57 protein-coding genes and 1 riboswitch (1 of these 58 running past the window's edge) are annotated in these 57,671 nt (G+C 45.0%); of the genes, 39 read left to right on the top strand and 18 right to left on the bottom strand.

Translation table 11 applies throughout. The features are described from left to right. On the bottom strand, positions 1–357 hold the 5' portion of the coding sequence (locus EKQ44_RS19280) for a PadR family transcriptional regulator (protein WP_237665188.1). Its footprint begins 195 nt before the window's first position; only the first 357 of its 552 coding nucleotides appear in the window; the start codon lies at positions 355–357; its stop codon lies beyond the left edge, outside the window. Between the two features lie 169 nt (positions 358–526). On the opposite strand from EKQ44_RS19280, the gene EKQ44_RS19275 reads away from it, so the two are divergent. Further along, on the top strand, positions 527–997 hold the full coding sequence (locus EKQ44_RS19275) for a DUF2243 domain-containing protein (protein WP_331254676.1): 471 nt from the start codon (positions 527–529) through the stop codon (positions 995–997). Next, positions 994–1,797, top strand: a complete 804-nt coding sequence (locus EKQ44_RS19270; RefSeq protein ID WP_237665187.1) for a cytochrome c oxidase assembly protein — start codon at positions 994–996, stop codon at positions 1,795–1,797. Before EKQ44_RS19275 ends, EKQ44_RS19270 begins: the two co-directional genes overlap by 4 nt. 55 nt (positions 1,798–1,852) lie before the next feature. Here EKQ44_RS19270 and EKQ44_RS19265 read toward each other — a convergent pair whose 3' ends face one another. Then, positions 1,853–2,512, bottom strand: coding sequence for a spore coat protein (locus EKQ44_RS19265; RefSeq protein WP_414491346.1), 660 nt, complete (start codon positions 2,510–2,512; stop codon positions 1,853–1,855). A gap of 149 nt (positions 2,513–2,661) precedes the next feature. On the opposite strand from EKQ44_RS19265, the gene EKQ44_RS19260 reads away from it, so the two are divergent. The 4 genes from EKQ44_RS19260 to EKQ44_RS19245 all read left to right on the top strand — a co-directional run bounded on the left by EKQ44_RS19260 (position 2,662) and on the right by EKQ44_RS19245 (position 5,852). Further along, positions 2,662–2,868 carry a hypothetical protein gene (locus EKQ44_RS19260; RefSeq protein ID WP_237665186.1) on the top strand — a complete coding sequence of 69 codons (207 nt, stop codon included), beginning with the start codon at positions 2,662–2,664 and terminating at the stop codon, positions 2,866–2,868. Then, complete coding sequence (locus tag EKQ44_RS19255; protein WP_237665185.1) at positions 2,849–3,163, top strand: YbjQ family protein; 315 nt, start codon at positions 2,849–2,851, stop codon at positions 3,161–3,163. The genes EKQ44_RS19260 and EKQ44_RS19255 overlap by 20 nt, the downstream gene beginning before the upstream one ends. Before the next feature lie 164 nt (positions 3,164–3,327). Continuing rightward, entirely contained in the window at positions 3,328–4,095 is a 768-nt protein-coding gene (locus tag EKQ44_RS19250) for a MerR family transcriptional regulator (RefSeq protein ID WP_237665184.1), read from the top strand. Between the two features lie 431 nt (positions 4,096–4,526). Continuing rightward, on the top strand, positions 4,527–5,852 hold the full coding sequence (locus tag EKQ44_RS19245; RefSeq protein ID WP_237665221.1) for a hemolysin family protein: 1,326 nt from the start codon (positions 4,527–4,529) through the stop codon (positions 5,850–5,852). A gap of 55 nt (positions 5,853–5,907) precedes the next feature. Here the strand turns inward: EKQ44_RS19245 and EKQ44_RS19240 are convergent, their stop codons facing one another. Beyond that, positions 5,908–7,137 (bottom strand): hemolysin family protein, encoded by a 1,230-nt coding sequence (locus EKQ44_RS19240; protein WP_237665183.1) that lies wholly within the window; start codon positions 7,135–7,137, stop codon positions 5,908–5,910. 205 nt (positions 7,138–7,342) lie between these two features. On the opposite strand from EKQ44_RS19240, the gene EKQ44_RS19235 reads away from it, so the two are divergent. The 5 genes from EKQ44_RS19235 to EKQ44_RS19215 all read left to right on the top strand — a co-directional run bounded on the left by EKQ44_RS19235 (position 7,343) and on the right by EKQ44_RS19215 (position 10,618). Beyond that, positions 7,343–8,509 (top strand): FtsW/RodA/SpoVE family cell cycle protein, encoded by a 1,167-nt coding sequence (locus EKQ44_RS19235; RefSeq protein WP_237665182.1) that lies wholly within the window; start codon positions 7,343–7,345, stop codon positions 8,507–8,509. A gap of 140 nt (positions 8,510–8,649) precedes the next feature. Then, positions 8,650–9,060 (top strand): hypothetical protein, encoded by a 411-nt coding sequence (locus tag EKQ44_RS19230; protein WP_237665181.1) that lies wholly within the window; start codon positions 8,650–8,652, stop codon positions 9,058–9,060. Then, complete coding sequence (locus EKQ44_RS19225; protein ID WP_237665180.1) at positions 9,061–9,429, top strand: DUF3221 domain-containing protein; 369 nt, start codon at positions 9,061–9,063, stop codon at positions 9,427–9,429. It abuts the gene before it with no gap. 398 nt (positions 9,430–9,827) lie between these two features. Then, positions 9,828–10,172: a MerR family transcriptional regulator gene (locus EKQ44_RS19220; protein WP_237665179.1), complete on the top strand. Its 345-nt coding sequence runs from the start codon at positions 9,828–9,830 to the stop codon at positions 10,170–10,172. Beyond that, entirely contained in the window at positions 10,169–10,618 is a 450-nt protein-coding gene (locus EKQ44_RS19215) for an SRPBCC family protein (protein ID WP_237665178.1), read from the top strand. Before EKQ44_RS19220 ends, EKQ44_RS19215 begins: the two co-directional genes overlap by 4 nt. A 41-nt stretch (positions 10,619–10,659) precedes the next feature. Here the strand turns inward: EKQ44_RS19215 and EKQ44_RS19210 are convergent, their stop codons facing one another. Genes EKQ44_RS19210 through EKQ44_RS19200 form a run of 3 tightly spaced genes read right to left on the bottom strand, consistent with a single transcriptional unit; the run spans position 10,660 to position 12,455 of the window. Then, the gene (locus tag EKQ44_RS19210) at positions 10,660–11,427 is read right to left on the bottom strand and encodes an HAAS domain-containing protein (protein WP_237665177.1); all 768 of its coding nucleotides are present in this window, start codon (positions 11,425–11,427) and stop codon (positions 10,660–10,662) included. Between the two features lie 18 nt (positions 11,428–11,445). Further along, positions 11,446–12,126 (bottom strand): DUF1129 family protein, encoded by a 681-nt coding sequence (locus tag EKQ44_RS19205; protein ID WP_237665176.1) that lies wholly within the window; start codon positions 12,124–12,126, stop codon positions 11,446–11,448. Then, complete coding sequence (locus EKQ44_RS19200) at positions 12,123–12,455, bottom strand: PadR family transcriptional regulator (RefSeq protein WP_237665175.1); 333 nt, start codon at positions 12,453–12,455, stop codon at positions 12,123–12,125. The genes EKQ44_RS19205 and EKQ44_RS19200 overlap by 4 nt, the downstream gene beginning before the upstream one ends. A 299-nt stretch (positions 12,456–12,754) precedes the next feature. Between EKQ44_RS19200 and EKQ44_RS19195 the strand changes: the two genes are divergently transcribed. The 14 genes from EKQ44_RS19195 (at position 12,755) to EKQ44_RS19130 (ending at position 27,493) form a co-directional block, all read left to right on the top strand. Next, the gene (locus EKQ44_RS19195; RefSeq protein WP_237665174.1) at positions 12,755–13,432 is read left to right on the top strand and encodes an AlkZ-related protein; all 678 of its coding nucleotides are present in this window, start codon (positions 12,755–12,757) and stop codon (positions 13,430–13,432) included. Between the two features lie 81 nt (positions 13,433–13,513). Next, positions 13,514–14,650 (top strand): sensor histidine kinase, encoded by a 1,137-nt coding sequence (locus tag EKQ44_RS21605; RefSeq protein WP_237665173.1) that lies wholly within the window; start codon positions 13,514–13,516, stop codon positions 14,648–14,650. Beyond that, a complete protein-coding gene (locus tag EKQ44_RS19185; RefSeq protein ID WP_237665172.1) occupies positions 14,647–15,285 on the top strand; it encodes a response regulator transcription factor in 639 nt (212 codons plus the stop codon). Before EKQ44_RS21605 ends, EKQ44_RS19185 begins: the two co-directional genes overlap by 4 nt. Positions 15,286–15,345: 60 nt before the next feature. After that, entirely contained in the window at positions 15,346–16,614 is a 1,269-nt protein-coding gene (locus EKQ44_RS19180) for a DUF58 domain-containing protein (RefSeq protein ID WP_237665171.1), read from the top strand. Positions 16,615–16,796: 182 nt separating this feature from the next. Next, the gene (locus EKQ44_RS19175) at positions 16,797–17,729 is read left to right on the top strand and encodes an ABC transporter ATP-binding protein (RefSeq protein ID WP_237665170.1); all 933 of its coding nucleotides are present in this window, start codon (positions 16,797–16,799) and stop codon (positions 17,727–17,729) included. A 13-nt stretch (positions 17,730–17,742) separates the two neighbouring features. After that, positions 17,743–19,005 carry an ABC transporter permease gene (locus EKQ44_RS19170; protein ID WP_237665169.1) on the top strand — a complete coding sequence of 421 codons (1,263 nt, stop codon included), beginning with the start codon at positions 17,743–17,745 and terminating at the stop codon, positions 19,003–19,005. Further along, positions 19,006–20,109, top strand: coding sequence for an ABC transporter permease (locus EKQ44_RS19165; protein ID WP_237665168.1), 1,104 nt, complete (start codon positions 19,006–19,008; stop codon positions 20,107–20,109). It begins immediately after the preceding gene. A gap of 100 nt (positions 20,110–20,209) precedes the next feature. Next, positions 20,210–20,437, top strand: coding sequence for a helix-turn-helix transcriptional regulator (locus EKQ44_RS19160; protein WP_237665167.1), 228 nt, complete (start codon positions 20,210–20,212; stop codon positions 20,435–20,437). Further along, complete coding sequence (locus tag EKQ44_RS19155; protein WP_237665166.1) at positions 20,427–20,840, top strand: hypothetical protein; 414 nt, start codon at positions 20,427–20,429, stop codon at positions 20,838–20,840. Before EKQ44_RS19160 ends, EKQ44_RS19155 begins: the two co-directional genes overlap by 11 nt. Positions 20,841–20,940: 100 nt before the next feature. Then, positions 20,941–22,932 carry a methyl-accepting chemotaxis protein gene (locus tag EKQ44_RS19150; RefSeq protein WP_237665165.1) on the top strand — a complete coding sequence of 664 codons (1,992 nt, stop codon included), beginning with the start codon at positions 20,941–20,943 and terminating at the stop codon, positions 22,930–22,932. 454 nt (positions 22,933–23,386) lie between these two features. Further along, entirely contained in the window at positions 23,387–23,917 is a 531-nt protein-coding gene (locus tag EKQ44_RS19145; RefSeq protein ID WP_237665164.1) for a sigma-70 family RNA polymerase sigma factor, read from the top strand. Beyond that, on the top strand, positions 23,904–25,193 hold the full coding sequence (locus EKQ44_RS19140; protein ID WP_237665163.1) for a hypothetical protein: 1,290 nt from the start codon (positions 23,904–23,906) through the stop codon (positions 25,191–25,193). Before EKQ44_RS19145 ends, EKQ44_RS19140 begins: the two co-directional genes overlap by 14 nt. Before the next feature lie 205 nt (positions 25,194–25,398). Further along, positions 25,399–26,439: a LysM peptidoglycan-binding domain-containing protein gene (locus EKQ44_RS19135; protein WP_237665162.1), complete on the top strand. Its 1,041-nt coding sequence runs from the start codon at positions 25,399–25,401 to the stop codon at positions 26,437–26,439. Between the two features lie 412 nt (positions 26,440–26,851). Continuing rightward, on the top strand, positions 26,852–27,493 hold the full coding sequence (locus EKQ44_RS19130) for a hypothetical protein (RefSeq protein ID WP_237665161.1): 642 nt from the start codon (positions 26,852–26,854) through the stop codon (positions 27,491–27,493). 165 nt (positions 27,494–27,658) lie between these two features. On the opposite strand, the gene metH is transcribed toward EKQ44_RS19130, so the two are convergent. Genes metH through EKQ44_RS19110 form a run of 4 tightly spaced genes read right to left on the bottom strand, consistent with a single transcriptional unit; the run spans position 27,659 to position 35,285 of the window. Beyond that, positions 27,659–31,138 carry a methionine synthase gene (metH, locus tag EKQ44_RS19125; protein WP_237665160.1) on the bottom strand — a complete coding sequence of 1,160 codons (3,480 nt, stop codon included), beginning with the start codon at positions 31,136–31,138 and terminating at the stop codon, positions 27,659–27,661. After that, complete coding sequence (locus EKQ44_RS19120) at positions 31,131–32,990, bottom strand: bifunctional homocysteine S-methyltransferase/methylenetetrahydrofolate reductase (protein ID WP_237665159.1); 1,860 nt, start codon at positions 32,988–32,990, stop codon at positions 31,131–31,133. Before EKQ44_RS19120 ends, metH begins: the two co-directional genes overlap by 8 nt. Continuing rightward, positions 32,974–34,170, bottom strand: coding sequence for a cystathionine beta-lyase (gene metC, locus EKQ44_RS19115; RefSeq protein ID WP_237665158.1), 1,197 nt, complete (start codon positions 34,168–34,170; stop codon positions 32,974–32,976). The genes EKQ44_RS19120 and metC overlap by 17 nt, the downstream gene beginning before the upstream one ends. Beyond that, positions 34,167–35,285: a methionine biosynthesis PLP-dependent protein gene (locus EKQ44_RS19110; protein ID WP_237665157.1), complete on the bottom strand. Its 1,119-nt coding sequence runs from the start codon at positions 35,283–35,285 to the stop codon at positions 34,167–34,169. The genes metC and EKQ44_RS19110 overlap by 4 nt, the downstream gene beginning before the upstream one ends. Before the next feature lie 294 nt (positions 35,286–35,579). Further along, positions 35,580–35,700: riboswitch (SAM riboswitch) on the bottom strand. A 595-nt stretch (positions 35,701–36,295) separates the two neighbouring features. Here EKQ44_RS19110 and cydD point away from each other — a divergent pair. The 3 genes from cydD (at position 36,296) to EKQ44_RS19095 (ending at position 40,036) form a co-directional block, all read left to right on the top strand. After that, positions 36,296–38,029, top strand: a complete 1,734-nt coding sequence (gene cydD / locus EKQ44_RS19105) for a thiol reductant ABC exporter subunit CydD (RefSeq protein WP_237665156.1) — start codon at positions 36,296–36,298, stop codon at positions 38,027–38,029. Further along, positions 38,026–39,747 carry a thiol reductant ABC exporter subunit CydC gene (gene cydC, locus EKQ44_RS19100; RefSeq protein WP_237665155.1) on the top strand — a complete coding sequence of 574 codons (1,722 nt, stop codon included), beginning with the start codon at positions 38,026–38,028 and terminating at the stop codon, positions 39,745–39,747. Before cydD ends, cydC begins: the two co-directional genes overlap by 4 nt. A gap of 94 nt (positions 39,748–39,841) precedes the next feature. Beyond that, positions 39,842–40,036, top strand: coding sequence for a hypothetical protein (locus EKQ44_RS19095; RefSeq protein ID WP_237665154.1), 195 nt, complete (start codon positions 39,842–39,844; stop codon positions 40,034–40,036). Positions 40,037–40,213: 177 nt separating this feature from the next. Here EKQ44_RS19095 and EKQ44_RS19090 read toward each other — a convergent pair whose 3' ends face one another. The 4 genes from EKQ44_RS19090 to EKQ44_RS19075 all read right to left on the bottom strand — a co-directional run bounded on the left by EKQ44_RS19090 (position 40,214) and on the right by EKQ44_RS19075 (position 43,531). Then, a complete protein-coding gene (locus EKQ44_RS19090; RefSeq protein WP_237665153.1) occupies positions 40,214–40,813 on the bottom strand; it encodes a PepSY domain-containing protein in 600 nt (199 codons plus the stop codon). Positions 40,814–40,924: 111 nt separating this feature from the next. Next, positions 40,925–41,488, bottom strand: a complete 564-nt coding sequence (locus tag EKQ44_RS19085; protein ID WP_237665152.1) for a PepSY domain-containing protein — start codon at positions 41,486–41,488, stop codon at positions 40,925–40,927. Further along, positions 41,485–42,855 (bottom strand): HAMP domain-containing sensor histidine kinase, encoded by a 1,371-nt coding sequence (locus EKQ44_RS19080; protein ID WP_237665151.1) that lies wholly within the window; start codon positions 42,853–42,855, stop codon positions 41,485–41,487. Before EKQ44_RS19080 ends, EKQ44_RS19085 begins: the two co-directional genes overlap by 4 nt. A 7-nt stretch (positions 42,856–42,862) precedes the next feature. Continuing rightward, complete coding sequence (locus EKQ44_RS19075) at positions 42,863–43,531, bottom strand: response regulator transcription factor (RefSeq protein WP_237665150.1); 669 nt, start codon at positions 43,529–43,531, stop codon at positions 42,863–42,865. A 194-nt stretch (positions 43,532–43,725) separates the two neighbouring features. Between EKQ44_RS19075 and EKQ44_RS19070 the strand changes: the two genes are divergently transcribed. Both EKQ44_RS19070 and EKQ44_RS19065 read left to right on the top strand, forming a co-directional pair. Beyond that, complete coding sequence (locus tag EKQ44_RS19070; protein ID WP_237665149.1) at positions 43,726–45,435, top strand: ABC transporter ATP-binding protein; 1,710 nt, start codon at positions 43,726–43,728, stop codon at positions 45,433–45,435. A 90-nt stretch (positions 45,436–45,525) separates the two neighbouring features. Then, positions 45,526–45,948, top strand: coding sequence for a general stress protein (locus tag EKQ44_RS19065; protein WP_237665148.1), 423 nt, complete (start codon positions 45,526–45,528; stop codon positions 45,946–45,948). Between the two features lie 227 nt (positions 45,949–46,175). Here EKQ44_RS19065 and EKQ44_RS19060 read toward each other — a convergent pair whose 3' ends face one another. After that, complete coding sequence (locus EKQ44_RS19060) at positions 46,176–47,717, bottom strand: FAD-dependent oxidoreductase (RefSeq protein WP_237665147.1); 1,542 nt, start codon at positions 47,715–47,717, stop codon at positions 46,176–46,178. 280 nt (positions 47,718–47,997) lie between these two features. Here EKQ44_RS19060 and EKQ44_RS19055 point away from each other — a divergent pair, with 280 nt between their 5' ends. The 8 genes from EKQ44_RS19055 to EKQ44_RS19020 all read left to right on the top strand — a co-directional run bounded on the left by EKQ44_RS19055 (position 47,998) and on the right by EKQ44_RS19020 (position 56,350). Continuing rightward, positions 47,998–49,443: a VWA domain-containing protein gene (locus EKQ44_RS19055; RefSeq protein ID WP_237665146.1), complete on the top strand. Its 1,446-nt coding sequence runs from the start codon at positions 47,998–48,000 to the stop codon at positions 49,441–49,443. 360 nt (positions 49,444–49,803) lie between these two features. Next, a complete protein-coding gene (locus EKQ44_RS19050; RefSeq protein WP_237665145.1) occupies positions 49,804–50,733 on the top strand; it encodes a manganese-dependent inorganic pyrophosphatase in 930 nt (309 codons plus the stop codon). Positions 50,734–51,242: 509 nt separating this feature from the next. Beyond that, on the top strand, positions 51,243–52,490 hold the full coding sequence (locus EKQ44_RS19045) for an ABC transporter substrate-binding protein (RefSeq protein WP_237665144.1): 1,248 nt from the start codon (positions 51,243–51,245) through the stop codon (positions 52,488–52,490). Further along, entirely contained in the window at positions 52,468–53,334 is an 867-nt protein-coding gene (locus tag EKQ44_RS19040) for an ABC transporter permease (RefSeq protein ID WP_237665143.1), read from the top strand. The genes EKQ44_RS19045 and EKQ44_RS19040 overlap by 23 nt, the downstream gene beginning before the upstream one ends. After that, a complete protein-coding gene (locus EKQ44_RS19035) occupies positions 53,335–54,138 on the top strand; it encodes an ABC transporter permease (protein ID WP_237665142.1) in 804 nt (267 codons plus the stop codon). It begins immediately after the preceding gene. Next, positions 54,135–55,118 carry an ABC transporter ATP-binding protein gene (locus EKQ44_RS19030; protein WP_237665141.1) on the top strand — a complete coding sequence of 328 codons (984 nt, stop codon included), beginning with the start codon at positions 54,135–54,137 and terminating at the stop codon, positions 55,116–55,118. The genes EKQ44_RS19035 and EKQ44_RS19030 overlap by 4 nt, the downstream gene beginning before the upstream one ends. Then, complete coding sequence (locus tag EKQ44_RS19025; RefSeq protein WP_237665140.1) at positions 55,115–55,756, top strand: TVP38/TMEM64 family protein; 642 nt, start codon at positions 55,115–55,117, stop codon at positions 55,754–55,756. Before EKQ44_RS19030 ends, EKQ44_RS19025 begins: the two co-directional genes overlap by 4 nt. Positions 55,757–55,768: 12 nt before the next feature. Then, positions 55,769–56,350: a CDP-alcohol phosphatidyltransferase family protein gene (locus EKQ44_RS19020; RefSeq protein ID WP_237665139.1), complete on the top strand. Its 582-nt coding sequence runs from the start codon at positions 55,769–55,771 to the stop codon at positions 56,348–56,350. Positions 56,351–56,568: 218 nt separating this feature from the next. Here the strand turns inward: EKQ44_RS19020 and EKQ44_RS19015 are convergent, their stop codons facing one another. After that, on the bottom strand, positions 56,569–56,715 hold the full coding sequence (locus EKQ44_RS19015; RefSeq protein WP_010195114.1) for a lmo0937 family membrane protein: 147 nt from the start codon (positions 56,713–56,715) through the stop codon (positions 56,569–56,571). Between the two features lie 94 nt (positions 56,716–56,809). Continuing rightward, complete coding sequence (locus tag EKQ44_RS19010) at positions 56,810–56,959, bottom strand: lmo0937 family membrane protein (RefSeq protein ID WP_148989869.1); 150 nt, start codon at positions 56,957–56,959, stop codon at positions 56,810–56,812. A gap of 255 nt (positions 56,960–57,214) precedes the next feature. On the opposite strand from EKQ44_RS19010, the gene EKQ44_RS19005 reads away from it, so the two are divergent. Further along, complete coding sequence (locus EKQ44_RS19005; protein WP_088016761.1) at positions 57,215–57,403, top strand: CsbD family protein; 189 nt, start codon at positions 57,215–57,217, stop codon at positions 57,401–57,403. Between the two features lie 18 nt (positions 57,404–57,421). Here EKQ44_RS19005 and EKQ44_RS19000 read toward each other — a convergent pair. After that, positions 57,422–57,671: hypothetical protein (locus EKQ44_RS19000; protein ID WP_237665138.1), on the bottom strand; the 250-nt coding region annotated here is incomplete at its 5' end.

Here is a 57,671-nt window from a genome sequence, read left to right as displayed (position 1 = left end):
CAACAAGTCCATTGTTCGTGATGGGTCTTGATGTCTGGAGAAAAAAAGTTTAAGAAGCAATTCATTCTTATCGATGGAAAGGTCTAGGATGGGGTCTTGAAGCCATTCTTTCAGAGCAATCTTTCCTTTTTCAGTGATGTGATACTCTTTTTTGTCTGGTTTTCCTTCCTGGGATGTATCCTGCACGGATGCATAGCCGTTGTCCACCAGTTTCTTTAAGGTCGGGTAAATCTGGCCATAGCTGATTTTCCAGAAATGATTCAAGCTGCCGTCCATCGTCTGTTTGATGGAGTAGCCGGTTTGACAGCCTATAGTTAGTAATCCAAGAATCGCAAATTGAGTATTTTCCTTTGACATGGTGAAGTGCTCCTTTTTATATATATCTTTTTGATATATATCTTTATGATATAAAAATACCATCTTATTCCTAATAAGTAAATAGATAAATGAAAATTGATTACAAGACTCTAATTAGGGAAATTATGAAGGAAAGCCAATCTTCAAAGAATGGGAGTTGAGCAATGACGTGAATAATGCTACATCCAACTATAGCAGGCGGAATTTGTGGTCGGGGATTCTCTTTGGATTAGGTATGGTCGCTTTTATAGACGAAACCATTTTTCATCAATTACTACACTGGCATCATTTTTATGACAAGTCGACAACAAATGTTGGGTTAGTATCTGATGGGTTATTTCATGCCTTCAGCTGGTTTGCTACGATCGGTGGCTTATTTTTATTTGCAGATTTACGTAGAAGGAAGTCGCTTGTATGGAAAAGGTGGATAGGCGGGATTTATTTGGGGGCAGGAGTTTTTCAATTATATGATGGGATCATTCAACACAAAATCATGCGGATTCATCAGATCCGGTATGTGGATAACGTGATAGTCTATGACGTGATTTGGAATGTGATCGCTGCCGGCATGATCGTGGTAGGTGTGATTTTAACGATTAAAACGAATAATAACAAACGGCCCCAAGGGGTTTCTTCATGAATGTACTCACTCATATCCATCATCAAGCAGAGCTCGGTGGTTGGACCAGTCAGCTTCTGGTGTTTCCTTTTTTATTGGCCTTTCTTTTATATGTAGTGGCGGTGAAACGTTCCAATCGAGCATATACCAAATGGCCGCTCAAGCGGACTTTGCTGTTTACTGGTGGGATTATCTTGGCTGTGAGTGCTTTGGCAGGTCCGATTGCAGAAAGGGCACATGTGGATTTCTCCTATCATATGTATGCTCACCTTTTATTAGGGATGTTGGCGCCGCTATTGCTCGCCTTGGCGGCACCTATGACCCTTTTAATGAGGACGCTGCACGTTAACACTTCCAGGAAGCTAACAAGATTGTTAAAAAGTAAACCTATCTCGGTAGTAACAGATCCGATTGTTGCCACTGTTTTAAATATCGGAGGATTGTGGCTTCTATATACAACCCCATTGTATGAATCCATGCATCAGCATATAGGGCTATATCTTTTCGTGCATCTTCATGTGTTCCTGGCAGGGTACTTATTTACGATATCCATGATTTATGTTGACCTCACCACGCATAGAAGAAGCTATCTTTACCGTGCCATCATTTTCGTTCTCGCCCTTGCCGGACATGGGATTCTATCGAAATTCATCTATTCCCGTCCTCCACTGGGGGTGCCGGTAGAACAAGCGGAAAGAGGCGGGATGGTTATGTACTATGGTGGGGATGTGGTCGACGCTATCATCTTAGTCATTCTGTGCTATCAATGGTATAAAGCTACAAGACCTAAAGCACTTGGCGAGGTGGCGTTAGAAGGATAGGAGAAAATTTAACAAGAAGCCGTGGAGGAGTTGCTCTCCATGGCTTCTTTGGGCTCTAATGAGACATATTCCCTTGAGTTGGTACGGTTGTATAGCTTTGCAGCATGGCATTCATATCTTGCATCGCAAGCTGTGGAACTTGATAATAACCATGTTTATTTTGATATAGGAAAATCTCATAACTCATTTCAATGAAGTTTGGAACACTGTCGGCAACAACGCGGCGAAGGACGGGATTGGTCATTTCAAGCGCCGTCATGGCAAGCAGCGTCGCAAGGCCCTTTGTTTGACCAAGCATATAGGCGGAAAGCCCTTTGTCAGCAAGCTCACTTACGGATTGATTCGGTTTTTTCGGTTGGGACGGTGTGATGCCGTACACTACGTCATGTGTTTGCGTCATATTATAAACCTGAGTGGAGACAGATGGTTTTTGGCCTGTTTGAAAGCTCTCCACGATGGTGTTGTACATTTGGGTAACAAAGGTTGTCTGGCGATTCAGAATATCTTTTAATGCCGGATCCTGGATATGCTGCTCGTACATTTGATATTGGTCAAGCATACTGATGATGCCGGCAATGATTTCATGGGCATCAAACATTTCATGTCCACCATGGTTTTTATTTGGAGCTTGAGTGCCCGGTGTGTTCATGTTCATCGTTGGTGGCATCTGATTTGGATTCATATTTTGACCTTGTGGTGTAGGTTGATTTTGCATCGTTTGCATCTCTCCTTTTAATGACATTCCCTTATATGATGGACTAAATTGCCGCATTCATGTATGAGAAAAGTGGTGGCAAAATATACTTTCTATGATGGACAGGAAATTCATCTTGGGTGGTGAATAGTAGTGGTGGGGGGATCGGAATGATAGAAACTCTGAAGAAAGTGTTATTGCTCGTGGCAGTGTTGGGACAAGTGGTCGGGATTGCACTGCTTGTCGTGAGCATTTGGTTGGGCATATTATTTTACATACTTTACGGGCTTGCCATCATTGCGCTTTTCATCGTGCTGATAGTAGAGCGGGCTAAGGAAAAAGAGGAGGATGACAAAAATGATTATAGTGACTACTGAGTCGGTACCAGGGAAGAAGGTAGTGGAGTTGAAGGGCTTTGTAAAAGGGAGCACGGTCCAGTCCAAACATATCGGGAAGGATCTGTTGGCAGGACTGAAGACGATTGTCGGTGGCGAGATTAAGGAATACTCCGAGATGATGCAGGAAGCAAGGCAAAAGGCGATCGGGCGCATGGTGGAGGATGCGAAGAGCAAAGGGGCGAATGCCATTATTTGTGTGCGCTTGGAAACCTCTAGTGTGATGGCGAATGCGTCGGAAATTATTGCGTATGGGACAGCGGTAACCGTCGAATAAGGGCATGGGCTGAATAGGACGTAAAAGGATCGGGGAACCTTGGGGACAAGGTTCTTTTCTATTTCCCCAATAAAGTGAAATTCAGTTTTAAAAAAACTCGAAAAACCCCTTTACCTTCACGCTACGTCAAGGTGTACACTGAATTTGTCAGGAGGTGATCAGAGGTGGAATACACCGTACAGAAATTAGCAAAACTGGCTGGGGTGACTGGCAGGACGCTGCGGTATTATGATGAAATCGGGATTCTCAAGCCGGCGAGAATCAGTGCTTCTGGGTATCGCATCTACGGGCAGGCGGAAGTGGATAAGCTACAGCAAATCCTCTTTTACCGGGAGCTCGAGATAGACCTCGAAAGCATCCAAAAAATCATCAGCGCTCCAACCTTTGATGAAGTAGAAGCACTTAAAGAACACCGTGACAAGCTTCTGACAAAGCAAAAGCGGCTGGAGGGCCTCATTGAAAGTGTAGACCGGACTCTGGCTGCGAAAGAAGGGAGCATTACCATGAGCGACAAAGAAAAGTTTGAAGCATTCAAGCAGAACATGATAGATGAAAATGAAAACGAATACGGCGAGGAAGTAAGAGCGAAGTACGGCCATGACACAATGGATAAGTCCAATGCCAAGCTGAAGGGCATGAGTAAGAACCAGTACGAACAAGGGGAAAAGCTTGGGGAAGAAGTGCTCGTTGTTTTAAACGAAGCGTTCCAAACAGGGGACCCTGCTGGTGACCTTGCGCAAAAAGCAGCGGATCTGCATCGTCAGTGGCTAGGCTTATACTGGGATTCTTATTCAAAAGAAGCACATGCCGGTCTTGCCCAGATGTATGTGGATGACGAGCGGTTCACGGCTTTTTATGATAAAAAACAACCAGGGACGGCTGAGTTCTTGAGAGATGCGATTTACATCTATACAGGAATGAAGAATCAGTAATTAGCACCAGTCCCAGCTCCATTCAAAGGAGTTGGAAATCTTCTTGCAATCTACTAATATTGACATTCCAACCAAACTATAATAAAATTTTTATTGATAGTTTATGAGTTTAAGCTATCGCTCTCTAACAGGGCTTATAATACTCCAAAGGGGAGTAGCTTACAGTTATGTCGTCAATCCGTGGCAGCTAAAGTCACCGGCTTAACTGGCAACATTTCAGATGTTGTTTGCGAGACCTTTGCCATTTTGGTATAGGTTAAATTTAATTTTACAGATAAAACCTCTACCAGTTTTTTGGTGGAGGCTTTTTTATATTCAGATAGGGGGAGAGTTCTAATCTAAAATCAGGTGGAATAGTTAAAGGTAAAGGTAGAAACAATAAAAGTGAAATTTTCGGAGGTGAATCCCTCATTTGAGGGAACCAATTGGATATTGACAGTATATTAATCATGAACTTACTTTTAGTGGCTTTGTTAATCGGTTTGACAGCATTTTTCGTTGGGTCTGAATTTGCGGTAGTAAAGGTGCGTATGTCCCGTGTAGATCAATTGATAGTAGAAGGTAATAAGACGGCGGTCGTTGCAAAGAAACTTATTGCAGACCTGGATTACTACTTATCCGCATGTCAACTTGGTATTACGGTAACGGCATTGGGTCTTGGGTGGTTGGGTAAACCGACTGTTGAAAGACTTTTATATCCTTTATTTGAAAACTTCGGTGTACCTACGTCCGTTTCTACCATCGTTTCGTTTGCAGTGGCATTCTCCATTGTAACGTTCCTGCATGTGGTAGTAGGGGAGCTTGCACCGAAAACATTGGCGATTCAGTTTGCGGAAAAGATGACATTGCTTATTGCCAGACCACTATATTGGTTTGGTAAGTTAATGTATCCTTTGATTTGGACATTAAACGGTTCAGCGCGTATCTTACTTCGCGCCTTTGGAGTACAACCAGCAGGTCATGAACAAGCCCATTCTGAAGAAGAGCTTAAAATCATCATGACACAAAGCTTTGAAAGTGGAGAAATTAATCAAACAGAACTATCCTATATGGAAAATATATTCACTTTTGACGAAAGAATCGCAAGGGATATCATGATCCCGCGTGTGCAAATCGTCACTTTATCTAATAGTATGTCCAGAGAAGAAATTATCAGCGTATTGGATGAGCATCAATACACCCGTTATCCTGTCACAGAGGACGGGGATAAGGATAATATTCTAGGATTTGTAAACGTAAAGGAAATGCTTACAAATTTCGCTGCCGGTAGAGCAGGGGAGATGAAAGACTTCCTTCACGAGCTACCACTGATTCATGAAGTAACCTCCCTACAGGATGCATTACTGAAAATGCAGGAAGAACAGGTTCATATAGCATTAGTAATCGATGAATATGGTGGCACTGCAGGAATCATCACAATGGAGGATATCCTGGAAGAAATCGTAGGGGAAATCCGTGATGAGTTTGATGCAGATGAAGTGCCGGATATTCAAGAAATTGAAACAGATCTTTATCATATAAATGGCCTTGTCCTATTGACAGATATTGAGCACCGATTCGGGGTAACATTTGATGAGAAGGATGATATAGACACAATAGGTGGCTGGATGCAGGTAATGTTACAAGATCTTGAAGATGATGAAGAGCAACATATCGAACACCGTGAGAACATTTGGACAGTACTAGAAATGGATAATCACCAAGTCAAGCAGGTTGGTCTTCAGTTAAATGCATTATCCAACCAGCATCAATCGTAAAATATACAAAAAGGGTGCCGCTCTTCTGTATTGGAGAGCGGCACCCTTTCCTAGTTTATTTCGCTTTTTTCTTTACCTTAACTTGCTTAATGATATTGTCCTCCATCTTCAAAATATCAAAGTGAAGGTGGTGATACTCGAGAGATTCACCTTCTGACGGGATATGCCCAAGTTCTTTAAAAAGAAATCCTGCGATGGTATCTTCTTCTTCCGGAACTTTTGTTTTAAATACTTCATTAAAACGTCTAATGGCAATCTTTCCATGGCAAATGATTTGAGTGTTGGTTAATTCTTCAATAAGAATTTCCCCTGATTCATCTGTTTCATCCTCTATCTCTTGTCCAATCATCGCTTCGATGATATCCTCATGGCTGATGATCCCTGTTGTTCCACCATATTCGTCAATGACTATCGCCATATGCTTCTTCTCTTTTAACATCATTTTAAACACTTTTTCTATGGAAGTGGACTCAGCTACAAACAGTGGACTTGTGTCCATGAAGTCCTTGATCTCTAATTCAGGTTTCAGTGACCAGTTCAACAGAAATTTGGCATGGAACACTCCAATGATGTTATCCATATTATCCTTATAAACAGGGTAGCGGGTATAACTGCTATCCATGACAAAATTCCTTGCGTCTTCAAAAGAAACATCACACGGTAACCCATGTATTTCTATCCGCGGTGTCTTCAATGCATCTCGGACATCCTTCGTATAAAAGTCGATGGCTCCGATAATATGTTGGGATTCTTCCTCGAAAAATGTACCTTCCGTACGGCCGATATCTACCATCGTTTTCAACTCTTCTTTAGAAAGGGTTGCCTCTTTCACCATTCCCCTTGAAAGTAGACGGATAATAAAGTTAGTCAAAATGGACAGCAAAAAGATGAGAGGCTTCAGAACTAGAAGAAGGATGGAAATGACAGGTGCAACAATGAATGCCACCTTATTGGCAAAGGTTGCGGCGATGGACTTTGGAACCACCTCAGCACATATAATCAAAACAACGGTCAATACAGCTGTAGCAATACCGATATTCCATCCATAATCAATTGCAACAAGTGTAACAAGTGTTGGTAACATAATATTGGCTATGTTATTACCTATTAGAATAGCTGTAATAAATTGGTCGGGCCGCTCAATAAGCTTTAACAGCTTCTGGGCAGCCACATCCCCGTTCTCCGCTCTAATCTGGATTTTCATCCGATTGACAGCTGTCAGTGCTGTTTCACTTCCCGACAAGAAAAATGACATAAATAAGAAAAAAGCTAACGCAATAAACAAAGTATGTATTCCTCCTAAAATTAGTTAGTCCTAACTTCCCCTTATTAATATTTCACATACATTATCCAAAAATTTATGGATTGACCTTTATGTTTTTCTCTAATATGATTTATAGGTTATTCTAATAATAAACATATTAATAATCTTAATAATAATATAAACAAACATAAAAGAAAAAGTAAAAGTAGAGAATGGAGAGAAACCAGTGGAAAAAGACTATAAACCTCAGTTGGATACCACGTTGATTTTTCTTATGGGGATTATGGTAGTATCAAGTTTGTTTGCATTAAAGAGCGTAGAGCCCACTTTGCCTCCTGTTCTGCAAAACATCAATTTCATGGAAAAGCAATTGATGTGGTTTGTCGTAGGAGCCATTGGCATCGGGTTGTCCATGCTGATTCACTTTGATTATTTGCGGAACCTTGCCTGGATTACGTTTGGCATGGGGGTGATCCTGTTACTTGGCCTTGAGTTTAATTTTCCCTCCGCCCTTGTCAGTGAAATAAAAGGGGCAACAAGCTGGTACACCTTGCCGGGACTTGGAAACATCCAACCCTCCGAACTCATGAAAATCTCACTGATTTTAGTATTAAGTAAGGTAATCGCCGACCACCGGGCAAAGTTTGAAGAAGCAACCTTACAGGATAGCTACCTGCTGCTTGGGAAAATCATTGCCGCATCCAGCCTTCCTTTGTTCCTTGTTGCAAAACAGCCCGATATGGGGACAACCCTTGTCTATTGCGCCATCATCGCTGCCATGATCCTGGTGTCAGGAATCAAATGGAGTATCATACTTTCTATTGCTGGCGCGGCCTTGGGATTCATTGCATTATTCTTATATATTTTCATCGCACATCCGACCTTTTTCCATACGTACCTGATTCCTGAATATCAGCTGGACCGTTTCTACGGCTGGTTGAATCCATATGAATATCAAGATGTACAAGGATTTCAATTGGTAAGGTCTTTGCTAGCCATCGGCTCAGGTGAATACACCGGTTCTGGCTACGGAGAGATGAATGTCTATTTACCAGAAGCACATACGGACTTCATCTTTGCGGCGATCGCCAGCCAGTTCGGCTTTATGGGCGCGACCGTTGTCATCTCCCTGTTCTTTTTCCTGATCTATAAAATTACCTTCATCGCCATGGAGTGCCATGACCCCTTCGGCACCTATCTTTGCGCGGGAGTAATTGGAATGCTGACCTTCCAAGTTTTTCAAAATGTCGGGATGACGATAGGATTACTCCCGATAACAGGGATTCCACTGCCGTTTTTCAGCTATGGGGGTAGTTCGCTTTTGACATATATGATCGCGATCGGAATTGTGTTGAATGTGCAGTTGAGGACGAGGAAGTATTTGTTTGAATAGGTGTTTGGGGACCCTTACTGTGGGAGAGCGCGGTAGGGGTTTTTTGTATGGATAATTCATCAATTCCATGAAAAAGTATGAATGATACAGGTTGTCTGATATATAATGGGAAGTAGAGAAAAGTAACGGGGGGTACAGTGATGTATATATTAGGTTTGATTTTATTTGCAATCAGCTTTGGTCTGATAGGTTTCGGGGTGTTTACCACGCTTGTCAGATCAGAAAAGAAAAAGGGACGCATTGCACTTGTGGTAGGGACGCTACTGCTTATTACGACGTTTGTTATGTACACGTATATGCCGTCGACTTCGGGTGAGGATCGGATTACGGTGGAAGGTGTGGCAGTGACAGAACATGAGAACGGTGCTTATCGTTGTTCGGTAACGGAACAGGATTATGATGGACTGACCTATCATTATGAAGCGGACAGTGAAGAAGATGCGGAAGCCTTTTGTGGCCAGTTTCAGACCGGAGAAAAGTATTTGATTTCGTTTGAATACGATGTGGATACAGAGGAATATAGCTTGGTGGAAGTGAAAGGTCAGGAATAGATGGGGATTAGAGGCCTGCTTATTGGCATGGCGGCTGTGATCGGCGTGATTATGGTGATTAGTTTTGTGGTTTATGATACTGGATTAAAGGAAAATCCAAAGCCTGTGAGCATGGAGATGACCGGATATGTGGCGGCGATGGAAGAGGGAAAGATTCTTGTCGTCAGTGATATGAGTAAGGAAGAGATCCAGCGGTTGACGCTGGATGAAGTGATTGCGGAAAGTGAGCAATCGGCTTGGTTTACTATAAATGGGGAGGCGTATGATAGGCCCCAGCTGTATGATTTTGTAAAAGTGGAGTATTACAATATGGAGGAGAGCCTTCCGGGACAGGGGGAGGCTGCTATGGTGCAGATACTGGAAGATTAAATGAGGAACACCCAAGGGAGCTGGAGAAGTTGCGAACCTTGGGTGTTTTTTTGAAGGGTTTGAGGGCGGTGGAGTGTAAGTGTACGAACATTTTGCATTCTTGTCCGAAGTTTTGGCGTATTTGTTCAAAGATTTTACTTTTTTGTCCGAACGACATTTTAGGGTGGCCGAACCCCCCTGGATTTTTGTCCGAACAAGGCCAATTCGTGTCGGAACACCAAACAGATGCACGATAAAATTGTCCGAACCGAAGACCGAAATGTCCGAAGCGTTTTTACGAGCATCAAAAGCGGGTATTTTAGCTTGTTTTCACCTTAAATACACAAGCAAATAAAATTTTGGATTGACCATGTGGTGCACCACACAGTTTAAACTTAACAAAGGAGGTCAAGAAATGAATGTACAAGGTCAGTGAGTTTTCTGAGATGACGGGACTCAGCAAGGAGACGCTGCGCTATTATGCAGAGGTGAAGCTGATGGAACCAGCCTATATAGATCCTAAAAATAACTACCGATATTATGATGATGGAAGTTATTTCCTGGCCCTGCTTTTAGTGAAACTCAGAAGCTTCGGGTTCACCATCCAGGAGATGATTTCGGTGATGGAGGATGAATCGTTTGCACACCTCGAGGATTTACTAATTCAGAAGAAAGATACGATTCGACGCCAAATGGAAGAACTAAAACAGGAGATAGAGGAGATTGATGCCTTCTTGGCGTCAGGGAAGGAGGAAGAACAATGATTCAGTGGCAAGAAGAGCGAATGATCCCGGTATCCATTGAAAAAGTATGGGAGCTTTTTCTCGACAAGAATATTAAGAGGACCATGCCGAAAGTGGAAGAGCATACGCTAATAGAAAAGACGGAAACAGAGGTAGGTGCCAAACACCGCCAAACATATCGGGAGGGCAAGCGTGTGGAAACGTATATCGTGGAGACATTGGCCTATGAGGACAAGCCTGATAAGAAACATAAACAGATAGCTTTTGTACTTGGAAAAGCATTTGAAATCAATTTGTCTTTTACGCTGGAAAAGGTGGATGAGACGCATACTCGCTTCCTTTATGCCGGACATAATAAAGGGGTGAATTTTGTAGGGCGGGCAATGCTGAAGCTAGGCAGCGAGAAGAGCAATAATAAGGTGGTGCAGGAGTACATGGATCGGGTGGAAGCGGAAGCCCTGAAATAGAAAGGGGCTTCCGACAATGATCAAGCGAAGCCCATTTTGTACTAGTGAACAGATTTAACTTCCTTCGTTCTTTTCAGTGAGAACAGAAAATAGATACCGATTCCTGCGAACATCAACATACTGCTGGCTAAAAGTTGGTTACCTTCTGAAAGGTCAGTAAAGCTGACCATGTATTCCGGAACGATGTAAAAGATGGGCAGTACAATCGATACTAGCGTCTTACTCCAAATGGAAATACCAATTAGCAATGAAATGGCCATACTTGCGACAATCAGGTTCCCATAATAGCCAAGCAGTATTATCGGTGACTCGATATAAGTAGGGAGGAACATCAACCCTGTAAACAATGCAATCGATAAAAAGCTTGCCAGGTACAAGAAAAAGAACTCTTTGCCCTTGGAAAAGGAATGGCTGGAAATAAATCTGAATGTCCACATGTAAGCAAGAAGCAAGATGATGCAAACAAGCGGGTACCCAATCAACTCCACGAGCGAGTATTGAAACCCGCCAAATACGATATCCTTTAGGACGATTCCGGCAAAAGCACCAAGGATGATGATGGGAACATATTTAGCCCAGCCCCCAAGATCAAAGGACATCTCACTGGAGATTTGCTCCATGTATTCTTTAGGGGAGCTCCCGATGATATGCTCGACACTTTTATTCTCTTTTTCCGCCTCGTATAAATGCACTTCTAATTCATCGGTTATCTCATCAATCTCGTTCGTCTTTTTGCCACAAGAAAAAAGGTAGATCCGAAGGTTTTCTATGAAGGTTTGGCTCTTTTTAGTTAATGGTAGATGGTTCATGGTAACTTCTCCTTCCTATTAGTGAGTGTGGTAGGCTCGTTGAATCAGCTTTCCTGTTCCAAGTAGAATGAGCGCGAGGATCAGATAAATCCACCATTCTATCAATATTCTTGGCCCGAAGTCAGGAACAAGCCAGGCAAAAAATAATATGGCGGCGAAGGATCCTGCCCCAAACAGGCCGGCTTTCCAATAGGCACGCTTTGCTTCTTTCTTTTCGCTGAAAAGGCTGGAACGAACCAAAGTGAAGATCACTTTCACACCTAAAGCGGAAACGCCCAACACGGCCAAAGCCAATATAACCAAGTTCCCTAACGGGGAAGTAGCTTTAATTTCCGTAAACATAGGCATCACGAGATGGACAATGGATAACACCAGAGCGAACCATCCTAAAGAATTACTGACTTGGGAGCTGATGAAGGGGATCACATCCCGTTTTTTATCTTTAGGCAACCCTTCAATCAGCTCATCTGCATATGCTTTAGGATCGGAACCAAGGAGTTCTGTTCCAGATCGGCCTTCATGCTGCGCTTCAAGCATATGATCGAGAAGCTCCATCAATAGCTCTTCGCTTTCATGCTCCGCCACTCTTAAATCCGTACGAATATATAGCAGAAAATCCTCATACAATCCCAAGTTATCATCACTCAACAGCTTTCGTTTTTCATTATTCTCTTCAATCAACTTCTTCGTATCTCTCATTCTTTTTCCCCTCTTTGCAATAATTGACTGACAGGACCTGCGATCAGCATCCATTCATTTGAGATTCGTTCAAGTTCTTCTTTTCCAGCGTCTGTTAGAAAATAATACTTTCGGTTCGGGCCGGTTGCGGAAGGACGCATCTCCCCTATGATAAATCCGTTCTTTTGCAGTCGGAGCAATACTGGGTAGATGGTGCCTTCACTGATGTCTGGTAAACCGACCTTTTGCAGTTGCTGGGATAGTTCATACCCGTAGACTGCTTTTTCCTCGACAATCGCCATCACGCATGCATCGAGGATCCCTTTTAATAGCTGGCTTCTTGCTGCCATGTGTTCACCTACTTTGGTTATGGTAAAAGAGCATGTCGATTTGGTATTTTGTGTAACAAGGTACCAGGTCGAAAAGATGTTTGTATCATGTATAACAAGGTACCAATTCGAAAGGGTGTCGGTATCTTGTATAACAAGATACCGGGTTAAAAAGAGATGGCACTATCTTGTATTACATGATACATCCATTATATGCATTGCTATCTTGTAATGCAAGGTATATTTGGAAAAATATTAAAGGACTCTTCGCGGTCCATGTAGAATTTGTAAAACAAAAGGAAAATAAAGGAGAGCGTACTATGACCACACAAACTCGAACCATCCATACATATGAAGAAGCGGTAGCGGTGATCAAAGAGGTAGGCTTGCTTCCGCTTGCGCCACTGTTTGATGATTATCCATCGCTTGGAAGCATCACTCCCAAAGAAGCTTGGCATTCCGATACCAATCAGGACCCATGGATGTGGCGGACTCAATTTGCTGCAGACGGGGTGGCGGCATACGGGAAGTTTATCAGGAAAAAAGCGGTGTTCCTTTCAAAAGACTTGCTACCGCTGGTGCTCGCGGCACTTGCAAGTCATGAAACCATGGAAGAACGGTATGAAAAAGGGGAGGTGTCCCGTGAAGCCTTAACTCTATTTGAACTCATTTCGGGAAAACAAGGAATCGATACGAGAGTATTGCGTGCAGAAGCGGGGATGAAGGAAAAAGAGAAAAAGAAGGCGTTCGATCAAGCTTTATTAGAGTTACAGGGGAATTTGGACATCGTTGTCTCCGGTACAAAAGAAAAACAGGACGAAAACGGGGAGAAGAACGGCTGGAGCAGCACCTCCTATGAGACGATGGAGCATTGGTGTGCTAAAAATCAAATTGGTACCTCCAGCATGAATAAACAAGAAGCAACAGCGAAGCTTATGAACCATTTTGGAAGCTTCACATCGGAAGCAACGATGAAAAAGCTGAAGAAGATTTTTTGAACAAACATTTGTTTAAATAGATGAATGGTGGTCCGAATCGTCAGCAACAGGAAACTCATAACATAAAGGTGGGAACGTTTTGTGGGCAGCAGGGTCAGTTTACTTTGGGCAAAGCTTTGTTTCGTTTGCGCCATTCTCCTCATAATGCCTGTCTATTATTCTATGGCAGGTACATATTTGGCTGGTTATCTATTGACGGCAGGGGTTTATATGGGGCTTTATTTTTTCTTGCCGATCTGGAAAGCCAAATGGGCAGCCTATCTACTTGCAAGTTCTGCAGTAGTTTTCATGCAGCAATTTATTTTGTCTCCATTTGATATATTGCCTTGGCTGCTGTTTTATTTTTTATTACTAGATGGCACACAAGCAACAGAGAGGAAGCAAACGCTTCTGACTTTGATAGCCGTTTTATTGCCTATCCTTCTGCCTCTTAGCGCTTTGGCATTCACTGATTTATTTTATTACCATTGCCTCTTAATGATATTGATTTCTGCTTCGGGGATGCTGATACATCGGTACTTTCGTGACAACGAAAAGTTTGATAGAGAGTGGAAAAGCTTGTTGGTGGAGTATCGTGCACTGAAGAGGCAGGTCATAGAAAATGAGGAGGTTGCTAGAGTCGAGGAACGAAACCGGATCGCACGGGATATTCATGATTCGGTCGGCCACCAGCTGACGGCGCTCATGATGCAGCTGGCAGTGGCGGAGCAGGCTGCAGGCGAAGAGAAGGTCGCCTCCATGGTGAAGCAGTCCAAGCAGTTGGCACGGGAAAGCCTTGATGGAATGCGGAAAGCGGTGAAGGCCTTGCAGGGGGAAGAGGAACAGGGGATCTCGTCTGTGATTCATCTGATAAGGAAGTTAGAGGCGGAAAGTCAGATGAGGGTGCAGTTGACAACAAAAACCGGTGTGCTTTCGCAGCCCCTGACCAATGAGCAAAATATTGCGTTATACCGATTTGTGCAGGAGGGACTCACCAATGCGATGAGGCATGGGAGCTCAAAGGAAATCTCCATCACACTTGAAATCATGGGAGAGCACAGCTTTCAGGTTGAGGTGGAAAATAAGAGGGAGGCTTCCATGCCTGTGGAAGAAGGCTTCGGGCTACAAAATATGCGGAAGCGTATGGAAAGCCTGAACGGTCGGATGGAGCGGGAAGTCACCGGGGGTTATTTTACAGTGAAGGGAATTTTCCCTTTGAAAGGAGTTACATATAAGTGATTAATATATTGCTAGCGGAGGACCAGGCATTGGTTCGACAAGGCATAAAAGTGATGATCGAGCAGCACCCATCGTTTCGTGTGGTCGCTGAAGTGGCAACAGGGAAGGAGGCAGTGGACGCTTATGAAAAGCATCTTGTCGATCTTGTGCTGATGGATGTTCGTATGCCCGTCATGACGGGCATTGAAGCGACCAAGGTCATCAGGCAGCGTGACCCAAAGGCAAAAGTGTTGATACTGACCACTTTCGCAGATGACGAGTATGCGATGGAGGCGTTGAAGCTTGGGGCATTGGGCTATCTTTTGAAGGATGCGGATGCGGCGAGCCTATTGACCTCGATCGAGAGCTGTCTGAAGGGCGGGATCTCGATTGACGCATCTGTAGCGGGGAAGGTGGTGCCGAGGTTGATCAACCGTCCGCAAGAGACATCTGTCATGGAGCTGGTCGAGTTGACCAGTCGGGAGCGCTCCATTTTACAGCTTGTCGGGGATGGGAAAAATAATCAAGAGATTGCAGAAGCCTTGCACCTGTCTGTTGGCACGGTGAAAAATCATGTGACCGCCATTCTGCAGAAGCTTGGTTTGAGGGATCGCACCCAGCTTGCGATCTTTGCGATTCGGAATGGGATTGTGTAAGAATAGGAAACCGCTTAAAAGAATTTTCCTTAGCTAGGCCTGGAAAAAGGAGGACGATAAATGGATCCTAACCAATATGATTTGTATTTGAAAACACGGTTCCAACGGATAAAAGATCGGGTCAGGGGTAAGAAGTCCAGACAATATACAAATGGGGAATGGAGCGGGTGGGAGCAACAGATTGAGAACGAAAGAATGCACCGGATGATGAATGCCGTTCTTTTTCTTTTGTTGTCTGCCTCCATCTTCCTTGGTTCCACACCGATGATTTTTCTTTTTTTCGCCATTTTAGCTTATATGTGGGGGAACTTCTTCTATCTCTCCTATGTGGCCAAAAGCCTTGAGATCCGCATAATCGAGGAGCGTTTAAAGCTATTCACCGAGGATAAAGGAATGTTACGACTAAGGATCACCCACAACAGTATTCTTCCGATATTTTTTGGGAAGCTAAGGGTGGGGACGGACAAGAGCCTATTGTTTCAGCACGGAGTTGAGCTAATACATATCAATCAGTTACATTTTCCTTTTCAACAGGTTGGGAGAAGCCAATGGGAGGTGGAGCTTCCCTTTACCGCTGTGAAAAGAGGGGTTGCAAAGCTTCGGTTATTCGACATGGAAATTGATTCTTTCTTTGGGTGGGGCAAGGTGTATCTTCAGACAAGGGATAAGATGAAGTTTGAAGTGATTGTCTACCCAAGAAGTGAGCAGGTAATGGGGCTTGAAAAAATCCTTCCGAAAAAACAGGGGGAGCAGCCTTCCAGAAGTTCATTATTTGAAGAGAAAAGTAAAGTACTTGGGACAAGGGAATATGTAAATGGTGATTCCTTCGGACAGATTCATTGGAAGGCAACGGCCAGAATGGCTAGTCTGCAGTCCAAAGTGTATGAGCGGACCTCCCAATTATCCTGGCTATTCATCATTGATATCAGCACAAGCAGTTTAGAGGAGAAGCTTCGCGGGGTGGCTTTTTTGGTGCAATATGCCACAAAGCACAACATTACAATCTCGATTCTGGTGAACATCAAGAAGTTCGGGAGTCCGTCGTATATCGTGTTGAATGCAGGAGAGGGCAAGCAACAGCTACATGCTGCTTTAATGCTGCTGGCCCGAATCCAGGTGGAAAATGTGATGATCCCAAATTCGATGTTTGCTCAAGTCCTCCATCAGCATGCGCAAGCATATCCATATGTGATTGCCTGTGCAGAACAAGTGACAATCGAGAAGTGGAATCTACCGCAATCCACAGAGGCATTCGCCCTGGAGGGTATAGGAGAAGGTGTGAAAATGGTGAGAATACCATTTCAGGCAAAAAGGAAGGTTGTGGGGTGAAGCATGTGCTTCGCCTATTTTTTTTGCTAAAGGTTGTTTTCGTAAACTTTGTTGCTTTTTTGAGTAAGGACCCTTGCGTAAAAATGACTAAAGTCACCCCCATCCTCCGAAACTAATGACCTTCTTCAGGTTAACTCTCCTCCCACCGATAGTATAGTAGAAGTAACAAAGGGGGCATCCATATGCTAGAAGCCATTCAACTGACAAAATCGTTCAAAAACAGCCAAGCCGTTAAAGGTGTTAATTTATATCTGGAAAAAGGGGAAACGGTGGGATTGCTTGGTCCCAATGGAGCAGGCAAGTCCACCACCATATCCATGCTTTCCTCCCTTGTCCAGCCGACAAGTGGGGATGTTTTACTCAAAGGGGAAAGCGTCAAAGAGCAGCCGCAGCACCTCCGAGAGATTCTTGGGGTGGTTCCACAAGAAATTGCCGTCTTCCCTGAGCTCACAGCCTATGAAAATATGAGTTTTTTTGCAAAGATTTATAAACTGTCAAAAAATGAACGGAAACAACGCATAGAAGAGGTTTTGACATTAGTAGGCCTGGAAAAGCGGCAAAAAGAGCCCGTCAAGCAATTTTCCGGGGGGATGAAGCGTCGTCTTAATATTGCGGTGGCTTTGCTACACCGGCCGGAAATCTTGATCATGGATGAGCCAACGGTCGGGATCGACCCGCAATCAAGAAATTATATCCTCGAAACGGTGAAGAAGTTGAACGAGGAAAATGGGATTACGGTCCTTTACACAAGTCATTACATGGAGGAAGTCGAATTCCTCTGTCGGCGTCTTTATATCATGGACCGCGGGGAAGTGATCGCCTCCGGGACAAAGGACGAAGTGAAGAATATCCTCTCGTCTGAGCACACGATCGAAGTGGAAGTAGAAAAGATAAAGCCGGACTTCATCGGAAAGCTGGAGTCCAACCCAGCCATCTCTACCGTGACAACGTTGGAAAAGAAAATCATCCTGTTAGCACCGAAGAAAATAAACCTCCTAGAAGACGTTTTCCATGCTGCCAAGCAGACAGATAGTCCCCTCAAGGGCATACAAATAAAAGCGCCGACACTCGAAGATGTCTTTTTGCATCTGACAGGTCGCAAGCTTCGGGATTAGGGGGAGCGTCCACGTGTTACGTGCATTTATCAAAAAAGATCTCCTTCACTTACTTCGGGATAAAAAAGAAGTCCTGATCTTGCTCGCGATGCCATTTGTGTTAATTACCATCCTTGGTTTTGCCTTAGGGGGAAATGCTAGCGGGGACATCACATTGAATGCTCAGGTTGCGGTCATTGACCCAGGCAACCTCAAAGCCGAGCTAAAGCAATTCGACGAATGGATGCAATCTGAGGGAATCCCTGACCAAGCAAGAGTTTCCATCCTAGAAGCTGCCGAACAGACTTCCATGCCAGAGTTACTCGTGGATACAGTAATGAAGGAGGAACTCCAAAATCTGATAACGGTGACAGAAAGACAAGATTTGACAGCAACCTTGCAAAATGACTACTATGCAGGAGTCATTCATTTTCCTAAATCTCTTCGCTTTGAAACGTGGAAAGGGCAATTTTTCAATCAGCAAACAACGAAAGACTTGCAGCTCTACCTGAACGAGGAAAAAGGACTAGAAGCCAGTGTCATCTCAGATGTGGTGGAGAACTTTACCGACCAGATGCGATTGCATACGGTATTGACACAAGAGGCCCAACAATCAAACCTGGCCGCACCGGAGTTTGACGCGATAGCGGAGGTCATCGGTGAAACAATAACGGTGGACGGGAAGGTGCCGGTGGATTCCTTTGGCTATTTTGCAGTGGGTATGAGTACAATGTTTGCTTTGTATGTGGTGTCCTTTGTTGCGGGTTATGCCTATTACGAAAAAGCAACATTTGTGTATGACCGCATCCTGTTAACCAATACAAACCCTTGGACGTACGCGACAAGCAAGTGGTTATCAGCCGTCTTGATTTGCTTTTTGCAACTTTGTGCCCTATACGGATTGGCAGCGGTGATTTACCAGGTAATCTGGCCGGATCTCCTAGCATTCTTTACCATCACCCTTTTCTTCAGCTTTGTGGTCGGTTCGATGGCAGTGTTGATCACTGCGTTGAATTATCGCTTTGAAACGCAACGGATTTCTACCATGTTTTCGGGATTCCTTGTCAGTGTGTTTGCTTTCTTGGGCGGAAGCTTTGTCCCTTGGAATGAGGTTTCCGACACGATGTTTACCATCGCCTCCTTTACGCCAAATGGGGCGGCCCTGCAAGGATACCTGAAAATATTAAGTGGAGGAGAGCTTGCAGGTGTGACCGATCATCTTTTCCGCTTAGCGGTGGTGAGTATTGGCCTCATCTTGATAGCCATTCCTATTTTTCCAAAAAGGAGGTTGATCTAAATGAGGGCGATTCTAATCAACCATTTTCAGTATTTAAAAAGACAGCCTTTTGCAGTAATCGGAATGATTGTTTTAACGTTTGTGTTTGCCCTTGCCTTAGGGCAGGTGAACCAAGGTGCTCCGGTAGAGGTCCCTGTTTATTCAACCACCCTTACCGAAGCGGAACAAACAGAAATGATACAGGCATTAAATGCAAAAGCGGAGGATACCATGTTTGTTTCTGAACAGGAAACCGCTGTGAAGGAAAAACTCGAAAAAGGAACGGTTGATATCGGGCTGCAATTGGAGAAGGATCGGTACAAACTCTATCTTAGTGCCACCACTCCCAACACAACGCTGATGGAGGCGCATGTAGCAAACGTGCTGCAGTCAGAACGTACGCTTACTACAGCAGCTCAAAGGCTCGATGTTTCAACAGATGAGTTGAGAGAGAAGGTAAAAGAAAGCAGCAGTCTCTATGCGGTTTCAGAAAAATCCTTTAAAGAAACTGAGTTCATCTATGATTCTTCTCTGCAGGCCTTGTTCGGATTTTCACTTTTCTTTGTGATCATCACGGTCACCTACACGGTCAGTACTGTTTTGGAGCAAAAGAGAAATGGAATGTGGAATCGGATGATCTTATCTCCTTTAACCAAGGTTCAGCTGTACTTGGGACATGTAAGCTTCAGTTTTTTGTTGGGATACGCGCAACTGACACTCGTTTATTCCATTTTTCATTTCGTTTTAGGAGTGGACCTAAGAGGAGGATATCCAATGATTTTCCTTGTGGTCATTCCATTTTTGTTTGCGATCGTGTCCCTTGGCATACTCATCAGCGCGCTTGCCACCAATCCAAGGCAATTGGATGCAGTCATCCCGTTGATATCAGTGAGTATGGCCATGATCGGAGGCGCATACTGGCCGCTGGAAATCGTTCAATCTGAGGCTTTGCTCACCTTGTCCAAACTGATCCCGATGACCTACGGGATGGAAATGCTGAAGGGCGCAACCCTCTTGGATTGGTCCTGGTCGCAATTTCTCCTTCCATCCTCCGTTTTATTTTTCATGGGCATCCTCTTTATGGGGATCGGGTTGAATCTTATGGAGCGAAAAGCGACTGTGTAAATTTTTTATGAGGAAATTGTGTAAAGATATCTTTACACATTTCCTTTTTTTGTTTATAGTCAATGTAAAGATATCTTTACCTTTTATGGAGGGGACGCCCGTGGCAGTAATCAATCACATCAAAGAAATCCGGCAAAAGCGTGGAATTACCCAGATCAAGATGGCCGAGGATCTGCAAATCACCAGGCAAACGGTGAATGCCATTGAGAAAAATAAATACAATCCAAGTCTGGAGTTGGCCCTCAAATTGATTGCCTATTTTGATGTGCCGATGGAGGAGATGTTTTATCTAGAAGAGGAAAAAGGGGGAATAGGGGATGAAGAATAAGAAGAAATGGTTCTGGTTGACATGGGGAGTCATCTTAATATGCATGCAGATTGGCGGAACTTTAGGGATCTATATAATCGGCCGGGAAGAAGGGGTTTTTGATTATAGCCTTTTACTTTCCATGTTTGGCGGAACCTTGGGAGGGCTTGTCTTGGTGCTCTTGTTCATGTACTTACGTAAGAAAAGGAAGCGGAAGTTACCGGAATTTGATGAGCGCAGTATGCTATTGATGAAACGCTATTTCTTGGGAGCCTTATATTTCGTGTTCATAGGCAGCGCAGCTATTGTCGTGACACTTGCGTTCCTTGGGGTGGAAACGGTGGAAGTGGGAATGCTGGCTGTGTATCTGAGCATCTTGTTTATAATCGTTGGAATGGGAGCGCTAGTGACGGCGCGGCTGTAAATGATTTTTTCGAAAAATAAAGACTTCTCCTTTGTTTCTTAACATTTAATATCCTATGTCGATAAAATATTTATCTGTTAAAAACAAAGGAGACACATACATGTTTACATCATTACGAGGCAAACTGGTCTTTTCGTTTTTGCTACTCATATTCCTGATAATAGCAAGTGTTGGAATCGTTACATACAACCAGGCAAAAGGGAAGATAGATCAAGATGTGGTGGCAGATGCGGAAGCGGCCATGGGGGACCTTGAAAAGACCATTCAAATTTATTTAGATAACTATTCTAGTGTCCTGACATCTTATGGGAGTACTTCATTAGTCAGTGACTTCTTAGTAGATGGTTCATCTTCTAACCAAAATACCATGTTAGAAGGGTTCAATCAGGTATTGGAAAACTACCCAAGTATGCAGGTGCTATATCTGGCAACGAAGGAAAAGGAATTCCATTCTTCTCCATCCGTAGAGCTGCCGGCTGATTTCGATCCGACCACTAGGGACTGGTACACAGCTGCCATGCTTAGTCCGGGCGAAGTCATCTATACAGATGTCTATATAGATACAAGTACAAATGAGCCTGTCATCACGCTTGCTAAAGCGGTAACTGCAAATGGAATCGTTCAAGGGGTTCTTGCAACTGACATAAACCTTTCTTCTTTGGAGGAATTGGTTTCCCAAAAAGAGTTAGGATATGGCGGTTACAGCATTCTTTTGGATAGAAATGGGGTAGCGTTGGTACACCCTACATTGGTGGGGGAGAATCTTCTAGAGCAGGATCTACCTTTTATCGATAATATTTACCAAGAGGAAGCGAAGGATGGGGTACAAAGATATACGTACGACGGGCAGAAAAGGATACTTGCATTCAATACCATCGATAAGACCGGTTGGAAAATTGGTGGAGTGTTCGTAGAGAAAGACATGCTTGCACTGGCAAGTGGCATTCTGCGAACCATCATCATCGTGGGGATCATCGCTCTGGTTGTCGCGACGATCTCTACCATTTTACTAGCTCGCTATATTACTAGACCGATCTTAAAGCTGAACACCGAAGTGACCAAGGTGGCAGAAGGAGATTTAACAGGAGATATCGAGGTTCGCTCCAAAGATGAAATCGGAGTGTTGGCAACTTCTTTTAAAACAATGCTTGTTAACATGCGCGAGATGATCGGGACGGTGGCAGATTCTTCTCAAAAAGTGAAGGTGGCCGTGGAGGATATGAGTGCCGTCACGGAAGAGGTCTCCGCAACGAGCGAAGAGATGAACCGTGCCATTGAAGAGGTTTCAAAAGGAGCGGTTCAACAAGCGACCGACCTTGAGGGCACAAGCTCCCGCACACAAAATCTTGCCGATCATATAGAAGATGTTTTATCTAAACAGGAGAAGCTGGACGCACTTTCTGGACAAATCATCACGGCCAATGAAATGGGTGTAAGGAAACTAGAAGCCCTTCAGGGGCACACGCATGAATCAACGGAGATCGTGATCAGCCTCAATGGGTTGATGACCCAGTTTACGGAGAAAATCAATAGTATCGAAGAAATCACACACACCATCAATGAAATTTCCAATCAGACGAATCTGTTGGCGTTAAATGCAAGCATAGAAGCGGCACGCGCCGGAGAACATGGCCGTGGATTTGCGGTCGTCGCAACCGAAGTGAGGAAGCTTGCCGAGCAGACTGCTGATTCGACGCATCACATAAAAGAAACGATTTCGAGTATCCAGGAAGAGTCCAAGGTGATTGTAGAAGAGATGGAGAGGACGAATCAAATCTCCGGCGAGCAGAGTGCCGCTGTAAAGGATACCGGCGAATCCTTTGGGGAAATCGCCACCAACATTCGCTCCATTGTAGGGTTCATCGAGGAGATCATGGACAACATGAACGCAATGAACGAGTCAAAGGAAGAGGTGCTCGCCTCCGTTCAAAGCATCTCCGCCATTGCTGAGCAATCTGCTGCAGGCACCGAAGAAATTGCCGCTTCCACCGACGAGCAAGTGAAAGCGATTAGCAGTATCGCTTATTCGGCTGAAGAGTTGCTCGCCATGAGTGAGGATCTCAGCGAGTTGATAAAGAGGTTTAAATTGTAGGATTGGGATATTTTGGAGGACCCCGGCCGGGTGGATTTGTGAATGGCCGGGGTTTTTTGAGCTTATTGAGGCCACTCCATTGTGAGGAGAGGTTTTCTGGTATATTTTAAATTTTTTGGATATCACTCTGGGGATTTCGTGATATAGCACCAACTTCAATGATATATTTCAAAATTCGTGATATCCCTTGAAATTTCATGATATAACTCAAAAATTCATGATATATCTAGAAATTTCATGATAAATTTCAAAATTTCATGATATATTTTAATTTTTCCTGATATACCCTCCATTTTCCCGATATCCGTTTTTTTGTGTTGTTATTTCGCACTTACCCGTCGCTTCGCCCCCCATCACACCCCACTTTTACTTCTCCCCAGCAAAATTTTGCTAGTTTACTTGGAACGTTTTTCAATAGTCACTTGTCTAATAAGGGAAAGGAGGTCACAGCAAAGTGAAAAGGTTAAAAAGATTGTTCAAATCGCCACCAAGTGGCCCGACATTCGAGTCCTTGATAAAAGATGAGCAAGAAAAATTATATAAGATAGCCTATGCCTATGTGAAAAATGAACAGGATGCTTTGGACGTGGTGCAGGAGGCCATCATCAACGCGTACAAGGCATTCCCGAAACTCGAGAATCCCCAATATTTTTCCACGTGGATGACACGTATTCTGATCAACACCGCAATCAACGAGCTGCGACGAAGAAAGAAGATTACCTTCCTTGATATAGAAAAGCACGAACAGTCCGCCAAAGAAACGCATCTTTCCATACATAAGCTGGACCTTGCCCAAGTGCTGGAAAGGCTCAAACCAGAACAACGAAGCTTGCTGATGATGAGGTTTACCTACGGTTACTCCATCAAAGAAATGGCGCAAATTTTTGAAAAGCCAGAAGGAACGATCAAATCGCAGCTACACAGGACTTTGGCCCAGGTAAAAGCAGAACTGGAAGAAGGGGGAGAAAAGTATGGAGAAGCTTAGCCGCAAAATCGGATCGGAATTTGAGGGCATAGATGTCCCGACGAATGAGTTAGATGAGAGGGTGCAAAAAGCACTGGAAATTGCGCAAAAGCGGGAACGGAAAAAGTCCTCTAGACTACAAACACTTAAAATGAATGCTGTTGCCGTTTTGGTAATCGGGATTGTTGCAGTCTTGTTCCAATCAAACTTTTGGAATACAGAAAGCACTTCAGGATTTGGGTATCAAAAGGGGATTATCTATAACCATAGCGGAGGCATGTCAGGAATTAAACAAATAGCAAAAGAAGGTCGCGTCCACCATTTAAACCTAGAAGAGGAAACCTCAAATGTGAAGGTACAATTGAAGGAAGCCTATTACGATGCAGGCGTTGTGATGATAGGTTATCAAATGGAGTCAAAAACCCCATATGAAGGGAATGTACTCGTCCATCTTACTGCTAGGGATGCAACAGGCTATTATACTTCCAGATTCATGGACTTTGATCCAAACCAAACAGAGCAAGGGGTATTTCATTTCGAACACTCAAACTATTTCATTGAGGATGAAAACTTTGAACTAAGGCTCATTTTCATGAAAGAGGATCACAAGAAAGAAGAAATAAGCTTTCAGTATACACTCGAAAAAGCTTCCGGCCTAACGGAAAAGGCCGTAGGAAATGAAGCGGAAAATCAAGCTGGTGTCTGGCTGAGAGTGGATCAAGTGAAAGAAACGATGTCCAGATTAGAACTGATTGGCACGATGCGCCTTCCAGAACATTTTGGGAATATACATGAGGAAATTTCACCACAGCTAGCATTAGTTGGTACATCTGAGGATGGCTCCATTAAAGTTTCAGCCCCAAATGGTCAAGGCTGGGGTTACAATTCCCCTGACAAAGAGGAAATAAGAGTACAGGGACAGTTTGCCCCTTTACGGGATGTTAAGGGAACGAAAGCAATCCCATATATCACAAAATGGGATTCTCAAATAATATCGCAAAGTCTTAAAAAGGGTACCGCGATGGAAGTCATGGATCAAACCATAAAGGTCAATCAGATAGTACAAAGCCTTGACGAAGTAACCATCAGCATTTCAAAGGGGAGCTTGCCTGAAGAATATATAGTAGGGTTTGTAACTTTAGGAGTAGGTGGTTATAGCGAAAACGTAGATTCCTATAAAATAACCGGTGATAGAATGGATTTGACCTATAAAGTGAGAGGGAATCCAAGAGACTTAGAAATATATCACCTTCCTGTGGAGCATTTCTTTAGCGACTTAAGAGTTGATGTGAGATGAGGATTTTTGAAACGGCTGCCTTTTTCAGCCGTTTTTTTCGTAAGTATTTCTTCTTAATTAACATCCACTAATAGTAAAAATATAAGTCTATTTTCCCCTTTTCATTTTCCACCCTGATAATTTTGCAGATGTATACGAAATATCTTCTTGATTTCGACAAAATACTTCTAACAGAAGAATATATTGGTATATTTCAAGGGGGATTATGGTGGAAAGTCAGAATATTAAGTCTCGTAAAGAGAGAATTGAGAGACAAAAAAGGGCAAGCAAACTGAAGAGAAATAGAAAAATGGTTAGTTATGTCCTAGCTGGAACGCTTGCTACTAGTGCATTTATCACGGTGAATACAAAAAGTGGTGGAGTGTTGGCAAATGCTCAAGTTTATCAAGTGAAACCAGGTGATACGCTATATTCGCTAGCTCAAAAAAACGGTTTATCCGTCAAAGAATTAAAGTCGCTTAATGGTCTAAAGTCTGATGTCATCAAAGTGGGACAAATATTGAAGGTCAGTGAAGCTAGTTCTAAAGATAGGGAAGCGAAAACTGTCATTCACACGGTTACCAAAGGTGATACTTTATTCTCAATCTCCCAGAAGTACGGGACTACTGTCACAGCAGTCAAACAACTAAATGCTTTGAAGAGCGATGTAATTAAAGTTGGCCAAACGCTTACCATTAGCCAAGTCCAAACGACAACTGTATATAAGGTAAAGTCTGAAGATACATTGTTTAGCATCAGTAAAAAATTTGGAGTCGCAGTGGGCTTGATTCAAAAGGAAAATAACCTCACAACAGACATTATTTTTGTTGGTCAGCAGCTGAGCATCCCGACTTCAACAGGCGGCACCCCAGTAATAGAAAATAAAAAGAAAACAGTTTCAAAGGCATATTACACGGTCGCACCTGGAGAAACATTATGGGGAATTGCCAACAAGTTCAATCTATCTGCTTACAAATTAAAAAAGGATAACAACCTTTCCTCTGATTATGTATTGATAGACCAAGAGCTTAAGATCCAGACGGATGGGTTAATAAAAGCAAATGCCGTCATAACCGGAGTGGTCGACCGTAATTCAGTGGAGTTCATAATAGAAGGGGAAAAAGAACCACTTGTCTTACGGGTGGCATATGGAACAGCTGGAAATTATGATATCATCGCTGGGGCAGAGCTAATGATTATTTATAAAGATGGGGTGAGCCCTGTTTTAGTGGATCTTGTGTTTGCTAATGAGGGGTTTGGTTACTGATAGTAAGAAGGGGATCACTTTACTTGAAGTGGTTCTTTCTTTTTGCAGGAATCATGAAAAAGAGCCTATTTTTGTTGGATAAATATGGATCGGACGCAAGTCTCTCTTCGGACAAGAATACAAGAAATGAGTAAGGTTCGGACAAAGTACGGAGGAGTTCGGCCAACTTTTATTGGGCGTTCGGCCACCATAAAATTCCGTTCGGTCAACTTTTGAGAAACTTCGGACTACTTCCCAAAATCTTCGGACATTTAAAAAACAGCAAGCATCCCCTAGCACCAAGAAGCACCGTTCATCCTCCCCCTTCCAAACTCCCAACCTCCCCATGAAATAGAAATAGCCCTCAATCAAGAAGGTATTTTGCCAGCTTTATAGAAATAGTTTCCAATGATGAAAAGAAAGCAGGTACCACATGTTCAAAAACAAACCAGCCTTATATGTTTCTGTATCACTTATTGTCGTTGCAATGATTATGTCCTTTCCTTTTAAACTGAGCACCCCATATGGGCCGGAGCGGACTTCCATACTTTCGATTCCTACTCGGACAGCGGAAGGACCGGTGTATCTGGGAATGATCATTGTATCCATTCTATTGTTGGGATTGGTCTTTTTGGTACTAGCTCTGAAAAAATACCGCGTACGCGCTGTTCTTATTGCCATTCTTTTATTTGTTTTTGGTCCGTTAAAAATAGCAGAGGCATACCAGAATACTTATGCTACGGGACTCGATGCAATTTCGTATGATCGGGATAGGAGTTCTTGCTCCTATGCAAAGAAGAATGACACAACCATGACAGCCCATTGCGAATTGTATCTTCAAAATTATAGTAAGGAGGATGTGACATTCATGCTCACTTTTTATGAAGAAGAGTATGCAATAGGGTCACACTTTATGAACAGTGCAGGTCCATTCGAAGTTACCGTTCCCAAAAAGAACCAGAATCCAGTAATCTTGAAACGAAAGCTGAAACTAGAAAAGGAGCAGCCTTTTTCGGGGTCTGATAGTCATTTCAACATTATTTTGGAAGTCAAAGGAAAGAAACGAATTCTTTAATCAAACGTTCGTTTAAAAGAGTCACAATAGGGACAAAACATCCATCAAACGTTTGTTTAAATTTCCCCAACACGTTGGTATGCCTAATCAAACAGCAATTAATCAAACGTTCGTTCAATAAAAAACCCGCGCTGCCACTCAACATGGCCACGCGGGAATCCCTAATTACAACACATTAAAATATCTAGCCTCTGGATGGGCAAACACAATTGCAGATACCGATGCTTCCGGCTCCATCATGCAGCCATCCGTAAGCTCCACCCCAATATCCTCTGGCTGAATTAACTTGAACAACTTCTGCTGATCATCCAGGTTCGGACACGCTGGGTAACCAAACGAGAAACGCTGTCCTTGGTACTTGGCGGAGAATCGTTCCTTCATCGTAAAGCTGACAGGATCCGGGAAGCCCCAGCGGTCACGCATCTGCTGGTGGACGAGTTCGGCAAGGCCCTCAGCAGTCTCAAGCGCCAAAGCCTGCAAGGCATGGCTTTCTAAAAAGCGGCCTTCCTTTTTATATGCGGCGCCCAGTTCACGGATTCCACGGCCGGCCGTTACCGCAAACAGTCCCACATAATCCATGACACCACTGTCACGTGACTTTACGTAATCAGATAAACAAAGATGTGGCGCTTTTGCCTGTCTCGGAAAATCGAACTGTTCGATCACTCTAGAAGTGTCTTTCGGGTCATAAATGAACAGAGTATCACCTTCTGATTGAGCCGGGAAGTATTGATACACGGCAGCAGGAGTGATGAGTTTATTCCGCTTAACTTCCGACAACAGCTCATCCACCACACCCTTCACTTGCAAGGTGCGTTCGTCTTTTTCAGCTACTAACCTCTCAATCTTACCTTTTACCCCAAGGTGATGACCAATCAACATCTGCATATTGATGTATGGCTCCACATGGGAGACGGAAATGTTCCGCAGCAGGTGGCGTTTCGTATCACTTGGTGTGAAGACGCGCACATCCCGGGAGACATTGGAGCGAACTTTAACGGCTGTCGCCACCGCACCACCATCTGCCACATCACCAGAAGCATCCGCAGCAGCAGCCTCCGCCTCACGCAACCGCTTCTGTTTCTCTGCCTGCTCATTCACCAACACTTCCAACTCTTCAGGGGAACGCAGCTGGTTGGCAAGCGACAAGCCGTTCATCGCATCCTTCGCATACAGGACAAGCCCTTCGTATTCTTTAGAGATCTTGTTGTCCGTGAACTTGCGAGACAACGCGGCCCCTCCGACTAAAATCGGAACCGAAATATCCGACTGCTTCATATCTTGCGCTGTCAATACCATCTGTTGTGCAGATTTCACGAGCAGGCCGGATAAGCCGACGATATCTGGCTTTTCTTTTTTGATAGCTTGAATTAAGTCGGTGGAAGTCACTTTTATTCCTAAATCGACCACATCATACCCGTTGTTGCTCAAAATGATGTCGACTAAATTCTTACCAATGTCATGTACATCACCCTTTACAGTTGCGAGCAGAACTTTCCCTTTAGAAGAGGAGGTATCACTGGCTTCCATATGCGGTTCTAAAAATGCGACCGATGCTTTCATGACCTCAGCGCTTTGCAAAACTTCCGCAACGATCAGTTGATTGTCGTTAAAGAGACGCCCAACTTCCTTCATCCCGTTCATCAATGGTCCATTGATGATTTCAAGTGGGGTGGGATAGGAGGCCAAGGCAAGCTCCAAATCAGGGAGGAGCCCTTCTTTTGTCCCTTCCACCACATAGTAGGCGAGTCGCTCTTCAAGCGGCATATCTGGAATATTGGACTTTGCCTCTTTCTTTTTGCCTCGGTAAAAGTCCGTAAACACCGCTAACGATTCATCGGTAGTCTCAAACAGCAATTTCTCCGCCATCTCGACCTCTTCGGATGGGATGGAAGCGAAGCGCTCCAGCTTTTCCGTGTTCACGATCGCATAGTCCAGGCCTGCCTGTGTGCAGTGATAGAGGTAAACGGCATTGAGCACTTCACGCCCAACAGGTGGGAGCCCGAAAGAAACGTTGCTGACGCCAAGAATCGTCAGACAGGCAGGGAAGTGTTCTTTTATCAGACGGATCCCCTCAACCGTTGCATTCGCCGAACCGATATATTGTTCATCACCGGTACCGACAGGGAAGACAAGCGGGTCGAAAATAATATCCGTCGGGGAAACTTTGTACTTGTTCACCAAAAGGTCGTAGGATCGCCTAGCGATCTCCAGTTTCCGTTCCGAGCTAACACCCATCCCTTCTTCATCGATCGTCCCGACGACAAGTGCCGCTCCGTATTTATGGACGAGAGGTACAATCGCTTCAAAGCGCTCCTCGCCGTCCTCGAGGTTGATGGAGTTGATGATCGCTTTTCCTTGTGAGTATTTCAAAGCGGCCTCGATGACCTCTTCATCCGTGGAATCGATGACAAGCGGGACCTTCACTTTCTTGACGACTTCTTGTACAAAAGCTTTCATATCCTCCAGCTCATCGCGGTCTGGATCGGCAAGGCAAATATCGATGACATGTGCGCCGCCTTTGACTTGGGCACGGGCCACTTCTGCCGCTTCTTCAAACTTCTTCTCGGCAATCAGTCGCTTAAATTTGCGGGAGCCGATGACATTGGTTCGCTCCCCGACCATGATCGGGCGTAGGGAAGGGTCGTCATAGATGAACGATTCAATCCCTGACACGCTATGGTGGTCGGCAACGGTGGCATGGCCGCGCGGCTTGTAATCCTTCATCACATCCGCAATCGCGCGGATATGGTCTGGAGTCGTCCCGCAACAGCCGCCGACGATGTTCAGCCAACCTTGCTCGGCAAAGCCCGCAAGCTTCGTGGCAAGGGACTGAGGTGTTTCGTGGTAATGACCTTCCTCATCCGGCAGGCCTGCGTTTGGATAGCAGCTGACCGCACTTTTGGACAAATTGGACAATGTTCTAATATGGTCCTGCATGAATTCCGGGCCTGTCGCACAGTTTAGTCCGACTGCAAGTGGCTTCATGTGCTCCACAGAAACGTAGAAGGCATCGATGGCTTGACCTGCAAGGGTGGTTCCCATCGGTTCGATGGTGCCGGAGATGATGACAGGGACGGTGACACCAGTCTTTTCAAAAGCACGCTGGATGCCGAGGAACGCACATTTTACATTCAGCAAGTCCTGGCTCGTTTCTACTAAAAGACAGTCCGAACCGCCGTCCAGCAATCCTCGTGCCTGCTCCTCATAGGAATCTGTCAGTGCATCAAAGGTTGTTCCGCCCGTAACGCTCAGTGTTTTCGTTGTCGGACCGATGGAGCCTGCCACAAAGCGGGGCCACGCTGGGGTGGAGAACTGAGCAGTCGCACGCTTGGCAATTTCCGCGCCAAGCCTATTAATCTCGTAAGCCTTAAAACCAAGCTCATACTCATCAAGGACAAGGTCTGTCCCCCCGAAAGTATTCGTCTCCACAATATCGGCACCGGCGTTCAAATACTCCACATGGATACGCTCGATGACATCGGGTGCGGTGATATTCAGGTTTTCATTACAGCCGTCATATTCTTCGCCGCCAAAATCATCAGGTGTAAGGTTTGCCTGCTGAAGCATCGTTCCCATGGCGCCGTCCATGATCAGTATTTTCTTTTGCAGTTGTTGTTCTAGTAGTGTGATAGGTTTAGACATTTTGAACCCTCCTGGATGAATGGAACGGACCGTATTTTTTTGCATAGCTGGCAAGCTCGACTGTCAGTTCATAACGCATGAACGGTGTGATCAGATAAATTCCATTGAATAGCTCCAGTGCGGCATCCAGCAACCCCTTCGCGATGTTCAGCCCCTCAAGGACTGCCTGCTGCGGGTCATTCTGATGACGATTCATCCCTTCAAGCACTGGTGGAGTCAGTTTGATTCCCGGCACCTCATGATGAAGGAAATTCGCGTTCCTGCTGCTGATCAATGGCATGATGCCAATATAGATGGGGGCATCAATATGTTTGGTAGCATGATAGACTTCCAATAATTTTTCCTCTGAAAAGACGGGCTGACTGATAAAGTAGTCTGCTCCTGCATCTATTTTTTTCTCCAGCCGCTCGACGGCCTTATCTATGACGCGTACGTTCGGATTGAAGGCGGCCCCGACTGAAAAGTTGGTGCGCTCACCAAGCTCTTTTCCAGACAGGGAGACGCCTTGGTTGAATTGCTTGATCATATTGATCAGTCCAAACGACGTCACATCGTAAACGGAGGAGGCCCCAGGGAAATCACCGACCTTCGTCGGATCACCAGTCACTGCCAGAACATCGTGGATGCCAAGCTGATGCAGTCCCATCAAGTGGGATTGCAAACCGATGAGATTGCGGTCACGGCAGGTGATATGGATGAGTGGACGCAAGCCGATATCCGATTTCACGATCGAGCCGAGTGCGGTGTTGCAGACCCTTGGGGATGCAAGGGAATTGTCCGCTAGCGTTAGCGCATCAATGCCTGCATCCTTCAATGCCTGTGCGCCGCTCATAAATTTTTCAGTGTTCAATTTACGGGGTGGATCTAGCTCCACGATGATGGATTGTTCCTTTTTTGCCTTTTCAAAAATAGGTGTCGGCACGTCCTTCTTTTGGGAAGGGATGATGACCTTTCTTTCTTTTCGCTTTACCTGCTTTTCTTTTAAAGGGGCCACGTCCCGAAGTGCCTCGGAGAAAGCCTGGATATGGGCAGGCGTTGTCCCGCAACAGCCTCCTAGCAATCTCACACCTTGATCTCGAAAAGCTAAAGCCGTTTGTTTAAAATATTCGGCATCACTCTCATACTCCAGCTTCCCATCGACATAGGAGGGAAGGCTTGCATTCGGATAGGCGGAAAGGTAGGCATGCTTTGGAATCGATACCTCTTCCAGTGTCGAAATCATGTGAAAAGGTCCCAACCTGCAATTGAGGCCGACGATATCCGCCCCAAGTGATTCCAAGCGGTGGAGGGCGTCTGTTATATGCACACGGTTTTGTAGATAGCCCACTTCCTGAAGGGAGACCTGGGCAATGATGGGAAGGTTCGTTTCTTTTCTGGCAATTTGCAACACCGTCTCCAGTTCTTCCAGGTCATAAAAAGTTTCTAGTAATATACCATCCACCCCTTCAAGTAGCAGGCAGTATAACTGCTCCCGGAAGGTGCGTTTTATCTCTTCGAGTGGAATGGTTTCCGGTTTGATGGCCCGGATGCCACCGATCGTACCGACCACATGGGCATCTGGATGATCTGCCACCGCTTTTTTGGCTAGCCTTACCGCCGCACTGTTTATTTCTTTCACCTGATCCTGCAATCCATAGCGCTCTAGTTTATGGTAATTGGCCGCATACGTATTTGTCTGGATGAGGTTCGCACCGGCATTAAGGTAAGCCTTGTGGATGTTATAGATCTGACTTGGATGCGATAGGTTCAGCTCCTCAAAGCAACAATCCGATCCGAATGAATAGAGGAGGGTCCCCATTGCACCATCTGCAATCAATATTTTGTCCTGCTGTAAACTATCTAAGATTCCCATGATATACCCTCCGTTGTTCTAGGTCTAAGCTTCTAGTTGTCTGTTTTAAAGCCTGCTCAAAATCATTTATGAGATCATCCGCACTCTCTAGGCCTACTGACAGGCGAAGTAAAGAATTCGAGATGCCGCGTTTCAACCGTTCCGCTTCTGGCATTGCCGCATGGGACATTTTCGCTGGGAAGGAGAGGATCGATTCCACTGCCCCTAAGCTAACGGCAAAAACGGGGATTTCCACTTGATTGACAAAGGTGCGCAGGTCCTCTTCGTTTTGTAGCTCAAAAGAAAGGACGGCACCTGGCCCCTGAGCCTGCCTGTGTTGAAGCGTGAAACCAGGATGTGTCGTCAACCCAGGAAAATGGACCTTCTTCACGGCAGGATGCTTTTCTAGGTAACTGGCAATCTTGTAGGCTGATTTTTGTGACTGTTCGAGCCTGACATGCAACGTTTTGAGTCCTCTTAAGACGAGCCAAGCGTCTTGGACACCAAGTACGGCCCCGAAGGAATTTTGCAAAAAGGCCAAACGCTCGGCAAGGACCGGATCCTTGGCCACCGCAAGTCCTGCCACGACATCACTGTGTCCGGATAGGAACTTCGTGGCACTGTGAAGGACAAGGTCCGCGCCAAGCTCGAGAGGCTTTTGCAATGCCGGTGTCAGGAAGGTGTTATCGACAAACGTCCAGGCTCCCGTGGATTTGGCAATGGTGGAAATGGCCGTGATGTCCGTTACTTTCAACAAGGGATTCGATGGCGTTTCCACATAGAACAGCTTGGTGTTGGCTTGGATCGCTGCTTTTACTTTATCCAGGTCGGTCATATCCACAAAGGTATGCTCCACACCATAGCGGGTCAGCACCTCTGAAACCATCCGGTAAGTGCCTCCATACACATCTTCTGAGATCAATACGTGATCCCCTTGTGAGAGAAGGAGGAAAGCAGTCGAAATCGCCGCCATCCCAGAGGAAAAGGCAAAACCCCTTGTTCCTTCTTCCAGCTGGGCGATCGTTTCCTCTAGGGCCCCCCGGGTCGGATTGGCAGAACGGCCATAATCATATTTACCAAAGGAATCGATATCAGCCTGATGGAAGGTGGAAGCATGCTGAATGGGCACGCTGACAGCACCAGTGTTTTTATCTACCTTGTGGCGATTATGCAACAGCTTCGTTTGAAAAGAATGGCTCACGATAGGACCTCCTTTTGGATGGAAGCAGCCTTTAGCGCCGCCTCTAAGTCTTCAATCAAGTCTTCTGCGTCTTCGATGCCGACAGAGAAGCGCAACAGCCTGTTGCAAACACCGGTCTCGATGCGGATTTTTTCCGGAATGTCCGCATGTGTCTGGGTGGCAGGGTAGGTGATGAAGCTTTCCACACCGCCAAGGCTTTCAGCAAAAGTGATGAGGCTGAGGTTCTGGAGCAACGGATTCACCCATGCCTCGTCTTGAATCCGAAAGGAGAGCATCCCGCCCCTTCCCGGATACAGCACATCTGTAATGGCATTGTGCTGACCCAAGTAATCGGCGATTTTCTTCGCATTCATTTCGTGCCGTTCCATGCGAAGGGATAAGGTTTTCATCCCGCGAATCAATAACCATGAATCGAATGGACTCAACACAGCGCCAGCTGCATTGTGGTGGAGGGAGAGTGATTCACAAAGCTCCGAGCCTTTTGCGACAATGAGTCCAGCCAGCACATCATTGTGCCCGCCAAGGTATTTAGTGGCGCTATGAATAACGATGTCAGCGCCGAGTGGTATGGGGTTTAATAAAACAGGGGTATAGAACGTATTGTCACAGATCAAAAGGATTCCGTGCGCTTTTGCAAGCCCGGAAACGGCTTCAAGATCTGTTTCTACCATCAGGGGATTGGTTGGAGTCTCCACAAAAATGGCCTTTGTCTGTGGAGTGATTGCATCTTCGATTTGTGACAGGTCGGTCGTATCCACATAGCTACAACACAGTCCCCATTTCTTATAACCTTCTTCAAAAAGACGGTACGTGCCGCCATACAAATCCTTACATACGATAAGGTGGTCACCGGTCTTGAAGAGGGAAAGGATCGTCAAGATCGCCGCCATGCCGGAACTACAGGCAAACCCTTGGTCGCCGCTCTCGAGGTCTGCAATGGCTTTTTCCAACACATGTCGCGTCGGATTTCCGGTTCTTGTGTAGTCATAACCTGTTGATTGCCCAATCCCATCGTGTCGATAGGCAGTGGAAAAATAAACAGGTGGATTGACGGTTCCAGTGGCAGTTTCTGAGCGGTTTCCAATTTGCGCAAGCTTCGTTTCCGTTTTATACATGATAAAGGCCTCCTATATTTTGCAAGTGACGGCTTTCTATAGCAGAAGGGATGGGGGGATTCAGTCTCCCCCTGTTGCTTGCAGTGCAAGGTGTGAGACTCCTACGGGAGAGAAGCGACAATCTTGAGACCCCGCAGGGCATAGCCCAAGGAGGCTCAAGGCTCAAGGTCGCCCCGTGGAAAACGAACACCCGGAACGGAAAGCAACAGGGGAGTTTCAGAGATACCAAAAGGCCGAGAATAAAAAGAAAAAAGCCTTCTATAAGAAGAAGACTTTTCTATCGAAAGTTCATTCTTCTCATCTCTGCAAGCATCACAGCTCACTGGAATTAGCACCTTTTCAGCGTCCGTTCTTCCGGGCGCTGCTGGTTGCTGAGGTGTCTTCGGGCCATTCCCTCAACCTCTCTGGATAAGAAAGTTCACTATTTAATTATCTGAACAATTTAATTATTTAACTAATTTACAACAGGTAAGGGGGAAATGCAATGTTTTTTTCTGAATGATTTAATTTTATGCGGTGAAGGGGTGGGGTAGAAGGAATTTTTGTACTTGATTAATACTTTTAATGAAATATTTTACTTTGTGTAGTGGATTTTTCAACTAATCCCTTCACAATAATGCTTAATCCCATCATTAGTTTGGTCAATTCCATCACAACGAGTACCATTCCTAAAGATATGGGGTCATTGATGAGTTTCAAAAAATGAATCCCTTCATAAGAGAAGTTAATTCCTTCATAAGTGGAAGAAATCCCTTCATATCTCCTCTTAATCCCATCATAACGATAACTAATCCCTTCACATGAAAAAGGGAACCGCTTCGTCTCCTGAAAAATCCGTTACTTTAAAGACGGAAGAGGGAAAACATGAATATGTCATAAAATGGTCAATCCCAAAAGAAGAAATTCCAACGGGCATGTTATATAATGTTAACTATAAAGTATGTGAAACTTTTCACTAACTAAACGATACAATCCAATTTTCACGAACAGAAAAGAGGGATTTTAACGATATGACAAATTTAAAAACGATCGCAAAATCACATAGAGGCGCAAGGGTGACGCTGATCCTAATCGCCCTCCTGACAGGTGCGACGGTCATCGGGCAGGCGTATTTCTTTGTCACCATCGTTGATCGAGTCTTCCTGAGGGGGCACACTTTCCAAGAAATCCTGCCCTTCCTTGGGGGACTTCTAGCGGTGTTGGCTGCAAGAGCCGCCTTGACCTATTGGAGCGGTCTCACCGGCGTGAAGCTTGCTGCGAAAGTTAAGCGGGATTTTCGCACCGCCTTGCTCCAAAAGTATTCCAACAGCCCGGTTCAAGCTTCCCTAAAAGGCCAATCCGGCCAAAAGGTGAGCGTCATGATGGATGCAGTGGATGAAATCGATCCGTATTTCAGCAGGTATGTGCCACAGGTCATTCAATCGAGCATCATCCCGATCATGATCTTGATTGCGGCATTCAGCCAGCACGTAAATACAGGGTTGATCATCTTGGTCACAGCACCGTTTATTCCGATTTTCATGATTGTGGTAGGCTTGAAAACGAAGAAGAAATCGGAAGAGCAGATGGATAAACTGAACGCATTTTCCGGTACGTTCCTTGATACCTTGCAGGGGCTCACGACATTGAAGCTTTTCGGTCGTTCTGCCAAGCAACAGGAAACAATCGAAAACAGCAGCTTAAGCTTCCGTGATGCGACGATGGAAGTGTTGCGAATCGCATTTCTGTCTTCCCTGATGCTTGAATTCATTTCGATGCTTGCCATCGGATTGATCGCGCTTGAGGTAGGCTTACAGCTTGTTGTTTTTGAAAATGTGACGTTCTTTACTGCTTTTTTCGTATTGGTTTTGGCACCTGAGTTCTACCTTTACCTGAAGGAGCTTGGTAGCGCATTTCATACGGGGCGCGGAAGCATGGGGGCAGCGAAAAAGGTGACAGATGAGCTCGCAGAAGAGGAGGCACCGATGGAATGGGGAGACGCATCCCTTCCGACAGAAAACGGTCCGCCTTCTATCCAATTGAAAAACCTTGGCTTCCGTTATGGGGAACAAGGCTTTGCCATAAATAATCTATCAGTGGATATTCCGCCATATACGCAGCTTGCCTTGATTGGTCGAAGTGGTGCGGGTAAATCAACATTGCTCAACCTGATGGCAGGGCTGATCCGCCCGACAGAAGGCGACGTGCTGGTGGATGGAAAGCCATTATTTGAATATGAGGAAAAAGCATGGTTTGACCGTGTGAGCTATATCTCGCAGAATCCTTATCTTTTTTCCGGAACCATTGCAGAGAACATCGCGATCGGTGGAAAAGCGGAAGCAACACAAGCAGAAATAAAAGCCGCTGCGGAGAAAGCGGGAATCCTACCGTTAATTGAATCTTTACCTGAAAGCTTCCAAACGAGGATCGGAGAAGCGGGAAGAGGGTTATCCGGAGGGGAAAAACAGCGATTGGCGTTGGCGCGGGCCTTTTTGAAAAAGCCGTCGGTTATCCTGTTCGATGAACCAACAACAGGACTCGACCTCCAGACAGAGCGGATATTACAAGCTTCCATGAAGGAGTTGGCCAAAACGTCGACCGTCATTACCGTTGCACACAGACTGCATACAATCAAACAGGCGGACTCCATTCTACTGCTTGAAAATGGATCAATAATCGCAAAAGGAACACATGAAGAGCTGGTCCAAGCAGTACCGGCCTACCGGGAAATGGTGTCTGTCCAGCAAGGAGGGAGTGCAGGATGAGAGAATTGGCACATGTCGTGAAGCTGGTCATGTTGGAAAAGAAAGACATACTCCTGTCCGTTTTGCTCGGATTCTCAGCGGGAATTACGGCTGTCGGGCTATTTGCCTCCAGTGGTTACCTTATATCCAAAGCGGCACTGGCTCCGCCGATCTATACGTTGACCGTGATGATCGCGGTATTGAAGCTCTTCGGTTTTGCGAGGGCATTCAGCCGCTACGGTGAGAGGTTATACTCGCATAGGGCGACATTTACGATATTAAGTAATCTACGAGTTTCTTTTTATAAAAAAATAGAGCCGCTTGCGCCACAGATTTTTCAAAAGTATCGCAGCGGCGATTTGCTTGCACGGATTGTGGGGGACGTGGAGAGCTTACAGAATTTCTTTCTTCGCGTATTTTACCCACCGATTGTGCTGGTGCTCGTCTTTTTAAGCACGATATTTTTCATTAGCTTTTTTTCGATTTACTTGGCTTTGGTGATGCTAGTCGGATTGATTTTGACCGGGTTTGTGGTTCCGGTGTACTTTGCGCTTGGACAGCGCCGACTGCAACACCGTGTCAGGGAAGAGAGAGGGGCGCTCTCAACAGAGGTGACGGAGCTTTTCTACGGCTTCCGCGATTTGAAAATTTATCAGCAACTGGAGGATAAGGAGAAATTGCTTGCCGAGGCTGCTGGTTCTTATGTGGCGGAGCAAGAGCGAGAAGGAAAACAGGCGATGTTCAATCAATCCGTGAACACGTTTATCACGTTGCTCGTTTCATGGACCTTGCTTGCACTTGGAGCCTATCTGACGGTCGAAGGACAGTTTGATGGTCTGTTCCTTGCGATGCTTGTGATGATCTCCTTGACTGTATTTGAAAATGCCGCGCCGATGGCTGTTTTCCCGAATCATTATGAAGATAGCAGGAGGGCGGCCTCCAGGTTGGATGAGGTCGTGTCTGGGGAGCCGGCTGTTGGTGTGGCACCTGAGAGCACGGTGGAACTACCTGTGCAACAGGCATTTTCCTTTGATATGAAGAATGTCAGCTTCCGCTATCCGGGTGAATCCCGCCTGACACTGGACGGTGTGACTATCAACTTGCCTGCAGGATCAAAAACGGCAATCGTCGGACCGAGCGGATCTGGAAAGTCGACGTTACTGCAGCTACTGTTGAAGATTTATGAGGCAGAGGATGGGGTAGTCTCGTTGGATGAGTGGGACTATGCTTCGGTGGAGCAGGAAGACTTATGGAGCAAGGCAAACGTCGTCCTTCAGGAGAATCACTTTTTCTACGGCACGATCAGGGAGAATCTCTCCCTTGCCAAGGATGGACGGAGCGATGAGGAGATGCTGGAAGCTTTGGGCGCAGTGAAGCTTGACGGGTTCTCTTTGGATGATGAGGTGTTGGAAAAAGGGGAGAACCTCTCCGGTGGGGAGAAACAGCGCCTTGCTATGGGGCGTGCGCTACTTAAGGGGGAGCGGTTGTGGCTGCTGGATGAGCCGACCTCCTCTGTGGATGCTGTAACGGAGGCGGCGATATTTGAGAAGCTGTTTGGTGTTGCGGAAAAGGATACATTGGTGCTTGTTAGTCATCGATTGACTGGCTTGGAGAAGATGGATCAGATTATTGTGATGGAGAATGGCCGTGTGGTAGAGGCAGGCACATTTGATGAACTCATGAGTAAGCAGGGGTACTTTTATGAAATGAAAGAGATTGAGAAGAGTGTGTTTATGTAGGTTGGGGGCATTGTTTTGGCCTGGCCGTCTGGGGAGAGTTTTTGGACCTGGGCGGCTTTTTTAATTTGGTTGGGGGCGAGGGGGCTGGTGGGGAATGGTGAAAAGTGAAATGTCCGAAGTTTTTCAGATTTTGTCCAAAGATTTTGTAAAGTTGACCGAAGATTCGCCAAAGTTGACCGAAGTTTTGAACTTTTTGTCCGAACCAAATTTTCAACTGTCCAAACGCCCGCCACTCTTGTCCGAACAAGCTATGGCAAATGTCCGAACCCCCATCCAAAATGCATATTAAATGTCCGAACCCATGAAAAAGTTGTCCGAATGCTTTCTCGTATGCTTAAAATACCACAAATCCCCCAAAATTCTGCATAAACAAAGGTTCAAAAGACTAATTTGCTAAAAGCCTTTCCCCAATAATACCCAAACCTAAAAAAAAGCAGCCCAACAAAGGGCCGCCCTCATTAAACCATTAATCATCCCACTCTACATACAACACTTTCCCTGTAATGGCATCAATAGAGATCGTAACACCTTCATCGTCACCATTTTGAAAGTTTTCAATTTCCACTTCATATACAAGTTTTCCGTTTTCACGTTCTAGTTCAATATCTTCGAGTTTGCCCGGTACTTCCTTCTTTGCGATTCCTATGGCCTCACCAATGGAGATCACGGCTTCATTCGCGCCAGCGTCCTCAGCCTTTCCGTTTCCACCAGAAGAGGCTGCTTTTTTACCTCTACGCTCGTCTCTCTCTTCCTTGATGATCTCGCCATTCGAGGCATCCACCTTGAATTCAAACTCATACTCCTCATTTTTCACTTCGATTTCATAAACAAGACGCCCATTTTCACGATCTTTCTCCGCTTCTTTTAAAACGCCATTTTCCACTTTCGCCAACACAATATCAGATGCTTCGGCTAATGTGATGCCAGTCTTTTCTTCAGATGGAGTGGCAACCTGGACCTGCTTCAAGTTTTCCTTTGTGTCCTCGTTCTTTAACGCTTCCGCTCCTACGCTGATTCCACCGATAAGTACGGCTCCTGCTATCACTGTTGTGAAAATTTTCATCATTAATTCCTCCTTGAAATGTTTGTTTCGCTTGCTACACTTACATAATAGCCAGCCAACATTAATAGAAAAGGAGGAAAAGATTAAAAAATCTTAATGAAACTTCTGTTTATTTTAATCCCATGTCAGGGACAGGATTTCACCTGTATAAGCATTGATGATGATGGTCGCTTCCGAATCCTCATCCACTTCGATTTCGACTTCATATACCTTCACGCCATCATCTTCATCAAGCTCTACATCATCCACTTTACCTGGTACTTCGTTTAAGGCGATTTCAATGGCTTCATCCCTGCTAAGCATGCTTGGAGCGGGCTTCTCCTCGGCGGGATCTTGAGGCTCTTCGCCAACTGGCTCCTGCTTATCTGTGCCAGGTTTTCCTCCACCGGCATCCTCTTTACGGTTCACCAGTTTTAACGAGGTGATCTCTCTACTACGGCCATCCACCATCAGCTGGTATTCCCCCATATCATTTTCGATGAACACCTCGTAGGTTTCGTCTTTTTGGTGCATGGAGGTAATGAGGCTGCCCCTATATTGGCTTTCCACCAGCTCCCGTACCTCCGTTTCTGATGCCAAGGCCTCTGTCTTGTGAAAAAAGAGATAGAAGAGCGCAACCCCTGAAACTACTATAAAAGCGCCAGTGGTCAGAAGCAGGAACCGTTTTGTATTTTTCATTCTTGTTCACTGTCCTTTCCCTTGGGCAATGTCACTTTCACGGTCGTGCCTTTTCCTTCCACACTAGTAAAGTCGATCGTTCCTTGGTGTGCGTCCACAATCTGCTTGGCGATGGAAAGACCAAGCCCTGCACCGCCAGACTCACGGTTTCTGGCTTTATCGACCCGGTAAAAGCGGTCAAAGACTTTATCTATGTCCTCTTTCGGGATGCCCATCCCTTTATCACGGACAGCAAAGTAACAATTGCCAGTCGTCTCGCCAAGTTCCAACTCTACTTCTGCTTCACTATATTTCCGTGCGTTATCCAAAAGAATATAGAGTAACTGTTTTATTTTATTGGTGTCTGCAAAAACAGGGGAGACTAGCCCCCCCTCCATTAGCCTGATTTCCCTGCCAAAAGAAACTTCCATATGGTGAGCCGCTTGCTTGCAGAGATCACCCAAATCGACCGTTTCTTTCTTCAACACCATATCATTATCCGCATTGGCCAGCTCTAGCATCTGCTCGGTCATTTCCTTCATCCGGATCGACTCAGAGTAAATGGCATCCACCGATTCCTCCAATAACTCGGGTTTCTTCATGCCCCAGCGTTTGAGCATGCTTGCATAGCTCTCGATTACCGTTAGCGGCGTTTTCAATTCATGGGAGGCATCGGAAACGAACTGCTGCTGTTTTTGGTAGTTTTTCTCTAGGATATCAATCATCTGGTTGAACGTGTTACCCATTGTATAAAGCTCATCCTTAGAAGTGCCCTCAAGTCGCAGCTTTTGATAATCCCCAGTCTGTTGGATCTGCTTCATCGTTTTCGTCATAGCATGGATCGGTGTCAAGATGATTCGGCTCAATACGTTTCCGAAAAATAAGGCAGGAATCAAAATGAAAACTGAAGCGAGCAGTAGCACGATAAGCAGGATGTTGATCGTCCGTTTGGAATCCTCCAGCTTTTCTGTGACTTCAAGCATCACGATGTTTCCATCCGTCCATATCAACGGATAGGAAACGACCGCATATGGAGTGCCTTCTAATGTTCGCACGGTGGAAAACTGCTGATTCTGAAACTTAGTGGGTACCAACCTCATGTCGTACTCCTTGGCACTGTTGGCAACAGAGGTATTCTCTTCTGTCACGATGCGGATCATCCCGTTAGGAGGGAGGTAGGCGTTGAGCAGGGAGCTGAAATCCGTTTCGTTCTCGCTTATCGCCCGGTTCACGGCCGCTGTCACTGACTCGGCATGATCCCTGACCCGGTTCAGGTCATTGTCCAGAATGTTTTTTTGGAAAAGAAAATAGATGGCCCCGTTAACGAGAAGCAGCATGATGACGAGCCATACGGTGGAAAACAAGAGAATTTTACTTTTTATTTTCATCTGCCTGCTACTCCTTTAATCGGTATCCGACACCACGGACAGTCAAGAGCACATCTGAGAGGTCCAGCTTTTTCCGAAGATGCCTGACGTAAACGTCGACGATATTGGTGTCCCCGTAATAATCAAAGCCCCAAACCCGGTTGAGGATCTGTTCACGATTCAGAGCCTGTCCTTTGTTTTCGATAAAGTAAACAAGAAGGTCGAACTCTTTGGGAGTCAGGTCCACTTGTTCTTTGCCACGAACGACCTCGCGTGTTTTTTCATTAACGGTCCAGTCCTGGACATTCAAGACACTGGAATGCTCTGCTTTTACCTGGACCGTCCGCAGGGAGGCTCTTACTCTTGCCAAAAGTTCCTCTATTTCAAAAGGCTTTGTCACATAATCGTTGGCACCAAGATCCAGACCGCTTACTTTATCGGGGATGGAGTTGCGGGCGGTCAACAAAATGACAGGAGTGTTTGAATCGGTAGTGCGGATTCTCCTCAACACTTCTAGACCGCTCAATTCCGGGAGCATCACATCAAGCAACACCAAGTCCCAATCCTGCTCTTTGAATTTTTCCAAGCCGCTGGTGCCAGTAAATGCAGCGTCCGTCTCATATCCTTCATGCTCGAGCTCCAGTTGAAGGACACGGGCAATCTTTTTTTCGTCTTCAATGATCAGTATATTAGCCATCGCACATTCTCCCACTCTCTACATAGGATCCTTTTGATTTCTTTATAACACAGGTAGTGCTTGTTTCCTAATATAATTACATTGACGTGTATTGGGAAAGGGTAGTATAGTAGAATGTAAATGATAATGATTATCATTAGGGGGTCGAAGGAAAAACGCTATTACATAATAATTTGGAAAAGGGTGTGGAAGTATTGGTACGACGGTTTTTCTCCTATTATAAGCCATACAAGTGGCTGTTTATTTTGGATTTTTCCTGCGCCGTCTTGGTGGGGTTGCTGGAGCTTGCATTTCCGATTGCCGTTAACCAGGTAATCGATAAGCTGTTGCCACAACAAAATTGGACAGTGATTGTTTGGGCTTGCATCGGGCTGCTAGCCATCTATGCAATCAATACCGGCCTACATTACATTGTTACCTATTGGGGACATATGCTTGGAATCAATATTGAAACCGACATGCGCAGAAAGCTATTTCAGCACATGCAGAAGCTGTCATTCGGCTATTATGACAATAATAAAACGGGGCACTCCATTTCCAGGCTCACCAAGGACCTAGAAGAGATCGGTGAAGTTGCCCACCATGGACCAGAGGATGTCTTTGTGGCATTGATGACCCTGATAGGGGCGTTCTTCATCATGCTCGCCATCAACTGGAAGCTTGCCATTCTATCATTTTTGGTCATACCGCTTCTGATGATCCTTGCCATCCATTTTAATAAAAAAATGACACGCACGTTCCGCAGAATGTTCAGCGACGTTGCAGAAATAAATGCAAGAGTAGAAGACAGTATCGGTGGGATCCGCGTGGTGCAGGCTTTTGCCAATGAAAAACACGAACAGAAGCAATTTGCTGTGAACAATGAAAGCTACCGTTCTACCAAACTGGCTTCTTATAAAATCATGGCCCAGAATGTCACGGCAAACTACATGCTGATGCGACTTGTGACGTTATTTACCCTGCTGTTTGGGACCTTCTTTGTCATCCGTGGGGAGCTTAGCTACGGGGAGTTTGTCGCATTCATCCTTCTGTCCAATATTTTACTAGGACCTATTCAGAAAATAAATGCAGTGATCGAGAGTTATCCAAAAGGGATTGCCGGGTTTAAACGTTACACAGAGATCATGGACACCGAACCTGATATTGCAGATGCGCCAGGTGCGGTCCATGCCGATCTTGAAGGGGAGATCCATTACCGTAATGTATCGTTTGGCTATGAAGGCAACGAGAGAGTATTGAGAAACATCAACCTCACCGTCAGGGCAGGGGAAACGGTGGCGATTGTCGGTCCATCGGGCGCCGGAAAAACAACGCTTTGCAGCCTCTTGCCAAGGTTCTATGAATTAGAGGAAGGGAGCATCCTCATTGACGGCTATGATACGCGGGAATTGAAGCTCGAATCCTTGCGAAGCCAAATCGGCATCGTGCAACAGGATGTCTTCCTTTTCTCAGGAACCATCAGAGAGAATATCGCATACGGAAAACTTGATGCGACAGATGAAGAGATCATGGAGGCGGCAAGACGCTCCCAGCTAGATGAATTCATCGCCACACAACCACAGGGGCTTGATACAGTCATTGGAGAACGCGGGGTGAAATTATCTGGAGGTCAAAAGCAACGCCTTGCCATTTCGCGGATCTTCCTCAAAAATCCACCGATCCTTATCCTGGATGAAGCCACATCTGCTCTAGATACGGAAACAGAACGCGCTATCCAGGGGTCGTTGACGGAGCTTTCCAAAGACCGGACAACGCTTGTCATCGCCCATCGTCTGGCAACCATTAAAAATGCAGACCGCATTATGGTCGTGACAAAGGATGGCATCGCAGAACAGGGCCGACATGAAGAGCTGATAGAGGCAGAGGGGATTTATAGCAGATTACACCAAGCACAATTTGGTTAAGAACAAGGAAATTTTTGTAAGAGTGTTTCAACAGTTTCCACGGGGGAATGTATAGAGAAAAGAACTATCATTTTCCTAGGAGGAACGACAATGAAAAAAACGATATTAGGTGTTTATGATACAGAGAAAAAAGCCAGAAATGTGGTAGAAGGTTTGATTGTTCAAGGGTATCAGGCAGAAGAGATCGTCATCGTGGCACTAGGTGATTCCCTTGGCTCCGATTATCCAATGGGAACACGCATCGAGAGGATTGTAGCAGAAGAGGATGACTCCATGGTGGATAAAATCTTTTTGCCAGAAGAAGCTCAAGCACCACAAGGGGTCGGCAACAAGCTGCTAGGTCTCGGTCTATCAGATCGTGACGCGCCGATGTATGCAACAGATGTGGAGAACGGCAGGATCCTGGTGCTGGTGAATGAAAAGGAGAGCCAGGAAGCACAAACCATCGAAACTTGTGTGGAAGATCGCGGACAGCAAGGAATGCAAGCGGCAGGTGTGAGACAAGTAGATTGATAAAGAAGAGGAACAACTCCGTTGACGGACGTTCCTTTTTTAAAAGGCTGTTTTCTCAAAGGTTGTTGCTACAGTAGGAATTTGGAAACTAGATTTTTCACTTGGCCATTTGCGGAAAGGAACAGCAGCGATTAACCTATAACTAAACTATTTTTCAATAAAAAGACCGGGCGGTTTTTGCCCGGTTTAAATTATGGTAAAAGAGATTTTGGTAAAAAAGAATAGCGTTATTCTTCATACCCCTTCAACGGTTTTGTTGCGGGCCCTACCAATACGTCCCCCTTATAGGAGAACCGGGAAGCATGACACGGACAATCCCAGGAGCGTTCCGCATCGTTCCATTCCACGTCACATCCCATATGTGTACAGGTAGGCTTTACAAGGTGACATGTGCCTTCGCTGTCCTTGTATGCTCCCACCTTTTTGCCATCCAATTGGACAATGCCACCCTCATCACACTTCAGATCATCTAGGCTGTGAGACTGTCTCTTTAATTTGCCTTTCACCAGCTCTTTGGCTACAGTTGCATTTTCCTTTACGAAATTTTTGATGCTGCTCGTCTCCATTTCGCCCCTGCTAGGATGGAAAAGGTCCGTATACGGATTGGCCTGGTTGAGGATCGTATCTTTTAATATACAGGCGGCAATCGTCCCATTTGTCATTCCCCACTTGGCAAAGGCGGTGGCTACGAGCACATTATCCGACCCTTTCTGAATGGGACCGATGTATGGCAGGCGATCAAGTGAAAAAATATCCTGTGAGGACCAGTGATACGGGATATCATTTATATCAAAATACCTGGCTCCAAACTCGGCAAGCTTCTCATAATTGATGAGGGTGTCCCAATCATGTTGACCGGTGGGATGCCCTTCCCCTCCAAGAAGCAATAATCTCTCTCCGTCAGGACCAATTGCAGATCGGATAGAGCGGGTCGGTTCATCCGCACTCAAGTACATGCCTTCCGGTATACTGACATGTTCCATGTTAGCAGCTAGAGCGTAAGAGCGTTCTACATGCAATCTGGAAAAGAGAAGGCCATTCATATCGTTGAAAGGGTAATGAGTGCTGACGATGATAGTTTTGCTTTTCACCTCAAACCCGTTGTCCGTTTCAACAATCGAGGAATCCTTCTGTATGTCCGTAGCTTTTGTCTGTTCATACACCTTCCCGCCTAATTCTGTAAAAGCCCGTAGCAGCCCATTTAAATACTTGACTGGATGAAACTGTGCCTGATCCCGCATCATCACACCATTTTTCACGGGAAAGGGGAGTGACAGATCTTCCATATGGGCAAAGCCGCCATTGATACCAAGTTCGAGATAGGCATTTGCCTCTTCTTCGACCTTTTGCTCCATTTCCTTGCTTGTGGAGTAGACGAATGACGGGAGTGTGTGGAAATCGCAATCTATTTGCAAATCATTGATGTTTTTCTGGATGAAAGATAAACCCTCCTGATTTGCCTCATAGTAAAGTCGTGCCTTTTCTTGTCCGTGTTGCTTGATTAGGTCTTGATAGATCAACCCGTGTTGGGAGGAAATTTTGGCGGTTGTAAAACCGGTAGTACCACCGATGACTCTGCCTGCTTCGAGAAGTGCGACACTCAATCCTTCCTTTGCAAGAAGATATGCGGCGGTGATGCCTGTGATTCCAGCCCCGATGACAGTCACATCCGCTGAGATGTTCTCCTGAAGTGGGGGGAATGTGTCCGATGAATGTTGTTGCTGCCAGAGGGATGCGGGATGAGATGGTAGTTTTACAATTTTATGCATGTTCAGAACCTCCATAAATAGTGTTACTATTTCCTACCCTACTTGAGGGGAAAATATCGTTCTGGAGAGTATTTGGGAGAATGATAGAAAAACAGGTGGGTTATTTTTTATTGGAAAAAGAGAGCTGGAATAGTTATCCTATTTATGGAAGGCGACAAGTGGATCATCATTTTGAATGGAGAAGAGTGTCATTTTGATAGGTAAATAGGGTGTTTTAGAGAAAAGGTGAAACAAAATAAAGCGATTGACCGTACTTAATAGAAGAATTGGAGGGAGACAGATGAGATTATTTGTAATGTTACTAAGTATATCCATGATTATACTTGGAGGTTGCACAAAAAGGGAAAACACAACAACCGAGCCAACTCCTTCTTCCAATGAAGAAGAGTGGCAGGAGGAAAAAGGGAAGGAAGAGGATAAAAACGAGGAAGAGCATAGATCTTCTGCCAATGAGGTTCTTGGAAAATTAGATGAAGTGGTGATCCCGTCCAACCTGGAAGAGTTTGTTGCGGTCCTTTCGGGTACCATGACTGGGGATATCGAGTATGAAGAGGAAACCAGTATTTGGCCTTCACTCAATCCTTTAGAAGGCTTAGAAGAAGAATTCCTTCTACATATGGAAGATGTTACGTCAGAAACCACAGAAACGGATACGCTATTGAAGGCGTTCATCCACCTGTTAGGGAACAATGCGTACCCTGAGGCAATAGGAAAACTGGCAAACTATGAGCCTTCTTTTAATGAACCGCTGTTGCCCGAGCCCGAGCTGAACGAGACAGCACCAAATGGACAGGGAACACCTTCGAAAGCCTTGATCCTTTTGGATGCAAGCTCGAGCATGTTGTTGGATGTAAATGGCCAGCAGAAAATGAAGGTGGCAAAGGATGCGGTCTTGAGTTTTGGTAAAACGATAGGAATGAACAGTGATGTTTCTCTCTATGTGTATGGGCATGCGGGCTCCCAAGAAGACAAGGATATGCAGGTGTCCTGTACGACGATAGAGGAGGTCTATCCGGCACAGCCGTATAACGAAAAAGCATTCTTTGAAGCGGTTCAAGGTGTGGAGGCGAAAGGCTGGACCCCACTTGCCGAAGCCATTAAAACTGCTCGTGAAGATAGTGCCGATTACGACGGGGATATTACCCTCTATATTGTAAGTGATGGGATGGAGACGTGCGACGGTAATCCAGTTGAGGAAGCGCAAGCCTTCGCAGCTGAAAAAGAAGGCCGCCATGTGAACATCATCGGATTCCATGTCGACAAAGAATCAGAAAATCAGTTGAAAGATGTGGCGGCTGCCGGAAACGGAGAGTACATCTCTGCCGATAGTGCCGATGACCTGCAGAACAGCATGAAATACAAATGGCTGCCTAGTGATCTCGACTTGATGAATAAATCATTGGCATCCCCTAGAGGCACCTTTGCCGTCTCTTTTGCCAATCTTGACCTTGGTAAAATGAAAATGACGATTAATCATGCCATCACCAAGGAAGCAGAGCGATTCAGAGGTGCTGCAAAATCGTTGAAAAAAGCAGAACAAATCACCGAGGAAGAGGAAGTTGCGTTACTTGCTAGAATCGAAGAGTACAAAGAGGCAATGGAGGCATTAAAGGATGAATTACATGCCAAAAAAGAAAAGGAAATGAACGATGAACTTGATCGAATCGATGCAGAAATTCAAGATTGGATCGAGCGGATGAACAAGCTGAAGGAAGAGAACGGGTAAGGCTTTGTGGACCAGTCGGAGGGTAATTCTCGGTTTTGGCACGAACCCGGGGTGTTTTGGCACGAACTCCACCCAATTCGGCACGAACTTGGCCAGTTTCGGCATGAACTCCACCCAATTCGGCACGAACTTGGCCAGTTTCGGCATGAACTCCACCAAATTCGGCATCAATTCGGATTTATGATATCGCCTGCGAAGACCCCACCTCCGTAGTAGCTACAAAAGTAAATAGGAAAAAAATCCAGTTGGTACGACGTTTTAAGATTTTCATTTTGAAACAAGAGATATTTTAAGGTAATATACAAAGTGGAAGAGTTAGCACGAATAGCTCGATATTACATTTACGCAAGGAGAGTACTCATGACAAAAGTTTTAGTACTAGGACATAAAAACCCAGATACAGATTCCATCTGCTCGGCAATTGCCTATGCAGAGTTGAAAAAGCAATTGGGCATGGATGCAGAGCCAGTCCGCCTAGGTGAATTGAATGGCGAAACGGAATATGCACTAAAAGAATTTAACAGTGAAGTGCCGCGTCTAGTGGAAACTGTTGCAAACGAAGTGAAGGAAGTAATTTTGGTCGACCACAACGAGCGCCAACAAAGCGTTAGCGACATTGATCAAGTTCGCGTCCTTGAGGTAATCGATCACCACCGTATCGCAAACTTTGAAACAGCAGATCCATTGTACTATCGTGCAGAGCCTGTAGGATGCACAGCGACGATCTTGAACAAGCTTTACAAGGAGAATGGCGTAGAAATTTCCAAGCCTGTTGCAGGTTTGATGCTTTCTGCCATCATTTCTGATTCTCTATTGTTCAAATCCCCAACTTGCACGGACCAAGATGTACAAGCTGCAAAAGAACTTGCGGAAATCGCGGGTGTGAATGCGGAGGAGTACGGTTTAGCGATGTTAAAAGCGGGAGCGGACCTTAGCGACAAAACGGTAGAACAGCTTATCTCCCTTGATGCAAAAGAATTCCAAATGGGTAACTACAAAGTGGAAATCGCACAAGTGAACACGGTCGATACAAATGACGTTCTTGCAAAACAAGAAGAGTTGGAAGCTGTAATCACAGCAAACGTTGCTGACAAGGGGTTGGATTTATTCTTGCTAGTGGTGACGGACATTCTAGAAAATGACTCTGTTGCACTTGCACTAGGTTCCCAGGCTCCAGCTGTGGAGAAAGCTTACAATGTGACACTAGAGAACAACACTGCCTTGTTAAAAGGTGTGGTATCCCGTAAGAAGCAGGTTGTACCTGTGTTGACGGATGCTTTGACAAAATAATGGGTTGCGCATGGATTGATTCTTTAAGTGAGTTAATCCATGCGCTTTTTCGGCTTTACAGGGGTTTTTTAGTTGAATTTTGATGCTTATAAATCGTTCGGACAATTATAATGGAGGTTCGGACAATTGAGCCTCTTTTTTACATAGGTTCGGACAAGTTCAAGGCCGGGTTCGGACACCATGCAGGGACGTTCGGACATTTGAAAAGTTCGTTCGGACAATTATCGGTGAACTTTCGGACAACTTTGCCAAAACTTCGGACAAGAACGCCAAAACTTCGGACAAAAAACGAAAATCTTCGGACATTTGCCCTAAACGGAAGCGAGTGCAGCACCGCAGATCCCCATCATCCCCAAAAAAACTACCTCCAAGTGATCCAATTCCCCTCCAAAAACGTTAGGTTCCTAAAGAACCTAAACCCACCGCAAACATACCAACATTTCAAAGTGTAAAAGGATAGTGTTATATATATAGATAGAGGGAAATCGATAAAGAGAAGAGGGACGTCCATGAAAACAAGGTTACTGGCATTATCATTATTGATCGTTCTACTAATCGCAGCTGGCTGCTCCAACTCAACCACTAACAGCAACAGCACCAGCGAGGAACTAAAAGACAAAGAATGGAGCGACATCACAGAACGTGCCGACGGCTCCAAAGTACGCATATTCATGTGGGGCGGCGATGAAGGAATCAATCGCTACATGGATGAATGGGTTGCACCAAATCTAAAAGAAGCTCATAACATCGAACTAGAACGAGTGCCGATGGATACGAACGAAATCTTGCAAAAGCTGTCAACGGAAAAGCGGGCGAACAAAGAGGACGGGACGATCGATATCATCTGGCTGAACGGAGAAAACTTCAAGAACGCCAAGGAGTTTGAACTACTCTACGGACCTTTCAGCGAAAAGCTACCAAACTATCAAAACTATGTGGACACAGAAAGCCTGGACATCCAATATGACTTCGGAACAGAGGTGGAAGGACTGGAGGCCCCATGGGGGAAAGTGCAGTTCGTTTTCCTATATGATGAAGAAAAAGTCCAGACTCCACCGGCAAGCCTACAAGAATTAAAGGACTGGATAAAAGAAAATCCAGGAAGATTCACATATCCAGACGCCAATGATTTCACCGGCAACGCGTTTTTGAGACATATCCTTTACGATGCTGTCGGAGGCCCGGAGAAATTATTAGAGAACGGCTATAACGAAGAGGTTTTAGCGAATCACGAAGACACCCTCTGGAGCTATCTCCGTGAAATACAACCTTCCCTATGGAGAAAAGGTGAAACCTACCCAGCAACTCTAACAGACCTAGATCGCCTTTATAGCCAAGGGGAAGTGTGGATGACGATGGGGTATAACGAGGCGAGGGCGGAGAGCCTTATCAAGGATGGCGTTTTCCCTGAAAGCACGAAATCCTTTGTGTTAGATTCAGGTTCCATCGGTAACACGCACTTCCTGGCCATCCCGTTTAAAAGTCCAAACAAAGCAGGAGCGATGGTGGCGATAGATTTCCTGATGTCCCCAGATGCACAGCTTACGAAATACGAGTCGACCTATTGGGGTGAAAATATGGCCCTTGATCCGACAAAGTTGCCAGAGGAGGCGAAAGAAAAGCTGACAAATATGGATCGGGGAGCTTCTGTCCTGCAACCGGAAGAATTGAGCGAAAGCTTATTGCCGGAAGTGGATGCGAAATATGTGAATTGGTTGAAGGAGCACTGGGTCAATGAAGTGGTTCAAAAGCAATAGTTGGAGTCTAGCACTCCTTCCGGCTTTTCTTTTTACATTCTGTCTTGTTGTGTATGGGTTGTTTATGGCGGCACAAGAGAGTGTGACAACCTTGAATGGCTTTTCATTGGATGCATATAAAAAGATATTTAAAAATAAGGCTTTCCTGGATTCCCTCACATACAGTCTCAGGATCGCCTTCGTTTCAACGGCGCTGTCCCTCCTTTTGGGACTTTTACTAACCAAATTTCTATTTGAAACCTTGAAGAACCACTTGGCCCGGGCGGTTGTTTGGCTGCCAATGTTATTTCCTCATTTTGTGTGGGGATATATGATGATCCTGCTTTTCTCACAAACGGGCTGGTTTTCCACCCTGATGCATGGAATGTCCATCATAGAAAGTCCAGATCAGTTTCCGGTGCTGACCAATGACCGCTATGGAATCGGCATCATCATCACCTACACATTAAAAGAAATTCCTTTTGTCGTGTTAATGTTGTTGCCTGTATATGCACATCTCAACCGGGATCTGCCACATGTCGTGAGGACACTTGGTGGCAACAAGTGGCATGTGTTCAAAACAGTGGAGTGGCCATGGTTGTTTCCGGTGCTGATGGAGGCGGGACTGATTGTTTTTGCCTTTATTTTGGCGGCATTTGAAGTGCCGTATTTACTTGGCACTACCTATCCAAAAATGGTATCGGTCCTTGCGTATGAATGGTTTTATCAAGGAGATTGGAGCAAAAGGCCGGAATCATTTGCAGTGATGATGACCGTGACCGTCATTATTTTTGGTCTGCTACTTGTTTTGTTGAGTTTGGTTTCAAGATCACGGTATCGCATGATGAAAGGAAACGGGATGTAGATGAGAAAGAATAGAAACTGGAGCATTGTGTATATCATTTTCACGTTCGTTCTCTTTCTTCCTATCCTCCTATTGTTAGTGAAAAGTGTATCCTATGGTTGGCGGTGGGGGGAGGTCGTTCCATCATCTTTTTCTGCCAGAGGCTTTACCGTCTTGCTAAATGATTCGCGCTTTTATTCGGCAATTGGCATGACGCTTTTAATAGGGATGATGGTTATTCTCCTAAATCTGTTGATCGCAGTACCGGCTGCAAGGGCACTGGCTTTTCACACGTTCAGGGGCAAATCGCTGGTTGAAGTCGTTCTTCTTCTCCCGATACTCATCCCGAGCCTCGCGGTGGCGATGGGGATTCATATCACGATGATTCGACTAGGTCTGGCGGACCAGTGGCTAGGGGTTGTGTTGGTTCACCTCATCCCAACTGTGCCATATTCTATCAAAATTTTAAGGTCGGGTTTTGAAAGACTTGGGCAGAAGTGGGAAGAGCAAGCAAGTTCGCTTGGCGGAACACAGGTTGCGATCCTCTACAGAATTTACTTGCCGCAATTGTTGCCTAGTTTTCGAAGCATGGTGTTCTTGATTTTTGTCATCTCCCTAAGTCAATATGCGCTGACGTCCATTATCGGTGGTGGAAACGTTCTGACTTTGGCTATGTTATATTTTCCGTTCTTATCGTCAGTGGACGAGGCAGTCATTGCTAGTTTCTCGATCGTGTTTGCATTGCTCCCTATAATCGTGATGGTCGGGTTTGAACTGGTGTTTCGACTGCTGATTCCTTATCAGAAAAGGGTGTTTTTAGATTGAGTGAAAAAGTAGTGATAGAGAAAGTATCGAAAAGATACGGAGAGAAAAGCATCATCCGTGACATGAATCTGACGATCGACCAAGGGGAAATCATCAGTGTTGTCGGCCCATCAGGCAGCGGCAAGTCGACACTATTAAAATGCCTTGCAGGACTTGAAGCCGTTTCAACTGGAACCATCAAAGTGGGGAAGGAGGATATCACCTCTCTGCAAGCCAATCAGCGTCCGATTGTCATGATGTTTCAACAGCCACTCTTGTTTCCGCATATGACCGTCTTGGAAAATGTCATGATCGGTTTATCTTTTAAAAGAAAAGGAACGAAAGCCAAGCGAAAAGAATCGGCCACCAATTTTCTTATGAAAGTGGGACTTGATGGATACGGAAAGAGTTACCCTTATGAGCTATCCGGTGGACAGCAGCAAAGGGTTGCGTTGGCCAGGGCCCTAATCACGAATCCTCATCTTTTGCTTCTGGATGAACCGTTCAGCAGCATCGATAACGAAAAAAGGGACGAATTGCGATTATGGGTGAAGAATTTATTGAAAGAAGAAGGTATTGCAAGCCTTTTTGTCACCCATGATATAGAAGAAGCAATGCTGATGGGGGATCGGGTCGTCGTATTTGCCGAACAGAAAATCCAGCAGATTGGCAAACCGATGGATGTGTATGAGGAGCCGGCAACACCTTTTGTGGCAAAATTCTATTCTGATGGACTTCTGGTAGATACCAATACCTTTGTTCATTCAAAAAAATTGACAGTAGCAAAAGAAAAGTCAGAAGAAAGCTTTCAGTCCTATAAAGGGACGGTGGTACAGAAAAAAGTGAAACATGGAAGCCTTTTTTATGATATCCAGATGGAAGCCCTTCATCAGAAGCTCACTCTTCCCTCGAACGAGAATCTGGATCTGTCCCAACAAGTCTGGGTAACGGTCCAACAAGAACAAGATCTTGTCCATTTCCATCGAGGAGATGAACAATGAGTAGAAAAACAATAGCAAAGCTTTTATTGCTAGCAATTGTGATTAGTGTATTATTGGTAATCAATTACCGCTATGTTTCCATCTCCCCTTCTAGTATAAGAGAGTGGATACTTGGCTTTGGGGTATGGGCGCCGATCATTTATATCATCCTATATACAGTAAGGCCGCTTGTTTTGTTTCCTGCTTCGGTTTTATCACTTGGAGCGGGGCTTGCTTTCGGAGCTCTCTGGGGAACTATTTATACGATCATTGGTGCATCAAGTGGTGCGGTACTGTCATTTATGGTGGCTAGAAAGCTTGGCAAGAATCTGGCAAAGACCTCCTGGAAGGGAAAGGCGGCGTCCATTCAACAAAACATGGAGAAACGGGGCTTTTTCTATATTCTTATCCTTCGTTTATTACCGATCGTTAATTTCGACCTTATCAGCTATGTAGCCGGAATTTCCAAAGTACGGTTTATCCATTTCCTTCTAGGAACGGTACTTGGAATCATACCAGGTACCTTTGCCTTTAATTTTTTGGGATCAAGCTTTGTAGAGGGAGACTATACCTATCTATTGATTGCGGTGGTCGTGTTTGTCTTGATTGCTATCATTCCTATATTTTTTAAAGAGCGTTTCAAAAAATTCTTCAATTAAAGGAAGGTTTCTATGCTTGATACGCATGCCCGAAAATACGTACAACCTTTAATATCAAACACGGCAGAGCAATTGCTGAAGTTCGGATTGACGCCAAATCAGGTTACGGTCATTTCTTTTTGTATTGGCGTGTCTTCTGGGGTCTTTTTCTATTTTGGGCTGCCGATTATAGCAGTATTGGTTCTGTGGGTTTCTGGCTTCCTTGATGCGGTCGATGGCACGATGGCCCGAAAAACCAAATCCTCTCCATGGGGGACGGTGATGGATGTAACGTTTGATCGTCTGGTTGAGATAAGTGTCATCCTCGGTGTGGCGTTTATTTATCCTGAAATACAGTGGGCTTTATTACTATTGAGCGTGTCCATCATCTTTTCCATTACGGTCTTTTTAACGGTAGGAGCGGTGTCAGAAAAACAGGGCATGAAGTCATTTTATTACCAAGCTGGGCTTGCGGAAAGAACGGAAGGCTTTATTCTACTTTCCCTTATGATGTTGTTACCTGCATTTGTTCTATGGACCACCTTGATCTTCCTAGCGGTTGAAATCATCACAGGCTTTCAACGTTTCTTCGAGGCAAAAAGAATTTTGCAATAGAATTTCTAAGCTGATGATTGGAGCAAAGGGTGAAGATTCCAGTGGGAAGGGAGCGGCAATGTTGAGACACCAAACGTTGTGAGTAGGCTCAAGGTCGCCCCACGGAAAGAGAAGCTCAGTGCGGAAGTCAACAGGGACGTTATCAGATTTCCATGAAAAAAGCTGGAAAGATTCAGTGTTGTCACTGATTCTTCCCAGCTTTTTTCTATTTATCATCACTACGGCCTTCTGCGGCCAGCAAATAAGTTAAAGACTAATGCGATTAGTGCTAATACAAGGATGATGTGGATTAGGTTCCCTGCGATATCAAAAGAGAATCCTAGTAACCATAAGATAAGTAATACTGCAAAGATTGTCCATAACATAGTGATATGCCTCCTAAACATCTGACTTAAAATAGCTGTACTATTGTTTTTCCCTTAGGATATACAACTAGTCGTAGCAATTAATGGATAAGTGTTACCTGACACCTCGTCTTCTTCCGAATAGGTTAAATACGATTGCCAATACAGCTAGAACTAAAAGAATGTGAATTAGTCCTCCACCGATTTCCATTGCGAAACCAAGTAACCAAAGAACTAATAATACAACAAATATTGTCCACAACATGTGATTTTCCTCCTCTATCGTTTTAGTATTTTTTTCATCGTCTACACAGAAGGTAATTCCCTTGGGTGAAAATTTTAAACCAATATTTTTTTTATTTGTTTGTGATGGACTATTTGATAGGAACTAATAAATAGGAAAAAAGTTCCGAAAAAAGTTTGTTCCTAAATTAAGGTTTTAAATAATGCAAAGGTGGAATTGAGTAACTAGTGACGAGCTATCAGATGTCACAAATTGAAGTGGGAGGTGAAGTTGATTATGAATCAAACAACCATGAAAGGTAAGTGGAACCAGATGAAAGGTGACGCCAAGAAGAAATGGGGAAATCTCACGGATGATGATCTTCAACAAATTGAGGGAGATCGTGATAAGCTGGTAGGCAAAATTCAGGAGCGTCACGGGAAGTCCAAAGAAGAGGCGGAACGTGAAGTGGACGGTTGGATGTAGGCAGTACTTAGGTCTTTTTTAAAAATTACTTAAAGGAGAGGAACCGACATGGCAGATAACAACAATAGCAATAACTCTAATAACAGTAACTCCAATAATTCTAACAACAGTAACAACTCTAATAATAACAACAATAGCAACAACAGCAATAACAGCAACAACAACAGCGGCAACAACAGCAATAGCGGCAATAACAGCAACAACAGCGGTAACAACAGCAATAGCGGCAATAACAGCAACAACAGCGGTAACAACAGCAATAGCGGCA

Source organism: Sutcliffiella horikoshii (genome assembly GCF_021991925.1).
Taxonomy (GTDB): domain Bacteria; phylum Bacillota; class Bacilli; order Bacillales; family Bacillaceae_I; genus Sutcliffiella_A; species Sutcliffiella_A horikoshii_F.
This window is presented reverse-complemented; position numbering and strand designations above follow the sequence as displayed.

Coding starts and splice junctions, on each gene's coding strand:
- EKQ44_RS19270 (WP_237665187.1), top strand. CDS start 994: ATGAATGTACTCACTCATATCCATCATCAAGCAGAGCTCGGTGGTTGG.
- EKQ44_RS19265 (WP_414491346.1), bottom strand. CDS start 2,512: ATGCAAAATCAACCTACACCACAAGGTCAAAATATGAATCCAAATCAG.
- EKQ44_RS19260 (WP_237665186.1), top strand. CDS start 2,662: ATGATAGAAACTCTGAAGAAAGTGTTATTGCTCGTGGCAGTGTTGGGA.
- EKQ44_RS19255 (WP_237665185.1), top strand. CDS start 2,849: ATGATTATAGTGACTACTGAGTCGGTACCAGGGAAGAAGGTAGTGGAG.
- EKQ44_RS19230 (WP_237665181.1), top strand. CDS start 8,650: ATGTATATATTAGGTTTGATTTTATTTGCAATCAGCTTTGGTCTGATA.
- EKQ44_RS19225 (WP_237665180.1), top strand. CDS start 9,061: ATGGGGATTAGAGGCCTGCTTATTGGCATGGCGGCTGTGATCGGCGTG.
- EKQ44_RS19220 (WP_237665179.1), top strand. CDS start 9,828: ATGTACAAGGTCAGTGAGTTTTCTGAGATGACGGGACTCAGCAAGGAG.
- EKQ44_RS19215 (WP_237665178.1), top strand. CDS start 10,169: ATGATTCAGTGGCAAGAAGAGCGAATGATCCCGGTATCCATTGAAAAA.
- EKQ44_RS19210 (WP_237665177.1), bottom strand. CDS start 11,427: ATGAACCATCTACCATTAACTAAAAAGAGCCAAACCTTCATAGAAAAC.
- EKQ44_RS19205 (WP_237665176.1), bottom strand. CDS start 12,126: ATGAGAGATACGAAGAAGTTGATTGAAGAGAATAATGAAAAACGAAAG.
- EKQ44_RS19200 (WP_237665175.1), bottom strand. CDS start 12,455: ATGGCAGCAAGAAGCCAGCTATTAAAAGGGATCCTCGATGCATGCGTG.
- EKQ44_RS19195 (WP_237665174.1), top strand. CDS start 12,755: ATGACCACACAAACTCGAACCATCCATACATATGAAGAAGCGGTAGCG.
- EKQ44_RS19180 (WP_237665171.1), top strand. CDS start 15,346: ATGGATCCTAACCAATATGATTTGTATTTGAAAACACGGTTCCAACGG.
- EKQ44_RS19175 (WP_237665170.1), top strand. CDS start 16,797: ATGCTAGAAGCCATTCAACTGACAAAATCGTTCAAAAACAGCCAAGCC.
- EKQ44_RS19165 (WP_237665168.1), top strand. CDS start 19,006: ATGAGGGCGATTCTAATCAACCATTTTCAGTATTTAAAAAGACAGCCT.
- EKQ44_RS19155 (WP_237665166.1), top strand. CDS start 20,427: ATGAAGAATAAGAAGAAATGGTTCTGGTTGACATGGGGAGTCATCTTA.
- EKQ44_RS19150 (WP_237665165.1), top strand. CDS start 20,941: ATGTTTACATCATTACGAGGCAAACTGGTCTTTTCGTTTTTGCTACTC.
- EKQ44_RS19140 (WP_237665163.1), top strand. CDS start 23,904: ATGGAGAAGCTTAGCCGCAAAATCGGATCGGAATTTGAGGGCATAGAT.
- EKQ44_RS19135 (WP_237665162.1), top strand. CDS start 25,399: ATGGTGGAAAGTCAGAATATTAAGTCTCGTAAAGAGAGAATTGAGAGA.
- EKQ44_RS19130 (WP_237665161.1), top strand. CDS start 26,852: ATGTTCAAAAACAAACCAGCCTTATATGTTTCTGTATCACTTATTGTC.
- metH (WP_237665160.1), bottom strand. CDS start 31,138: ATGTCTAAACCTATCACACTACTAGAACAACAACTGCAAAAGAAAATA.
- EKQ44_RS19120 (WP_237665159.1), bottom strand. CDS start 32,990: ATGGGAATCTTAGATAGTTTACAGCAGGACAAAATATTGATTGCAGAT.
- EKQ44_RS19110 (WP_237665157.1), bottom strand. CDS start 35,285: ATGTATAAAACGGAAACGAAGCTTGCGCAAATTGGAAACCGCTCAGAA.
- cydD (WP_237665156.1), top strand. CDS start 36,296: ATGACAAATTTAAAAACGATCGCAAAATCACATAGAGGCGCAAGGGTG.
- cydC (WP_237665155.1), top strand. CDS start 38,026: ATGAGAGAATTGGCACATGTCGTGAAGCTGGTCATGTTGGAAAAGAAA.
- EKQ44_RS19095 (WP_237665154.1), top strand. CDS start 39,842: ATGGTGAAAAGTGAAATGTCCGAAGTTTTTCAGATTTTGTCCAAAGAT.
- EKQ44_RS19090 (WP_237665153.1), bottom strand. CDS start 40,813: ATGATGAAAATTTTCACAACAGTGATAGCAGGAGCCGTACTTATCGGT.
- EKQ44_RS19085 (WP_237665152.1), bottom strand. CDS start 41,488: ATGAAAAATACAAAACGGTTCCTGCTTCTGACCACTGGCGCTTTTATA.
- EKQ44_RS19080 (WP_237665151.1), bottom strand. CDS start 42,855: ATGAAAATAAAAAGTAAAATTCTCTTGTTTTCCACCGTATGGCTCGTC.
- EKQ44_RS19075 (WP_237665150.1), bottom strand. CDS start 43,531: ATGGCTAATATACTGATCATTGAAGACGAAAAAAAGATTGCCCGTGTC.
- EKQ44_RS19065 (WP_237665148.1), top strand. CDS start 45,526: ATGAAAAAAACGATATTAGGTGTTTATGATACAGAGAAAAAAGCCAGA.
- EKQ44_RS19060 (WP_237665147.1), bottom strand. CDS start 47,717: ATGCATAAAATTGTAAAACTACCATCTCATCCCGCATCCCTCTGGCAG.
- EKQ44_RS19055 (WP_237665146.1), top strand. CDS start 47,998: ATGAGATTATTTGTAATGTTACTAAGTATATCCATGATTATACTTGGA.
- EKQ44_RS19050 (WP_237665145.1), top strand. CDS start 49,804: ATGACAAAAGTTTTAGTACTAGGACATAAAAACCCAGATACAGATTCC.
- EKQ44_RS19045 (WP_237665144.1), top strand. CDS start 51,243: ATGAAAACAAGGTTACTGGCATTATCATTATTGATCGTTCTACTAATC.
- EKQ44_RS19040 (WP_237665143.1), top strand. CDS start 52,468: ATGAAGTGGTTCAAAAGCAATAGTTGGAGTCTAGCACTCCTTCCGGCT.
- EKQ44_RS19035 (WP_237665142.1), top strand. CDS start 53,335: ATGAGAAAGAATAGAAACTGGAGCATTGTGTATATCATTTTCACGTTC.
- EKQ44_RS19025 (WP_237665140.1), top strand. CDS start 55,115: ATGAGTAGAAAAACAATAGCAAAGCTTTTATTGCTAGCAATTGTGATT.
- EKQ44_RS19020 (WP_237665139.1), top strand. CDS start 55,769: ATGCTTGATACGCATGCCCGAAAATACGTACAACCTTTAATATCAAAC.
- EKQ44_RS19015 (WP_010195114.1), bottom strand. CDS start 56,715: ATGTTATGGACAATCTTTGCAGTATTACTTATCTTATGGTTACTAGGA.
- EKQ44_RS19010 (WP_148989869.1), bottom strand. CDS start 56,959: ATGTTGTGGACAATATTTGTTGTATTATTAGTTCTTTGGTTACTTGGT.
- EKQ44_RS19005 (WP_088016761.1), top strand. CDS start 57,215: ATGAATCAAACAACCATGAAAGGTAAGTGGAACCAGATGAAAGGTGAC.